Origin of the sequence: Mariprofundus aestuarium (genome assembly GCF_002795805.1) — a bacterium.
In the GTDB taxonomy this organism is placed as follows: domain Bacteria; phylum Pseudomonadota; class Zetaproteobacteria; order Mariprofundales; family Mariprofundaceae; genus Mariprofundus; species Mariprofundus aestuarium.
Genome location: NZ_CP018799.1, coordinates 1,630,636 through 1,688,306 on the forward strand (window position 1 = coordinate 1,630,636; position 57,671 = coordinate 1,688,306).

The window sequence follows — 57,671 nt, forward strand, 5'->3', positions numbered from 1 at the left end:
GAAGGATGAGGGCGACGGCCTGGCAGTTGATGCCATGCGCGAACGCATCAATCAGGTAAAAATGAAAGGTGTTGTTGTCATTGGCGAAGGCGCCAAAGATGAAGCCCCTGCCCTGTATGACGACGAGCCTGTTGGCACAGGCGAAGGCATTGGCGTTGATATCGCCGTTGACCCGATTGAAGGCACCAACCTGTTTGCTAAAGACATGCCTGGTTCCATTGTAACACTGGCCGCAGCACCTGCAGGCTCCATGTATCGCCCGGGCGCTTGTTTCTACATGGACAAGCAGGTCTATCCTAAAGCCGCACGCGGCAAAATTGATCCGGAAGCACCGGTTGCAGACCGCTTGCATGCACTTGCCAAAGCACTCGGCAAAGACATTAAAGAGATTCGTGTATTCATTCTCGATAAACCTCGCCACAAAGAGATGATTCAGGAAGTTTACGCTTGTGGCGCCAAGGTTCGCCTGGCTACTGATGGCGATGTAAACGGCGCAATTCAGGCTGTACTAAATATGGGTTCCGATGCCCTGTTCGGCATTGGCGGAACACCGGAAGGCATCGTAACAGCCTGTGCTGCACGTGCGATGGGCGCGGAAATGTTTGGTCGAATGGCACCTCAGAAGGATTTTGAGATTAAGCTGTGTGAAGAAGAAGGAATTGACACCAAACGCATCATCACCCGTGACGAACTCGTCACCTCTGATGACTGCATGTTTGTTGCTACTGGTTTGACCAGTGGTGCATATTGTCATCACGTTAAGGTTGGCTCTGATGCCGATGGTCGCTACATGACCACCGACACCGTTGTGCTCTCCGGATCTGTTGGCAATATTCGCCGCGTTCAGACCACACTGCACGTTTAATTACTAAAAAAGAGTTAGGGATTAAGCCAACCTCATAAGCTGAGCTTATGAAAAAAATAACAACTACTGATTTGGCATGAATGGTTGCATCTGCGATCATTCAGCCGACACTATATAATATAGATAAGGGGAACATAAGCATATGAGTAATAGCAGCCGTAGACACCTGGCCAATGCCGTTCGCGCACTTGCGATGGATAGCGTCCAGAAAGCAAATTCCGGACACCCGGGCGCTCCAATGGGCATGGCAGATATCGCCGAAGTCCTGTGGAACGACTACATGAAGCACAATCCGACGAACCCTAAATGGGCCGATCGTGACCGCTTCATTCTTTCAAATGGTCACGGCTCTATGCTGATCTACTCTCTCCTGCACCTGACCGGCTACGATCTGGGCATGGAAGATCTTAAGCAGTTCCGCCAGCTGCACTCCCGCACACCGGGTCACCCGGAGTATGGTTATGCTCCAGGCGTTGAGACCACTACTGGGCCACTCGGTCAGGGCATTACCAATGGTGTCGGCATGGCTTTGGCTGAAAAGACACTGGCAGCTCAGTTCAACAAGCCAGGTCACGAAATCGTTGACCACAACACCTACGTATTCCTCGGCGATGGCTGCCTGATGGAAGGTATCTCTCATGAAGCATGCTCACTGGCTGGCACACTCGGTCTGGGCAAGCTGATTGCATTCTGGGATGACAATGGCATCTCAATTGATGGCCACGTTGAAGGCTGGTTCACTGATGATACGCCAGGCCGCTTTGAATCTTATGGCTGGCAGGTTATTCGTGGTGTTGATGGCCATGATGCTGAAGAGATCAAACAGGCTATTGAGACTGCAAAAGCTGAAACCGGCAAGCCTACTATGATCTGCTGCAAAACAGTTATCGGCTTCGGTTCTCCAAACATGGCTGGCACTCATGACTGCCACGGCGCAGCCCTTGGTGATGAAGAGATCGCACTGGTTCGTAAAGAGCTGGGTTGGGATCACGCACCATTTGAAATCCCTGCAGATGTATATGCTGGCTGGGACAACAAAGATGCTGGCGCTGCTGCAGAATCTGACTGGGATGCACGTTTCGCTGCATACGCAGCTGAATTCCCTGCTGAGGCAGCAGAGTTCACACGTCGCATTAACAGCGAACTGGCTGCTGATTGGGACGCTGCCGCTGATGCATTCATTGCTGAAGTTGCTGCAAAGGGTGAAACCATTGCATCACGTAAGGCTTCTCAGAACGCCATCGAAGGTCTGGCTAAGATCACCCCTGAATTCCTGGGTGGCTCCGCCGACCTCGCAGGTTCAAACCTGACACTGTGGTCTGGTGCTAAACCAGTCATCAACGACGCTGCCGGCAACTACGTGAACTACGGTGTACGTGAGTTCGGCATGGCTGCGATGATCAATGGCATCTCCCTGCACGGCGGCTTCGTACCTTATGGTGCAACCTTCCTGATGTTCTCTGAGTATGCACGCAACGCACTGCGTATGGCTGCACTGATGAAAGTGCGTCATATCGAAGTATTCACCCATGACTCTATCGGTCTTGGCGAAGATGGCCCTACCCATCAGCCAGTTGAACAGACAGCAACACTGCGCATGATTCCGAACATGGATGTTTGGCGCCCTTGTGACGCTGTTGAATCGACTGTTGCCTGGAAAGTTGCGATCAAGAACACAACTGGCCCAAGCTCTCTGATCTTCTCACGTCAGAACCTGCCACATCAGGATCGTACCGCTGAGCAGATCAAACTGATCGAACGCGGTGGCTACATCCTGAAAGATTGTGCAGGCACTCCTGATGTAATCATCATTGCAACCGGTTCTGAAGTCTCTCTGGCTATGGAAGCAGCAGCTGCATCAGATAAGAACGTTCGCGTTGTATCCATGCCATCGACTAACGCATTCGATGCGCAGGATGCTGATTACAGAGAGTCTGTACTGCCATCATCTGTGACTGCACGTGTTGCAGTTGAAGCTGGCGTCACAGGTTTCTGGGCGAAGTATGTTGGCCTGAACGGCAAGGTGATCGGTATCGACACCTTTGGCGAGTCAGCTCCAGCAGGCGAACTGTTCAAAATGTTTGGCATTACCACTGAGGCGGTAGTCGCAGCGGTCAACGAAGTAGCATAAATCAACGCCTATTGGACTTTTTCTGCCTTTCGACTATATATCACTGTCGAAAGGCAGAGAAATCCAATACGCTTTCTTATTAAGATGTAACAAACAATACGGAGAGGAGAGGAAAACAATATGACAATTAAAATTGGTATTAATGGTTTCGGCCGTATCGGCCGCATGGTGTTCCGCGCTATTGCAAAGGACTTCAAGGACATGGAAGTTGTAGGTATCAACGACCTTCTTGACGCTGATTACCTCGAATACATGCTGAAGTTTGACTCAGTTCATGGCCGTTTTGACGGTGATGTTTCTGTTGATGGAAACAACCTGGTTGTTGATGGCAAGAAGATCCGCCTGACTGCAGAGCGTAACCCGGCTGACCTGAAGTGGGACGAAGTTGGCGCAGACATCGTAATCGACTGTACCGGCTTCTTCCTGACTACAGAAAGCTGCCAGGCACACATCGACGCTGGCGCCAAGAAGGTTGTTCAGTCTGCTCCAGCCAAGGATAACACCCCTATGTTCGTATATGGTGTTAACCACGATGAGTATGCTGGCCAGAACATCGTTTCTGCTGCTTCATGCACCACTAACTGCCTGGCGCCAATGGCTAAGGTCATCAACGACAACTTCGGTATCGTTCGTGGTCTGATGACTACTGTACATGCTGCAACTGCTACCCAGAAGACTGTTGATGGTCCTTCCATGAAAGACTGGCGCGGTGGCCGTGGTATTCTGGAAAACATCATTCCATCTTCTACCGGCGCTGCTAAAGCGGTAGGCGTGGTTCTTCCTGAGCTCAACGGCAAGCTGACTGGTATGGCGTTCCGCGTACCAACTTCTGACGTATCTGTTGTTGATCTGACCTGTGAGCTTGAGAAATCTGCTACATATGAAGAGATCTGTGCTGCGATGAAGGCAGCTTCTGAAGGCGCAATGAGTGCAACTCTCGGTTACACCGACGAGAAGGTTGTATCCACCGACTTCCGTGGCTGCAAAAACTCATCCATCTTTGATGCTGGCGCTGGTATCGCACTTGACGGCACCTTCGTTAAACTCGTTGCATGGTATGACAACGAATATGGTTACACCTGCAACATGATGAACCTGGTTCGTCACGTAGCATAATCAAATAGACGTGGGAGCTTCGGCTCCCACGTTTGTCATTGCCCGTTTGTTTTTTACCTATGTAACAGCAAGCTGGCAGCGACAAACGTTATTACGTTTTGATCAACCTGATGCCGCACAACTGACTTGTTCAATGTTCAGCCCGTGCCACATCTACTAAAGAAGGAGAAAGAGAATGTCCGTAATCAAAATGACCGACCTCGATCTGGCTGGAAAACGCGTCCTCATCCGCGAAGACCTGAATGTGCCTATTAAAGATGGCAAGGTAACCTCTGATGCCCGTATTCGTGCGTCCATGCCAACTATCACCCATGCTGCAAATGCTGGCGCCAAGGTAATGCTGATGTCTCATGTAGGGCGTCCAACCGAAGGTGAGTTCAGTGAAGAGAACTCACTGCAGCCAGTTGCTGACCACCTCTCCTCCCTGCTGGGTAAACCAGTACGTTTAATCCGTGATTACCTTGATGGTGGCTTTGATGTAGCCGATGGCGAAGTTGTGTTGCTGGAAAACGTGCGTTTTAACGCAGGCGAAGGCAAGAACAATGAAGAGCTTTCCAAAAAGTATGCAGCTCTGTGCGACATCTATGTGATGGATGCCTTCGGTACTGCGCACCGTGCTCAGGCCTCAACCCACGGTGCCGGCGTTTACGCTCCTGTTGCCTGTGCTGGACCACTGCTGGCTGGTGAGTTGGAAGCACTCGGTAAAGCCCTGGATAATCCTGCACGCCCAATGGTTGCCATCGTTGGTGGTTCCAAGGTTTCCACCAAGCTGACCGTACTTGAATCACTGGCCACAAAAGTGGATCAGCTGGTTGTAGGTGGCGGCATCGCCAATACCTTCATTGCTGCTGCAGGCTACCCTGTAGGCAAGTCCCTTTATGAACCCGATCTGATTGATACCTGCAAGCGTCTCACTGCCGATGCAGTTGCCAATGGTGGCAGTATTCCTGTACCAACGGATATCGTTTGTGCCAAAGAGTTCTCCCCTACTGCTGCTGCAACGCTGAAAGCAGCTGATGAGTGCCTTGATGACGATATGATTTTTGATATCGGTCCAGATTCCGCAGCAGCACTTGCTGATATCATCATGAATGCCGGCACCATCGTATGGAATGGCCCGGTTGGCGTATTTGAATTCGACCAGTTCGGCGAGGGCACCAAAGCGATCTCGCTTGCCATTGCTGAGTCTAAAGCATTCTCGATCGCTGGTGGCGGCGACACGCTGGCTGCAGTTGATAAATACAACATTGCAGACAAAGTTTCTTATATCTCTACCGGTGGTGGTGCTTTCCTTGAGTTCCTTGAAGGCAAAGAGCTGCCTGCCGTTACAATGCTTCAGGAGCGTGCAGCTTAAGTGACCGAATTTCGTAGAACCAAAATTGTAGCAACACTCGGTCCAGCCTCCGAATCTCCGGAGGTTCTGGACCAGCTTATCAAGGCTGGCGTAAATGTTGTGCGCCTTAATTTCTCGCATGGCTCCGCTGATGATCACAGGATGCGTGCTGAAAGCGTACGTACTGCGGCAAAAAACAACGGCGTCTGTGTTGGCATTCTGGCTGATATGCAGGGGCCGAAGATCCGAGTCGGTAAATTCAAGAGTGGTAAGACATTCCTCACTCCCGGTCAGAAATTCATCATCGATGGCGCTCTAGGACTGGATGATGGCGACGATGAGCGCGTAGGACTCACCTACAAAGAGCTTGTCGGTGATGTTGTGCCCGGTGCACGCCTGCTGCTCAATGACGGCCTGATTGTCATGGATGTAGACGATATTATAGGTCAGGAAATACACTGTACCGTCGTCGTTGGTGGCGTACTTTCCAACAATAAAGGCATTAACCGTGCTGGTGGTGGCCTCTCTGCAGCGGCCCTGACCGACAAGGATAAGGAAGATATCAAAACAGCCTGCTCGATTGGCGTAGACTACATTGCAATCTCCTTCCCGCGTGACGGTGCTGATATGGAGTATGCCCGTTCACTGGTTCGCGCTGAAGGAAGCAGTGCAGGTCTGGTTGCCAAGGTCGAGCGTGCGGAAGCCGTGGAAAACCTTGAAAGCATCCTCGAAGCATCCGATGTTGTCATGGTTGCCCGTGGTGACCTTGGTGTTGAGATCGGTGATGCTTCCGTACCTCCAGTGCAGAAGCGTATCCTGCGTGAAGCGCCGAAGCACAATACCCCGGTTATCGTGGCGACACAGATGATGGAATCAATGTGTGAAAACCCGATTCCGACGCGTGCAGAAGTAAATGATGTAGCCAATGCGGTACTGGATGGCACAGATGCAATCATGCTCTCCGGTGAAACGGCTGCCGGCAAATACCCGGTAGAGGCAGTGCTGGCAATGCACCGCACCTGCATGGAGACTGAAAAGCAGAAGGTTCTGCCTTCTTCGGCAACCCGCGATCCACGCTTCCCACCTCACTCTATTGATGAGTGCATGGCGCGTCAGGCGATGGAGACATCACACATGATGCCTATCACTGCAATTGCCTCATTCACTCAAAGTGGTAATACGGTTCTTTATATGTCACGTCATCTGACCAAGGTGCCGATCTATGCACTCACCCCACTGGCCAGCACTGCAGGACGGGTAACGCTGTTCAGAAATGTGATTCCAAAGCCGGTAAGTGACGACTACGGTGAGAAAGATGCACCGCAGGCAACCCGCGATATCATGTCTATGATGCTGCATGACGAACTGGTTGAAAGCGATGACTTGGTTATTGTTACCCTTGGTACCCCTATGGGCAAAGCCGGCGGTACAAATACAATGAAGATTGTCCGCGTTGGAGAAGTCTTCAACGATTGAAGTTGATTGATTAAACGACTCGTGAGGGTCAAGATTTAGCGTAACAAATTTATTGGGCTACTGCCCTTTGAAAACATAAGGAGGAAGAAATGGCACTCATTTCATTGCGACAACTACTGGATCATGCAGCTGAAAACAGCTACGGCATGCCGGCATTTAATGTAAATAACATGGAGCAGGTTCATGCAATCATGCAGGCTGCTGATGAAACCGATTCTCCGGTCATCATGCAGGGCTCTGCTGGTGCACGCGGTTACGCTGGCGAAGCATTCCTGCGTCACCTGATCTCAGCTGCAGTTGAGCAGTATCCACACATCCCTGTAGTGATGCATCAGGATCACGGTTCTGAGCCTGCAGTATGTCTGCGCTCTATCCAGTCAGGCTTCTCATCAGTGATGATGGATGGTTCTCTGATGGCTGATGCCAAGACTCCTTCGACTTACGAGTACAATGTAGCAGTAACCAAGGCTGTTGTAGACATGGCTCACGCCGGTGGCGTATCTGTTGAAGGCGAGCTCGGTTGCCTGGGTTCTCTGGAAACCGGCATGATGGGTGAAGAAGACGGCCACGGCGCTGAAGGCAAGCTGGATATTGAACAGCTTCTGACAGGTGTTGATGAAGCTGCTGACTTCGTAGAAAAGACTGGCTGTGATGCACTTGCTATCGCAATCGGCACTTCTCACGGCGCTTACAAGTTCACCAAGCCACCTACAGGCGCGGTTCTGCGTATCGACCGCATTCAGGAAATCCACGCCAAGCTGCCTAACACGCACCTGGTAATGCATGGTTCCTCTTCAGTTCCTCAGGACTGGTTGGCTACCATCAACCAGTACGGTGGTGATATGGGCGAAACTTATGGTGTTCCAGTTGAAGAAATCGTTGAAGGCATCAAGTCCGGCGTTCGTAAAGTGAACATCGATACTGACCTTCGCATGGCTTCTACCGGTGCTGTTCGCAAGTTCCTGGTTGAAAACCCATCGAACTTCGACCCACGTAAGTTCCTGAAGGCTTCTACAGCTGCAATGCAGGATATCTGCAAAGCACGTTTCGAAGCATTCGGTTCTGCTGGCAACGCTTCCAAGATCAAACCACGTTCTCTTGAGAGCATGATCAGCTACTACAGCTAAGAAGATTCATCTTCGCGAGAAAAGGCGGGCCACAAGGCTCGCCTTTTTTTGTTTCTCCCTAGCCATCGCTTTAACTGAAAGCGGTCACTCATTATTGATGATAAATCAGAAGCACTCCGAACCGGAAAGCACCTTGATTCCACCTTTAGTCCGCACTGGATATCTCAGCCCTCCTAGAATATTGGTTGTTTTCCCCCTATAGTATTAAAACACATCTATTGGAAGGAGGCTCTCTATTCATGGAAGACATAGCACAATCCAGCCCTCCTGAACTGCAGGATTCCGAAACGATTTTACTTAAAAAGCCAGAAGAACGTTTAAGGCTGCTCGTCATCATCATGGGCTTCGTGGCCATGGCGGTAGCCTGTTTTTCGATTTTCATTCTCTACGAAACAGCAATTGAAGAGGAGCGATTAAGACTCGTTGACACCGCCCAGAGTCAGGCCCGACTGATAGAGTCAGTAGCCCGGTTTGACAGACAGCACTACCCATCAAACTCATTTGCAACTGCTTTTGAAGCAACGCTAAGCCAGGTCAGGGAGGCGCATGAACAGTTCCAGGGGTTCGGTAAAACAGGTGAATTCACACTGGCAAAAAGGGATGAAGACCAGATCGTATTCCTGTTGAATCATCGCCATTTCGACCTGAACGACCCTAAACCTGTCCACTTCCGAGCAACCGAGGCGGAGCCCATGCGCCGAGCTTTACGAGGTGAGTCAGGAACAGTCATCGGAGAGGATTACCGAGGAAAAATGGTACTGGCCGCCTACGAACCTGTATCTGAACTCAATCTCGGAATAGTGGCTAAAATAGACCTGAAAGAGATTCAAAGGCCTTTTATCCAGGCCGGAGCATGGGCTATTATTGCCACTCTACTCCTTGTCGCCATCGGATCCTGGTTGTTTCAACGCGTAACGGAACCAGTGGTTCGACAACTTGAAACACGTAATCGTGAACTCAATGATGCACTCTCTACAATCAAAACTATCACCGGCATCGTTCCGCTTTGTGCATGGTGCAGCAAAAAAATAAAGGATGAGAGTGGCGATTGGGTCAAGCTTACGACCTATTTTGATGGCCATACAGATGCCAAGCTCTCACATGGCATGTGTCCGGAGTGTGCGGAAAAACTCAAAGGTAGCATTTCTGAGAAACAGTAGATTGCAGAGTGTTTACCCACCAACGTCTACCAGCTGAATGAGTCCAACTGAATAGCCAGGAGAAAACAGGATCAGTCACCTAGGATACATCGGCAAGCAGCCCGGATGCCTTGCGCAATTGCAGACTCAACATCTCTGCTATCCCCTTCAGGAACGATATGCCTACAGCCGGATACTGAACCAGAATCTCATCAAATTTTTCTCGGGAAATGATTAGCAGGGTGCATGGTGTATTAGCAACAACAGTGGCCGAGCGAGGAAACGTATCAAGAAGCGCCATTTCACCAATACTGCGGCCCCGGGATAGCGTGGATACAGCAACCAACTTTCCGCTTTCTGCTCTTTTAATGACATCCAGCTTGCCAGAGACAACAAAACACATGTAATCGCTTTTCTCACCCTCTGAAAACAGTCGCGCTTTTTCCTCAAGCTTGAGAATATTCATATGTGCCGCAATAACATTAAGCTGTGAGCCCGCTATTTTATCGAACAGCGGAATGGCCTGCATCATATCCATTATTTCATGAATCATCTCTTTACCTTCGCATATGGAGCCATGTTCACCGGGCACCCTCAATATTCATACCCTGAGTTAGGGGTTAAAAATCATATCTCCACCATAATAAGGAATAACACATGAAAAATGATCTGTATCACGTTATGGAGTTATGCCGGCTCTTCTAGTTGATAGATGTTTACTCCAAGCCTGACAAACGAAGTTGCGGCATCGGCGCATCCAGTGCATCGGCGATGGTTCTAAGAAGTTCAATCTCAGGCACGGCAGTTTTTCCATCCGCAAGTACCGTAAAGACACATGCCTTCAGTAATCCCCGCTTGATCTCAGGCGATGCGCGCTCAGCCTTTCGCAATGCATGATCAAGAACGGAGAGTGTGTCACCGCCAAGCTTCGGCATGGCAGGCATACGCCCCTCTTCGATAAAGATTCGCATTGCAGCCTCAAACACCTTCTCAGGCAGCAGGTGACTGCCATTACCGATCAGGATGGTTATGATCTCAGCAACATCATCGGCGATCTCCCCTGCTGCATCGAAATGCACCTTCATTGGTTTGGATTTCAGGAACGCGGGGTATAGGTGGCGCATCAGCATGCGCTGCATCATGTATTCGAACAGTCCGATTTTCCGGTCAGCCCGGATCAATGTGCTGATACAGCTGCGAAAGGCATTGAACTGCTCTACCGAAAGTGATTTCAGGGCGGGCAACAGCATCTCAAGCAGTGGCAAGCGAAGTTCGGGGCTCAGTTTTGCCACTATGGGCTGAATCTCAAGCATCTCCCGGAACACATTGGCATCGGCCTCCTGCTGCAACCGCCTCAGCTGAACCGTCCTGATTTTACTGCAACTATCGAGAAGCAAAGCATACATCGTGGCACGCGCTGTAAACGGGTCATGGGCAAAAGTGGCTAACCGATTCGGCATACGTGCCAATAAACTTTGTGCCTGCTGCAGTTCATTGCCACCGGGATTACCAATCGAGGCCATCACCGCATCAACACCGGCTGTAAGCCCTGCAGGCACCCCTTCACCACCTGCAAATGCACTCACCGCCTCATTCATCACGAACGCACTGCGGCTGGCTGAATCAACAGGTTTAAACTCTCCCTTAAAACCGGGATCCAGCCTGCGGATACGCTCGGCCAGCGGCGGATGCGTAGCCCACCAATCCCTGTTCTCCCATGATTTTACCGCATTACCGAAAAAGAAGTGGCTGGCCTGCTGGCTAGCGGCATGATCAATGCGCGAACCAGCCTTGTACCCTCCGATCACCTTCAGTGCACCGGCAATACCGGTTGGATTGCGGGTGAACTGCACAGCTGCCGCATCAGCAAGAAATTCGCGCTGTCGGGACACCGCACGTTTGATCATATCTGCAAAAACCGCCCCGATGGTACCCACAAGAAAGATCAGGAAACCGACCACAATCACCGCCGGATGCGTGCCTCGCCCGCGACCATAATGGCGAGACGAGTTTCTCGCCGTCATCAGCATGATGCCCGCATCGGATATCAACGTTATGCCAAACAGCAATCCCATCAGACTCATCTTCAGGCGCGTATCGCCATTAAGAATATGGCTGAATTCATGCGCAATCACCCCCTGCAACTCGTCACGACTGAGCAGTTCAACTGCGCCGTTGGTAACGGCAATCACGGCATCGGATCTACCAAACCCGGCAGCAAAGGCGTTAATGCCGCTCTGCTGCATCAGATAGACCGGCGGCACAGGCACCCCGGATGCGATTGCCATCTCCTCAACCACATTCAACAGCCGCCTCAAGAGCGGGTCATCACTATTCGCAGGCAGCCGCTTTGCGCCCAGCATCTCGGCCACCGCCGCCCCACCACCCTGCCTGAGCTGGTAAGTACGGTAGAGGCTGCCTGACGCCACGATGGCCACAGTAACGGTTATGACCCACAGAAAACGTTCAAAATCCCAAAACTCGCGGATCAGCCAGCCATTCTGCTGACTAATGAACATCTGGGTAATGAACAACCCCGCCGTCACCGCCACATAGACGGCCAGCACGATCACTGTAACGGAACAGATAAACAGCAGCACCAGGCGAGAGGTGTTACGACGGGCCTGCTCCTGCTGTCCAAAAAAATCTCTCATGGGTTGCTCTTTCCTGGATCGGCTGCAGTCAAAATGAATCCATTCGACGCTGTTTGAACTATTACACTCATTGGGTTAACAGCCATTGATGCAATGGACTTGTATCATGAATAGAAAACCGCGGCTTTAGAAGCTTACCTTCGGAGCCTGTTTCTCTTCCTGCGATTCGATGCGCCAGAGCGCGGCCTCCATGAAGCCAAACATCGGAGCCAGCATCACATCAGGAAAGGTTTCACGCTGGGTGTTATAGGCCATGACCTCATCGTTATAACTCTGGCGCGCAAAGGAGACCTTGTTTTCTGTCGAGGTCAGCTCTTCGGAGAGCTGCGCCATGGTCTGGTCCGCTTTCAGGTCGGGGTAATTCTCCATCACCGCGTTGAGATTCAGCATGGCACCACCGAGAGCTGCCTCTGCACCGATCAGTGACTTCATGGCCGCAGGGTTACCCGGATGGCGTTCTGCCCCTTTAATCGCCGCCAGCGCACTGTTCCGAGCCTCAATCACCTCCTGTAAGGTCTCATGCTCATGCTTGAGATAGGCCTTGGCTGTTTCCACCAAGTTGGGAATCAGGTCGTAACGTCGTTTAAGCTGCACATCGATCTGTGAGAAGGCATTCTTGAAACGGTTTTTCAGTTTCACCAGGCGGTTATAGACCATTACGATGTAAACAATCAGAAAAAGAACAACCCCCAGAACCACCAACAGTGTTGTCGCCATAATTACACCTCCTCTCTCTGAACATTATCCTCTACATAATAGAGGACGATAGCACCAGCTGCAAACAGGAGAACAATCACCAGAATCGAGAAACGGGCACTGCCCGTCAGATAGCTGGCCACCCCCATTAGCAGTGGTCCAAACACCGTAGCGAATTTACCCAACATATTGAAGAAGCCGAAAAACTCTGCCGACTGCTTTTTAGGAATAATACGCGCATACATTGATCGGCTCAAAGCCTGAATGCCGCCCATCACCAACCCGATCGCTGCCGCCAGCCAGTAGAAATCATTCGCATTTTGCATGGTTGAGCTCCAGATGCAGGCAGCCGCATAGACAGCAATACTGGCGATAATCACCCGCTTGGCACCAAACCTTCCACCCAGCCAGCCAGCCGCAAGGGCTGCGGGGAAGGCGATAAACTGGGTCATCAGCAGTGCTGAAATCAACACATTGGAGTCAAACCCGAGTGAGAGGCCATAATCGACAGCCATATGCGCCACCGTATTAACCCCGTCGATATAGAGGAAGTAGGCAATCAGAAAGAGCCATACCTGTTTCAATGAACGCAGATGATGGATGGTGTCACTAAGTTGATGGAAGCCTGCCCTGGCTGATGCCAGCCACCCCATACGCCCTGTCTCACCAGCTTCATGGACGTACAGGGCCACCGGAATCGTAAACAGGCCCCACCAGATCGCCACCGACAGAAATGACCAGCGTACAGCCTCAGCCTTGTCAGCAAGAAAAAACCAGTCGGGATGCAGTGTCATCACCACATTGATGGCAAATAGGATACCACCACCGATATAACCCAGTGCATAACCCAGCGCGGAGACCCGATCCAGATCACTGTGTTCGGCCACATCGACGATCAGGGCATCGTAAAAGACATTGGCGCCTGAAAATGCGATTGCCCCGAAGAGGTAGACCAGTACCGCCATGATCCACTGCCCCTCGCTGACCAGGAACAAGGCTGCAGTCATCACCACGGCAAGAGAGGTAAAGGAGAGCATCATCTGCTTCTTCAATCCGCCCTGATCGGCCATCGCCCCCAGCATCGGTGCCAGCAGCGCGATCACAAGGCCCGCCCCTGCATTAGCTACGCCAAGCCAGAAGGTGGACTCATTGGCTGTAAGGTCGCTTGCCCAGTACTGCTTGAAAAAAACAGGAAAAAAACCGGCCATGACCGTTGTGGTATAGGCCGAATTGGCCCAGTCGTAGAGCGCCCATGAGTAAATCGTCTTGCGATTACTTTTGATCATCTGTGTAACTTAAGTGTTAGGCCTGAGTTTGGCGAGGCAATTTGCCAAGCCTCTACTCCTTCGGCCAGCTGCCATCAGCATGTGGAATAATCCAGAGATGACTGAACCAGTAGTAGCTGCGGTAATTATCTCTTGCCGGGGCCGTGCAGGTGTATTTAGTTCGTCCGGCAGGAAGATCGGCTTCACTTACGAGCTCGAATATCCTCTTTTTCCTCTCCACCCATTTTATCTCCATCGGTTCGCCTGATGAGAGAAAGCAGCGCAGCGCCTGCGTTTTAAAACCGGCACTGCCCAACTGTGCCCGCAGTAGAGGCCGCCGCTGATCAGCCTTAAGCACATTATCTTCACCATGCAGCACCTTTACCGGCAGTGGCCTGCTGTTCACACGCAGGGCAAATGCCTTTTTGCCGGCATATCTCCCCATCATCGGAAAGCGCGGAATTGCTGCGATGTCGGAGAATGGAGAGACCACACCGGACTGTTGCGCCAATCCGGTATAACCAAGCATGACCACAAGGCTTTTCAGTTCCGGGCTAAACTCTCCGTAGGGGTAGGCCAGAAGCCGCGGCGCTGCACCGGTTTCAGCCTCGATGCGCTGCTGTGCCTTGGTGATATCGGCGCTTACCCGCTTCTCCCACTCCTGCGTGCTTTCACCTGCTAACCTGCGGATAAGGTGACCATGGCTGCTGGTATGGTTGAGTAGCTCCCCACCCATTTTCCTGACCTCCCTCAACTCATCCCAGTTCATATAGGCACCATAACGACGATCGATGGCCTGCGGATTAATAAAGATCGCGAACGGCCAGCCGCGTGCCTTCAACAGCGGAACAGCGTTCTGATAGATAGATTTGTAACCGTCATCGAAGGTGATAGCAGCGCTTTTTTCCGGTAACGCCTTGCCGGTAGCCACCCACTCCAGAAGCTGTGAGAGCGGCATAACATGAAATCCGTTGCGATCGAGGTAATTGAGATGTTCGGAAAACTCGACCGGGTTCACACTGGTCACCGCCGGAGTATCATCAGCAACATGGTGGTAGAGCAGGATGACAGCATGTTCGGCTGCTGCTGCAGGACTCAACCAGAGAAAGCCGCAGATAAAAGGGATAATCAGCGTCCAGACTCGAAACATATTAACCTCCTGATAACTCCCGTAACATACCATGCCACAGGCAGGAGATAGCGAAAAAAACGCCATCTAAAAAGAAACTGGGGGATTTCATGCGTGCAATCATACAACGGGTAAGCAGTGCAATGCTTGTGACCGATGACACCAAAGTGAAAAAGATCAGCAGAGGCATCGTTGTGCTCATCGGTGTGCAGAAGGGAGATAACGCCGCATCGGTCAGGAGAATGGCTGAACGGTTGACCAGTTACAGGGTTTTTCCTGATGCAGAGGGGCGCATGAATCTGAGCATCAACGATATTGGCGGTGATATTCTGCTTGTTCCCAACTTCACCGTTGCCGGCCGACACCAAAAAGGGAACCAGAGCAGGATTCTCAACTGCAGCAGAACCTTCTGAAGGCGAAAAACTGTTTCTGGAGCTGGCAGAAACTCTTACAAACCGTTTCCCCTCCCTGCAGACCGGCGTCTTCGCGCCAACATGCAAATCTCCCTCACCAATGATGGCCCGGTTACATTTATTCTGGAGAGCTGATACCTAGGAGGGGAATGTCACCGATTTAGCGGTGGACGCAAAACCCGCCTCCTTCTATGCTGTTCTCATGAATAAAACGGCACCTTACAGCAACGGCAGCCTGAACATGGAAAAGCGTTGAGTATCAACAGTAAAAACGCAGCCATCTTCGCCGGCCCTGCAGTTGCAACAGCCTGCCTACTGCTGGTCGATATCACAGGTCATCCCACCGCATCTGCCATGCTCGCCGTTGCGCTCTGGATGGCAATCTGGTGGATCTCTGAATGTGTGCCGCTGGGGGCGACAGCAATGATCCCGTTGGTCGCCTTCCCCCTGCTCGGCATTGCAGCAGGCAAGGAGATAGCCCCCCGCTACTTTAACAGCATCATTTTTCTCTTTATCGGCGGCTTCCTGATCGCCCAGGCGATGGAGAACTGCGGCCTGCATAAACGCATCGCACTGAATATGCTCAGCCGCCTGCATGCCAGCCCTCTGCAGCTGGCCATGGGCTTTGCCGGAGCAACGGCATTCCTCTCCATGTGGATATCCAATACTGCTACCGCCATGCTGATGGTAACCATTGCCCTGCCGCTACTGAAACGGCTGATGGAGGAGCATGATGCAGAAGAGATTGCCCCGGTGGCTGCCACCTTCCTGTTGATTATCGCTTACTCGGCTAACATCGGTGGTATGGGCACGCCTGTCGGCTCACCGCCCAACCTGGTTTTCCTTGAAAACATGCGTGTAAGCCTGCCCAACTCTGTTCCCTCGTTCCTTGAGTGGATGATGATCGGCATTCCGATGGTGATTGTCGGCCTTATCGTCCTTTTTGTCATTCTCGGCCCGAGGCTGGCGAAGCTGCCCTGGAAAGGATCGGATGGAACTCAACTTAAACAGTCCCTGCATGACTTGGGGCGCATGCGACTGGAGGAGAAGCTGGTTGCATGGGTACTTACCATTACAGCACTGCTCTGGATGACCCGTTCCGGCATCCAGAGCGAGGGACTGGATATTCCCGGCTGGTCCTCCCTGCTTCCATACAAAGGTGTAGATGACGGCACTGTTGCCATTTTCATGGCCTCGCTTCTCTTTCTGTTTCGCGGTGAAGAGGGTAGTGCCGTTCTCGGGCGCGAAGCCTTTTCCAAGCTGCCTTGGGATATTGTACTGCTCTTCGGTGGCGGCTTTGCACTTGCCTACGGCATGCAGCACTCGGGCCTCTCTTTCTGGATCGGCGAACAGTTAGAGTTCCTCAAAACCGTGCCGCTTCCACTGATGATGCTGGTTGTAGCCGTGGTGATCATTTTTCTGACCGAGATCACCAGCAACACCGCAACCACGCAGGTGATGCTGCCGATCCTTGCAGCTGCCAGCCTTGCCAATGGTCTCGATGCGATGTCGGTGATGCTGGTGGCCACCATCGGCGCCTCATGCGCGTTCATGCTGCCGGTTGCAACGCCGCCCAACGCCATTATCTTCGGCTCCGGCCTTGTGCCGATGCACGCCATGGTCAGGGCAGGTATTCGATTGAATCTGATTATGATTGTCGTGGTAACAGCCATGGTTTATCTCTTCCGCCCACTTCTACCTGCCATCTGAATTTTCGATCAACCTGATCAAATTTTATTGATTTACTAGCCGATTCAATCAGCTCAAGAATTCGCTCGCGGTTTCACAAAGCCGCCTTGATTTTCAGTGAAATTATGTCAGGAGAGCAACACATATGGGTCATCACGCATTTGATTACTCAATTTGGGAAAAGGGTGAAACCCCGAAGCAGGAAAAACTGAAACACAGCCAACGATTCGAACTGAAACAGCAACAGAAAAAGAAACGAGACTATGATGAGTGGGATGAGTGGGAGGATTAAACAGCATAACCAAGCTGGCTAAACTAAAACCCCAGAACTCCTTCCAGCCACAAAAGAATGAGGCCCCCTGATGTAGTCAGGGGGCCTCTTCATTTCACTTGCTGGTCACTCATAAGGTGCTGTTGATGCATATGGAAAAACGAAGCCTGAAAAAGAGATAAAACGATTAACAAGAAAGGTAAGAGCCTCTTTTGCTTAGACTTCAACTACCATTCGATACTCAACCCCTCTCTGGCCAGTGCGATCTCTGGCACATCAACAGTGAGACTCTCCAGACTCTCCTTGAAAACCGCCTCCAGCGCATCATCACTGCGCGTCGGTTCGTGGTGGGTCAGGAACAGCCGTTTCGCCTGCGCCTTCTCGGCCATCTTCATACAACTCTGGAAGGTGCCGTGTCCCCACCCTTTCTTGGAGGGGTACTCAGCCTCAGTATAAGAGGAGTCTGCAATCAGAACATCCACACCTTGAATCTGTTCAAGGAAATCGGCTTCGTTTTGCTCCAGAAGAGACTGGTACATATCGAACTCATCATCTTCCGGATCATAAATATTATACGGCTTCTCATAATCGCCTGTAAAAAACATCGATTTGCCACGGCAATCGATCCTATAACCGAAATTGACCACCGGATGATTCAGCAGTACAGGTGTGATGGTAACCTCACCGAGGGTAACCTTTTCCCCCTCTTTCAGAGAAACATAATCAATTTTTGCATTCAGCTCACATTCTCTAATCGGAAAAAATCGATACTGCAGCTGCACACTGAGAATCTCATCGATGCTGTTATGGGTAATCGGATCAGAAGCACCATAAATTGTGGCACGATTATTCGGTACAAACAGAGGGATGAAAAATGGCAGCCCCTGAATATGGTCCCAGTGAGGATGGGTATTGAAGATATGAGCATGTAACGGAAATTCACCAAACAGCGTCTGTGACAAAGGAAAGATACCGGTTCCGGCATCGAGAATAATTAGGTGCCCATCATCGGTTCTGACTTCGATACAGGTCGTATTGCCACCATATCGAACCGTGTTAGGTCCCGGCGATGGAATCGAACCGCGCACACCCCAGAAACAGACCTTCATCCGCGCACCGCACTGATAAGCCTGCCAACCTCATCCGGAAGCCCCTGCATCTGCGCCACCACATCCTCAAGAGTGCATTCCAGACGCCGACTCATGATTTCGGAAAAATCGCCGACATATGGGTCTCCGTTATCTCCAAGCTGCATTGCCTTTACGACAGTGCTTGCAGCTGCCACGGTCAATGTCAGGTCAGATGAATCCTTGTTACAATCTAACTGCGTTCTGATGCAGTTCACCAGCTGCTCAGGCAACTTCCAGCTCTCGGCAAGCATAGCCCCCACCTCCGCACTGGATATACCCAGATGCTCCATTTCGACTAACTTCAGTGGCAAACCCTTCTCTTTAGCTTCACGAATGAGCTTTCCATAGGTCGCCGGTTCAAACTGGATAAACACCGCTTTGCCAAAGTCATGCAGCAGGCCAGCGACAAAATGGTCGGAAGCATCACGGATATGGAGCTTGTTCTTCGCCAGCCACTGGGCAACTGACGCAGTGGCAAGTGAATGCGTCAAAAAATCTGACATCTTTAGTTCAGGAATACTCTGCCTTGGCAGTGCATCGATCGTGGCGACACTGACAGCAAGGTTCTTAACCGTATTCAGGCCAAGATAGACCAGCGCATGCTGAACCGACGAAACATTCCGGGACAATGCAAAAAAGGCAGAATTCACCATCTTCAGGATTTTCATGGTCATCACCGGATCGCGCTCAATCACCTTCACAAGATCCTTGGGAGAGCAGTTGATGTCGGTGGTAATCTCTATGATCCGGCACACGCTTTCGGGAAACGCAGGCATGGAGTCCACCATGATCGTTAAACGCCGTTTTAAATCTTCACCACTATTAGTCGTTGTCATGTGCCCTCAGAGCAAGAATCATACCGCATTGATCATCAGGTTCGCACCTCTTAGAGCCGCTACCAGAGTTGCAAAACTTACGCATTAAGTTAACTCGACACAAGGGAGGCGATACTGTCAGGCGAGCGTTCTATGCCATTTTATCGGGTAGAAGAAACCCTTCAAGAACTACTAGAATTCAGGTGCAGAGAAACACATTTAATAAAACTCGGCATAAAACAGGGTAGCCATAACATTGACATCGGAGCCCCCCCTTCCTAACGTCGCGTCACTTTTCGAAACAAGGATTTCTCATGTCAACCACTACCCAGTCACAAAAAGATTTCGAACAGGCCTGCAAGCTGCTTCCGGGTGGCGTCAATTCACCTGTTCGCGCCTTCAAGTCGGTCGGCGGCACCCCCCGCTTCTTTGCCAAAGCCAGTGGTGCCTATGTCTGGGATGTCGATAACAACCAGTACATCGATTATGTCGGTTCCTGGGGTCCGATGATTCTTGGCCACACCCACCCCGATGTCGTCAAAGGCGTACAGGAGACTGCCGCGCTCGGCATGAGCTTCGGCGCACCGTGTGAACTGGAGATCGATCTGGCACAGCTTGTGATCGATATGGTGCCTTCGATTGATGTAGTCCGTTTTGTAAACTCAGGATCTGAAGCAACCATGAGTGCGCTGCGACTGGCGCGTGGTTTCACTGGCCGTGATAAGTTCATCAAGTTTGACGGCGGTTACCACGGTCATGCCGATGGCTTTCTGGTTAAAGCTGGTTCCGGCGCAGCGACCTTTGGCGAACCTGACTCTGCAGGTGTACCTGCTGATTATGCCAAGCTGACCCTGACTGCTCCATTCAATGATATTGAAGCGGTGAAAAATCTCTTCGCCGAGAACAAGGGTGAAATTGCCTGCATCTTCGTTGAACCTGTACCGGGCAATACCGGTGTAATGCTGCTCAACGACAACGGTTTCCTGCAGCAGCTGCGTGACATCTGTGATGCTGAAGGCGCTCTATTGATCTTTGACGAGGTGATGTGTGGTTTCCGTGTCTCTGCCGGTGGTGCACAGGAGCGTTTCGGTATCATGCCTGACCTCACCTGTCTGGGTAAAATTATCGGTGGTGGCCTGCCGGTCGGCGCTTACGGTGGTCGTGAAGAGATCATGCGTAAGATTTCTCCCGATGGCCCTGTCTATCAGGCAGGTACACTTTCCGGCAATCCACTGGCTATGCGTGCGGGCATTGAAACACTCTCTCGCCTGCGTGTACCGGGCTTCTATGAGGATCTGGAGCGCAAAACCACCCGTCTGGTTGAAGGCCTGCTGGAAGGTTGCAAGGCTGCCGGTGTTCCTGCCGTAGCTAATCAGGTTGGTGCGATGTTCACTGTATTCTTTACCGAGCTTGATGCGGTCACCTGCTGCTCCGATGTTAGTAACCACTGCGACCTAGCCTTCTTCGGTAAGTTTTTTAACGCCATGCTCGATGAGGGCGTTTACCTCGCCCCATCCCAGTATGAAGCCGCATTTATGTCGGCAGCCCACACCGATGCAGATGTAGAAAACACCATCGCCGCAGCCTCTCGTGCACTCGCGAAGCTGACAGCATGAGCCTGCTCGAAAAAATCAAGTTCAACGAAGCAGGACTCGTTCCTGCTATCGCACAGGATGCAGCCACTGGCCGCGTGTTGATGATGGCCTGGATGAATGAAGAGGCACTTGAGCAGACTCTGGCAACAGGCTTTGCCCACTACTACTCCCGCTCCCGTAGCAAGCAGTGGAAAAAAGGTGAATCCTCGGGACACGTGCAGAAGGTGATTGATATGTTTCTCGACTGTGATGGCGATACCCTGCTGCTTATCATCGAGCAGACCGGCCCCGCCTGCCACACCAACCGTAAATCCTGCTTTTACAAACAGCGTCAGGATGGCGAGTGGATTACCATTGAGGAGCCCATCATATGAGTGATATTCTGAAAGAGTTAGCGGCCATACTGGAAGCGCGCAAGTCCGAATCACCTGACTCCTCTTATGTAGCCTCCCTCTACGCCAAACCGGATAAAATGCTGGAGAAGATCGGTGAAGAAGCAGTGGAAACGATCATTGCTGCTAAGAATGAGGATCGTGAACAGATCATCTATGAAACCGCAGATCTCTGGTTCCACTCTATGGTGATGCTGGCCCAGAAAGGGTTATCACCGGATGATGTTCTCAATGAACTGGCCCGCCGCTTTGGCGTTTCGGGGCACGATGAAAAGGCATCTAGAAAATAGCCTGACGACAAACAATGGGATGGAGTTAAAGAAATTCAGCCAAGGAGAAAGCATGGACAATACCTGTTCTAAAACCATACCTCCGAGATCTTTAGTTCACTCGCTGCCCGATTGCGCCTGATTGTATGTCACTGAACATCCCACGATAAATTTTGGAACCGCAACTCCTCTCCATTCATTACAGTGACCCGCTCTGGATAGCTACCGCTTTTCTGTGTGGGTTAGTGATCAGCCGGGTGGGTCTGCCGCCGATGGTCGGCTTTCTGGCAGCAGGATTTTTGCTCAACGCTCTGGGGGTGGAAGGTGGTGATTTCCTCAATGTCATGGCAGATCTTGGCATCACTCTGCTGCTATTCTCCATTGGTCTCAAGCTCAAGATAAAGTCGTTAGTCAGGCCCGAGGTGTGGGGTGTCGCGACACTACATATGGGCATGATCACGCTTCTGGTCGCCGCCATAATAATGGTACTCTCATATACCAGCCTGCCGCTTATTTCCGGCGTTGATATAGGGACAGCCCTACTCATCGGTTTCGCCATGTCTTTCTCCAGCACAGTATTCGCGGTAAAGATCCTCGACGAGATGGGTGCGACGAATGCCAGACATGGGCAGGTCGCGATTGGTCTGTTGGTGGTGCAGGACATCGCGGCAGTCGTATTTATTGCTGCCTCAATGGGTAAGTTACCTACGCCATGGGCGATGGCGTTGATTGGGCTGATTCCCCTGCGCTTCCTGATTTACAGGATACTCGACAGAGTCGGACATGGTGAGCTGCTGATTCTGTTCGGTATTGCACTAGCACTGGTCGGCGCGGATATCTTTGAATTGGTCGGTATCAAGGCAGATGTCGGAGCGCTGGTATTCGGGATGATGCTTGCAAACCACCCTAAAGCCAACGAGCTGTCGAAAGCTCTGCTTGGCCTCAAGGAGTTGTTTCTGGTGGGGTTCTTCCTCAGCGTCGGCATGACTACCCTGCCGGGTTGGAGTGAAGCGCTCATTGCGTTGCTGTTCGTCCTGATCTTGCCACTAAAAATAGCGATCTATTTCGGGCTCTTTAACCTGTTTCGCCTCAGGTCCAGCACCTCATTGCGCGCCTCACTCAACCTTGCAAACTACAGTGAGTTTGGTCTGATTGTCGGTGCTATAGCTGTCTCGGCAGGATGGTTACCAACAGAGTGGCTCGCTGTTTTTGCTGTCGTGATGTCGATCTCATTTATCGTTTCAGCACCATTGGTGAATGTCCGGGATAGGCTATATCAGGTATGGCGCCCATGGCTCAAACGGTTCGAACGCTCAGAGCGTCTTCCCGGAGAAGAGAACCTGGAGTTGGCGAGCATTAAGGTGGTGGTGTTCGGCATGGGGCGGATGGGAACTGCGGCCTACAACGTATTAGAGCCGGACTATGCTGCTAGCCTAATCGGTGTGGAGATAGAGCAGGAGAAGGCTATTAAGCACTCTGCAGAGGGGCGAAATGTCGTTAGCGGGGATGCGACCAATCCAGATTTCTGGACTCGCGCACCGGAATTGCTCGACAAACTGGAGTGGGTATTGCTGACCTTACCATCACAAAAGGCAAATATGGATGCCGCATTGCGACTTAAAGAGATGGGATATCAGGGGCGTATCGCTGCTACGACAAAATTCCGGGATGAGGAAGATGCTTTGAAGGCTATTGGCGTCGACCACACTTTCAATATCTACACCGAAGCTGGCTTGGGGTTCGCCAATGAACTACAGACTTTCGTGGGTAAATAGGTATTGAACCGACTCAATAACAGGAATTCACAGCACCGCCCATATACCCAACCATTATTGATCACAGATAGACAATTATTCCATGTCTGGCATACATATTGCAGGAACGCTAACCAGTGCAGTATAATCAGCACTATGACTTAATCTGCCGGAGGCGAGAGTGAAATATTGGATATTATCTCTTCTCTCAATCACATATTTCACACTGTTTCCTCTCCTGCTGCATGCAGATGAATCGGCTTTACTAGTATCGGGTAAAACCAGCTATTCATCCCAGACCAAATCGCTGTTCACACCCAAAGAAATGAAGTGGCTAGAGAGCAAACAACCTATTACTTATGTTTATGACCCGGACTGGGCTCCATTTGAATGGAAAAATGATATTGGCAATCACACCGGTATTATCTCTGATGTTTTAAACCTTATTAAGCAGAACACAGGTATCGAATTCATAGCTGTTAACACTGATACATGGGAAGAGTCAGTAGAACTCGTTAAAAGCGATAAAGCAGATATGTTCAGTGCTATAACCCAAAACAGCGCCAGGGAGGAGCACCTTTATTTCACATCTAGGGATATCTACTCATACCCTGCTGTTCTTATTACCAACTTTGATGATAAAGGTGTTTATCTCGACCCTGCAAAAGACTTTAAAGGAAAAACGATTGGTGTTGTTAAAGGCAGTGGTCTGGGGCAATACATCAAAGAGAAATACCCTGAGCTTGAATTCGTAGAACTTCCTGCCACACATGATGGATTTTCATCCGTACAAGACGGTAAGGTTGATCTGTTTGCCATCAATACAGTTACAGCCAAATATTATATAGAAAAGCAGGGATTTGATGATCTGAAAATTGCCCTGAAACTTGATTACCTCTATCACCTGAAAATTGCCCTGCGTAAGGATTTACCAGCTGAGATCATATCAATTTTAGATAAGTCACTGGCTCGCATCAGTGAGGAAGAGCTGAATGATATTTTCAACAAATGGACAGAGATATCTACTGAACACCATACTGACTGGAAACTCCTGCTTCAGATTGCTGCTACCCTGTTTATTGTCATTATATTTCTAATCATCAATAACCGAAGATTAAACATGAAGGTGAAAGCCCGAACAGAAGAACTCTCAACTGCAAACATTGAACTTGGCAATGCACTCAAGGAGATAAAAATCCTGCGCGGAATCATCCCAATCTGCTCTTATTGTCACAGTATTCGGGATGACAAAGAAACATGGCATAGGTTAGAAACATATTTATCAAACCATTCAGACGCCAGGTTCAGTCATTCCATCTGCCCAGAGTGCGCACCTAAAGTGCTTTTAGAAGCTCGTCTTGATGAAGAGGCACCCTGAAAGTAATCACTTCAAGCCTCTCCATTAGAGGTCATTCAGGTTCCTGATTCGTCAATTCATACCTATTCCTGTAGGATGCCGATCCTCGTAGTGAATTAGTTGACTCACGCATGCTGCGTTTAACTGATTTATACAGGAGTTTCATGTCTTCACTACGCGTTCGCTACCAAACCATGGAGTTTGGCCCTGCGGACATCCACGTCCGAACTTTAAGGGACAAGCAGGAGTTCTCTGACGATACCGGCATTGCCGAAAAGTTAGGGATTTCGTCCTCTACATGGCCACTGTTCGGTATCATCTGGCCTTCAGGGCAGGTGCTCGCACATCTCATGTCCGATTATCAAATTGCAGGAAAACGAATTCTGGAGGTCGGCTGTGGCATTGCGCTCTCATCTCTGGTGCTCAATCAACGAAATGCCGATATTACCGCTACAGATTACCACCCTGAAGCCGGAAACTTTCTTCAGGCAAACACTGAACTCAACGATGATAAAGACATCCCCTTTATTCGCACTGGATGGGAAGATAAAGATGATGGTTTAGGTGAATTCGATCTCATTATCGGCAGTGACCTGCTCTATGAGCGAGGCCATGCTGAAATGCTGTCAGAATTTATTGATCATCATGCCAAACCACAATGTGAAATAATCATTGTTGATCAAGGACGTGGGCATCATGCCCGCTTCAGCAAACAGATGGTGAAGCTTGGTTATTCGCATAGTCAGGGCAGGCCAGAAAACACCGAAGGGTATCTGGAAAAACCACTCCCAAAAGGACAGGTACTGCGCTACCAGCGCTAGCTCCACCGTACTCCCTATGATTTGATACCCGCTTAAGTTCACTGCAAGATAACGATCAAATGAAGAACCCAAACAGAGAGACGGCGTCCAATCTTGAGGAACTTCCGAATATAGGAAGGGCCATTGCTCGTGACCTCCACTCTATTGGAATTAACCATCCCAAAGAACTGATCGCGAAAAACCCTTTTCAACTTTATGATCAGCTTTGCCGCATATCAGGAAAAAAGCATGACCCCTGTGTAATTGATGTGCTTATGTCGGCCATCCACTTTATGGAAGGCGGCGAGCCACTGCCTTGGTGGTCATTTACAGATGAGCGCAAGAATACCGGCAATGGCACGATTGACTTCAGCATGCACAGAACCAAGCATCGCCTGCTAAATTTATCACCTGATGCAACCGATGTGGTGGCTTCATCCGAAGGAACATTAATCATGAGCATAGAAAAAGAACTGCAGACACGTAGCGAATCCAAATGTGAATTGTGTGGTGCTACCGATGAACTGGGTGTCTACGAAGTGCCCCCTACCTCTGATGGCAGTGCGGATCAGTGTATCTTGGCTTGCGAAATCTGTCGTGGGCAGATTGAGAACCCGGACACGGTAGATGCAAACCACTGGCGCTGCCTGAATGATTCCATGTGGAGCCAGGTGCCTGCGGTGCAGGTTATGGCGTGGCGCATGCTTACGCGCCTGCGTGCTGAGGGCTGGCCTCAGGATCTTCTCGATATGATGTATCTGGAAGATGAAACCCGTGCCTGGGCTGAAGCAGGTAGCGCCGAGGCTGTTGAAGAGAAGATTATTCATCGCGACAGCAACGGTGCAGTGCTTGAAGCCGGCGACACAGTAACACTGACTAAGGATCTTGATGTAAAAGGTTCAACCATTACGGCCAAGCGCGGCACGGCAGTACGTAATATCCGCCTTGTTCAGGATAACGCAGAACAGATCGAAGGACGCGTTGATGGCCAGCAGATCGTGATTCTGACCAAGTTCGTGAAGAAATAGAGCTGAACAAACTTCTAACCACAAGTACGCACATCCGCCCCGCTGTCCTGCAGGCTGCGGGGCGGATAGATGCATTCAAGCAAACCATCTTTGATTATCACTGCTCCCTTGTTACATTTCAGAACATGCCGGATTTATTACTGTCGCAAAAAGGGAGAACATCATGACTGACTGCCTATTTTGTAAAATTGCTGCCGGGGATATCCCCTCGAACAAGGTCTACGAGGATGAGAATTTCTTCGCCTTTCACGACATCCACCCCAAATCGCCGATCCATGTGCTGGTCATTCCGAAACTCCATCTGCAAAGCCTGGCCGATGCTACAGAGCAGGATACCGCGCTGCTCGGTCTGATGATGGATCGTGTGCGCCACATTGCCGATGCCGAATTGAAGCTTGGTGTTGGCTACCGTGTTGTCATCAATGTGCGTGAAGGTGGCGGCCAGGAAGTAGATCACATCCATGTCCATATTCTGGGCGGCAAGAAACTTCCATTTTGAAAAATCTGCCACTTTGAGCTTTCGCCCTAAACGCCCCCGCTCTAAACTCAAGGGAATACATGGAGATCTGTCCGAAATTCTCGGTGAGGAATCGCTGGGAAAACTGATGGGTATGGCACGCCTGCGCCGGGCATGGCCCGATATTGTCGGTCCCATGATGGCCACTCGAACTGAACCGATTGTGATCGAACCTATTGCCGATGATGGCTTCTGCCTCTGGGTTGCGGTTGATCACTCGATTATGGCACAGCAGATTCGATTCCTGCGCGATGATATTCGCAAGGCTTGCTTCAAACATGCGAAGATCGCCAACCTGCATAAAATCAGCACCCGCCTACAGCCGGGAGCAGGCATCAAACCCAAAGCGCCAAAACCTAAGGGCAGGCCTCTGAGCTTTAGTGAAAAACGCAGGGTTGCACAGGATGTCGCAGCCATTAAGAATCGCGACCTGCGAAGAGCTGCATATCAGGCTCATATCGCTGAAGTCGCATACGGGATGAACGAGGAGAATAGATGAAAAAACTGATTACAATGGCGATGATCGCCATCTTCGGCATCATGATTTCAGGCGTAGATATGGCTGATGCCAAACGCTTCGGCATGGGTTCAAGCTTTGGCAAACAGCGCATGAGCCAGCCTAAGTCGAACAGCTTTTCACAGCAGAAAGCAGCACCGCAGAAGCAGTCTGCCGCTGCTGGGCAGCGTGGTAGCGCCCGTACAGGCATGATGGGAATGATTGGCGGCCTGGCCCTTGGTGGCCTGCTCGGCGCCATGTTCTTTGGCGGCGCATTTGAAGGCATCAACATGTTCGACATCCTGTTAATCGGCGCCGGCATCATGCTGCTGATGTTCTTCCTGCGAAAACGTGCAGCAGCTGCACAACAATCCGCTTATTCAGGCGGCGCGAGATATAGTGAGCCTTCCGTCAGCTCTTTTCCGGGCAGCAACAGCGATGCTGATGCCGTACAGGAGGAGTTCGATTTTCAGGATCAGAGCCGCGAGCCAGTCGGCAGTGCTGTGCGTCCTGAGGTTGATGCGAACCATTTTGTTCCTGCAGCCAAAGAGATATACATACGTATGCAGAAAGCATGGGACTCCGGTGACATCGAGGATATCCGTAAGTTCTGCACCCCTGAAATTGCCGATCGCATATCCCGCGATATGAGTCCAAACAGCGAGAACCGCACTGAGGTTGCTACGCTCAATGCCGAGATTGCTGACAGCTGGATTGAGTCGGATATGGAGTGGGTAGCAGTAAACTACTCCGCCATGCTGCGTGAGCAGACAGTGGATCACACCGGAGCCACGGTTGAAGACCAGACGGCTGAGGTCAACGAAGTTTGGATTTTCCAGCACACCCCGAATTCGGATGATCCAACCTGGTATCTGGCTGGGATTCAGCAAGCCCACTAATCAGGCAGCTCAAACTCAAGTAAAAAGGCTGGCGGGGAATCCCGACCAGCCTTTTTTATTCATCTCAAACTCTGATCATTCTTTTGGGTCATTCACCTCATCGGAGTTGTCTCCCTCTTTGGGGCTCTTCCGTATCATCAGATTAACCATAACCAGGCCGATAAACCCGACAGTGGCAATCAAGCTTGAAAGGATCAGCCATATGAGCCTTAAAGCCTCAGCACTGAGGAACCAGCCCACCAGAAACAGGATAACTCCAATACTATAGGGAATAAGCAGAGCCCAGCCGCCTTTTTCAATGCACGTTTTCATCATGCCGCTCTTCTCGCAGCAATCCATACAATGCTTCATCATGCTGCCCATCTTCTTGCCGCATCTAGAGCAGACCTCTTTCACTGGGCCCATCTTCTCGCCACATGTCTCACAGGCCTCTTTTACGGCATCCACTTTCTCGCCGCATGACGCGCAGAATTTCTCAAAATCGCTTTGTTCGCTTACCGGGGGAACTTTCTCGTTAGGATCAGGACTCATAATTCAATCCTCCTGTACATATTATTATAGCAGCTGCACCATGATTTTGCTGACGGTGGCAATAAAAAACCTGACAGGCAATAGAGATATTTTCTCCAATCTGCTAAAGTAAAGGTGTGGCTGTAACTTATTCAATAATAACTGTTTGATTCAAGGAGGGTAAGGTGTTCAACTTACGACGCATCCAGACTTTCATTTCTCAGGCAACGCCCCTGCTTGTTGCTGCAGTTCTTTGCTTGCCCGCTTCAGCTCAAGCAGAAGCTGTCGGCCAGTTCTCCGCAACCCTAAACAAGGTTGATCATCTCCGAACAGGTGCAACCGAAGCGGTAGAGGCAAAGGTCGGCAGTGGTGTGGAACTTAAGGATCTCGTCACAACACTGGAGCGATCCCGGGCACAGGTTACCTTCGTGGACGAGACAGTGCTCAGGATTGCCTCCTCCTCTCAGGTTGAAGTTACCGAATTCATGTTTGACAACAGTAAGCTGCAGAGTGGCTCCATCAAAATGATACGTGGCACACTGCGCTCAATCGTTCACCATACCGATGCTGGAGATGCCCAGTTTGAAGTGAGAACCCCTACGGCGGTAGCAGCAGTTCGAGGAACGGATTTTTTTACTATTGTGATGGGAAACATCACCCGATTTGTCTGCAATCAGGGACAGGTTGAGATCAGGAATATCAATCCCGGCGTGGCTGGCGCGCAGATGTGTGCTATCGGACAAACCGTGGATGTCAGTCAGGGCCAGCCCCCAACACCGCCAAGCCCTACCGACCCAAAGCTTCTTGATCAGCTGATTAAGGCTACAGACATAGCTACGCCAACAGCGGGTGATCCCTCCCCTCCACAGGGTCCTGGAGGAGTGGAGGAAGTCGTAGCGGCAACTGAAGGAACGGGTGTCGGCGCAGCTGCAACAGCTCTGGGCGTTGCAGCCATAGGTGCAGTTGCAGTAGGTAGTGTCTCTACTGGCGGAGTGCCAACAGGTGCAATTCCGGGTGCTGTCACAGTTACTGTTGAGGACTCCATCTATGTGATGCAGGCATGGATGCCACCTCCTGCAGGGGGAGCAATCACAATGACCTATGGTGTTCCTTCAGGTTCTGATGCCGGCAATGTCATGACTGTCACACGCAATGCAGGTGGCAATATCACAAGCGTCAGAATTCAGGGTACGCATGCAACTAACTTACCTTTCGCAACAGCTACGGGAGCATTCGACTACACCTTCAACACTGCGGTGGCCACCAATGAGCTTGCACTCGGTGGTGCCGCTACAGATAGCCCCGCTGCAGTGGGAGCAGGTCCCAACTCGGTCGTCATCAACCAGATTGGAAACCTACCCGCTGTAACAGGTTATCAATATGCCTCACTATTCCACTGGGGTGTCGAGACAACCGCTACGCCAGGAAACTGGCTGGCAGGTATCGGCGTATTCGGCACACTGACACCTGTAGCTTCGGTTCCTGCTGTAGGCACTGCCACCTATGCCGGCCTTGCCCAAGGTTGGTACTATCCGCCCGCAGCCACGCCACCAGCAGGTCTTCCTACAGTAGAATCACTCTTCACAGCTGACCTGACCGCCAATGTAGACTTTGCTTTAGGGGAGATGGCAATCACCACTATAAACTCACAAACATCACCAGTTGGTGGTCCTCTAGCATACACCGCGGCTCCAAACCTGAATCTGGCCGCGCCAGTAGTGCTTCTTAACGCCGGAGCCAATCGCAACACATTTACAGCCATAGAAACTGTTACAAATCCAGCAGGCATGGCAGGTACTATTCAGGGGGGGTTCTTTGGGCCAGCCACCAAGGCACCTCTAACAGGAGCTAACAATGTACCAGCCAATATCGGTGGCAGCCTTACCCTTACGGGTGGCGGAGCTTCAATGGTGGGTGTATTCGTCGGTCAATAAGCTGCAACGACTGAACATTGAGGGAGCGGCCTTGTAAGGAGGCCGCTTTTCTAGGGAGGGGAAAATGCTTGTTCGGATGTTGGGGACACTGGTGATATGCGCCATTCCTTTTTCTGGTTATGCCGAAGAGTCCGTATCTACATCCATCCCGACAGCAGGTGTTGCATCGTCCCCCGAGAAAACTCATCTTAATAACTACTCCCAAGCCACCCCTGAGGAGCTTGCACAGGTCGCCACACAGCTGCTGGTAGAGGGAAATCCTGAACTGGCAGGCATTGTAGTGGCAGAGCTGCTAAAGAAACCGAGCCCACCTATGCAGGCATTGTTCATCGCAGGAAAACTGGCTGAACTGCGCGGTGACTGGAAAACAGCCATCAAGTTCTACCGCACCATGCTTGAACGTGATTCATCTGTTCTGCGCGTGCGACTGGATCTGGCCCGCGCGCTGCTCATGATAGGCGATACCGAGGCATCCCAGCACCATTTCCAGCGTGTACTCGGCGAGCCGGGACTACCTGAAGGCGTACGCAAAAATGTGCTTCTGTTTATCAACCAGATCGAACGCCTCACCTTCAGCCAGATGCTCTCATTTGAAATCCTTGGCGACAGTAACGTTAATCAGGCTACGGCAAGTGAAGCTGTCATCATTGGCGGCCGTCGCTTTGTCCTCAGTCCCACTGCAAGACAGCAGAGCGGCAAAGGCATTGGTATCAACTGGCAGGGACAGTACCGCTTTGGTGAATCGCGGCAATTCAGCCTGCGCGGTATCGTACAGCACCAGAACTACCCATCTACCAACCAGTACAACCTGACCTATCTGATGGGATTTACGGGCTGGACGATGCAGTGGAGTCCGGGCCACTCAACATCCTTTGAAGCCGGCTGGCATGCTTCATTCTATGGCGGCCGCGACCTGTTCGACGGCGCAGCATTCCGCATCTCTGACCTCTATCGCACGATTGGCGGCTGGACCGTGAATCCTGCCATCGAGAGCAAACAACTGCGTTATCCCGATTACCCACTTCGCGATGGCTGGCAGCACTGGCTGACACTGGATACCTCCAAGGCTACCGCGAGTGGTATTGTGTGGAATGCTGGCGCAAGCATCGGGCGCAATAGCGCACGCGATGATATTTATAATTTCATCTCATCCGGAGCAAAAGCGGGCGTTTCCGCAGAGCTACCTTTGAAACTGAATGCCTCGTTGATGCTTGATTATCTGGAAACCCGTTATTCGTTGGCTGACCCCTTCTTTGGTAAAAAAAGGCAGGAAAAGAAGCAATCGGTAGAGCTTGCCATTACCACGCTGGCGTTAAGCGTGGGCGGCTTTGCACCTAGAATCATGCTTGGTCATGTGAAAAATCGGTGTAACATTGATCTGTATCGGTATCAGAGAACATATGGCAAGGTATCATTTGTACGCGATTTTTGATCTCTATTTTGTTAATCGGGCAAATTATCTCCTGCCCTGAGGGGTGGCGTTATGGCCGGAAACAACAGCAATGAAACACCCACTGACCTGCTTCTTGTCTTCATGAGGCTGGAGTAATATGCGGGCAGTTAAGCAAAAAAGCCCCTACTTCCTGCTGGCCTCGATGATTGTTGCCGTTGCCATCTTTGTAACGGTCAGTCCGCCCATGTTTGTCGACTACCTGGAGTCCAAGACGTTCGACATCCGCACCTTGCTGCGCGGTGAACGGTCAGTCAGGCCTGACATTGCCATCGTTGCCATCGATGACAAGACACTGGAGCAACTCGACCTGAATATCTGGACTCGGGAATATATGGCCGCACTGGTCGATAAACTTGCATTAATGCAACCGAAGGTGATCGGCATTGATTACCTCTACCAGCTTCCGGAGATGAACAAAGGGCTGCAATCAGTCCGCGAACTCAATCTGGCTTACCAAGCCTTGCCACAGGCGGATAAGGCTTTTCTTGGAAAGCTGCAAACACTGGAGCAGCTCAACGATGTTGATGCGGCTTTGATTAGGGCTGTCAAAAAGGCAGGAAATGTTGTTCTGGCCTTTGCTCCGCATGTATTCGAAGCCATGTCATCGGTTGACAGCAAGCAGGTATCTCAGCTTCCGGAGTACATGCCATGGTATGCATTCATGCTGACCAAGCCTGGCCCAGCCTACAAACCAGTAGTGGCTCAAACAGCCCTGACCCCATTTGAAGGACTGGCAGAGGCGGCTGCATCTATCGGCCACGTCTACTCCCTTTACGATCAGGATGGAGCCATTCGCTGGGAGCCTCTTTACGTCAAAATCGGTCCGGATATTTATCCTTCGTTTGGACTTGAAATCGCAAGAATATTCAAAGAACTGAGACAGCAGGATGTGAAGGTAATCACTGGTGACCGGATCATTCTGGGAGAGAAGATTGACCTGCCAACGGATATTTCCGGCCGTATCCTGATCAACTATCCGGGCAAGCGCAAAAGGTTCACCACCTATTCGGCCATCAATATCCTTGAAGGAACCATTCCCGTATCTGAACTGAAAGAGAAAATTGTATTGATCGGTGCCACAGCGCTTGGCACTGGCGATATCCATGTCACGCCATTTACCGAACTAGCCGGTGTTGAGAAGCAGGCCACTGTGGTTGAAAACATTCTCAGTCTCAATTACATGGTGAAAGAGGAGATGACTACGCTGATTGATATAGGCGCGATCATCTGTTTTGCCTTCGTTATGGCGCTGGTCGTCCCCTACTTCGGTGCATTCGCAAGCGGCCTCTTCTTCGGATTTCTTCTTATTGTCTATCTCGGACTCACTCAGTACGCATTTGTGGCCCATAACATCTGGGTGCATGTGGTTGTGCCAGCACTCACCTTGAGCATTCTTTATACAACCTTGACGACCTACCGCTTCTTTACTGAAGAGAACAGAGCAAGGCATATTCGCTCGATTTTTTCCAGTTATACCACTGAGAAGGTAGTTGATGAGATGATTGAACATCCAGAAATGCTGAAGCTTGGCGGCGTGCGTAAAAATGTAACCGTACTTTTTTCTGATGTGCGCGGTTTCACCACCTTTTCGGAGAATCATACGCCCGAAGAGGTAGTAGAGGTATTGAACGAATTCCTGGCGGCAATGACCGATGTGATTATGCACTGGAATGGAACGCTCGATAAATTTGTCGGTGACGAAATTATGGCTTTCTGGGGCGCTCCGGGGGAACAGGAAAACCATGCTGAACTGGCCACGCACTGCGCGATGCATATGCTGCATCGCCTCTATGAGCTACAGGAGAAGTGGGAATCTGAGGGTAAGGAGAAACTGGATATTGGTATTGGTCTGAACAGTGGTGAGGTAGTTGTCGGCAATATCGGCTCCGAATCCAAGAAGATGGATTACACGATCATTGGCGATGCGGTAAACCTGGGTGCACGCGTTGAGGCCTTAACCCGCAACTTCAATGTCCATCTGATGATCACCGAGTTCACCTTAGCCGAGATCAGCCACCTGTTGCCTGATGAAAATGGCAAAGGAAAAGAGGGTGGTCTGGGACACCTGCAACCCAGGCGTTTGGACGAGGTTAAGGTTAAGGGTAAACAGAAGCCTGTTGTTGTTTATGAGTTGGTTGACCTGGAACTGGATTCACGCCCCCTTTAGAAGCATATGACTAAAACAGGTTACAACCTGCTCCCATGCTGGCTCATCCACGATTCCAGATTTCGCTTGGAAGAAGCAGTTGGCTCCTCCTCCAGCGCCTTAATGAGATCACCCTCAAACAGATACCTGGCCTCTCCATCAACCACAAGATCAGGGGCTCCTTTTAACGTATAAGTCATTCGCCATCGCCTGGTTAAACGATCGCCATCCGTAACAGGAGGCGACAGCGCAATGAGGGTGCGGTTATCGAATCGTCGATCTGTGTTTGAAACATCTGCTTTCAGGTAATCCAGAATGGCTTTGCGCCCTTTGCATTTGGGATCGGGAGATCCAACGTTTTGGTACGTAGCATCCTCTGCAAAGTAATCTTCTAGCCTCGACCAATCATCATCGCGCAGAGTTGCCTCAAAATCGCGTGCGAAATCCTCAAATATTTTAACGATCTTCTTCATAAGCACTCTCCTGGTGTTAAAGAAGCTGGTTCCAATTATCCGGCCAGAGAGCTTTAAGCTCGAGGGGTTTGCCTGTAACCGGATGGTTAAAACGCAGCCGCCAGGCGTGCAGCATCAGTCCGCGACCACCAAGGGATTTATAAGAAGCTAACTCTTCCTTTCCAGCATATTTAGTGTCGCCAAGAATGGAGTGACCTTCGTTCTGTAGTTGTACGCGCAGTTGATGGGTGCGACCGCTGTGAGGATTGAGTGCAACCATCGCGTAATCAAAATCATCAGACTCATACTCAATCATCACCTGATAGTCGGTGACTGACTCCTTCCCCTCCTCACTATCAATCACCATCCGCTCACCGCCTTGCACCACGCCCTTGGCAAGCTTGGAGGTCATCCGCCCGGCATGGGCGAACGGGTGACCGGCAATCAGGGCGAAATAGGTTTTCTGCATATCGCGTTCGCGGAATGATTCGGTTAACCGGCGCAACGCCTCGAGATTCTTTGCCATTAAAAGCACGCCTGAGGTATCGCGATCAAGCCGGTGAGCAAGCCTGAGGTCGGATAGACCGCGTAACTCCTTCAGTGCTTCAATCAGTCCGCCTTCGTGACCGGATCCCCCATGCACAACGAGTCCCGCCGTTTTATTCACCACCAGAAGCCAATCATCCTCAAAAAGCACAGGCATCGCCTCTACCTTTCTCAAAAGGGATGCAGGGATCGCTGCTTTTTCAAGCTGCTGCTCAGGTTCGCGCAGACTGACAGGCAGAAAAATGAGGTCACCGCATGCAACATGCACCTCCGGTTTCACCCGTTTTTTGTTTACGCGCACATTGCCCTTGCGAATAAGCCGCAGGATCAGTGAGCGACGCGATGCCCCCAGATGACGGATCAGCACCCGATCCAGGCGGCTTCCATCTTCGTTTTGATCTACTGTTAAGGTACCGTTTTCGTGCATTTTTCTTGCCAAACCGCCTTTGGGCTATAGAGTCGCGTCGGAATGCAGCGAGCTCCGTGTTATCCTGCATCACACGACAATCACCAACGCACAGGCAATAGTAGTGATTTGTACTCGGGAATCCCAGCCTCCGACTTAGTAGATGGCAGGGTCACTTTTCATCCCGGTATTGCTCTGAGCGTAAAGATGTTATGTGATCGTTTGCCAACGTTGAGCCTGCATAAATTAAAGAAAGTGTTTGAAAGACTTGAAGCTTACCAACCCGATTTAGCGAGGATGGAAGCGAACATAGATGTGACTGAATAGACCATAATTTCAATAGCTGTAAGGGTTTCTCTATACCAAATACAGCGGGCTATTCCGCCGTTTGGCAGGGCTGTTCGTGTGAACTGGCATACTGCCGATCTGTAGAAGACAGGTCTCTCAAACGCCAAAAGGATGATGGCGTGACTGAATCAAAAAAACTCATGCTCATCAGTGCTGTTCACGACGAAGAGAGTCGTGTCGCCATTGTTGAGGACGGTTACCTGCACGAACTGGATATAGAATCAGCCAGCAAGGCACTGACTAAAAGTAACATTTACAAGGGTAAAATCACCAAGGTAGAGGCAAGCCTGCAGGCAGCTTTTGTCGAATACGGCTCTGCCCGTCAGGGTTTCCTGTCACTGAACGAGATCCACCCTGATTACTGGAAGGATGGCGTTGATAAAAATGCCAATCCACGGAACCTCTCGATTCAGGACATACTGCAACCGAAACAGGAGATCCTGGTTCAGGTGGTCAAAGAAGAGCGGGGCAATAAAGGCGCTGCACTAACCACCCAGATTTCACTGGCCGGCCGCTATCTGGTACTGAGCCCTAACACCACACGCGGCGGCATTTCCCGCAAACTATCTGATGAAGATCGCCGCTCAATGAAAGAGATTCTATCACAACTGGAAGTTCCAGATAATATGGGGCTTATCATCCGCACCGCTGGCAAGGATCAGAACCTTGAGGCTCTGCAGCGTGACTACTCTTACCTGCGCCGATTGTGGGACGAAATCCGCATCAAGAGCGAAACCACACCTTCCCCTGCCCTTATCTACCTCGAAGGTGATCTGGCCACCCGCGCTATTCGTGACCACTTTTCCGATGATGTGCAGGAGATCTGGGTTGATAACCATGAAGTTTATACCCACACCAAAGCATTTGTGCATGCCGTACTCCCGGGTAAGGAGAAGCTGGTTAAACTCTATCGTGGCAAGAAACCACTGTTCCGTAGCTACGGTATTGAACAGCAGTGCGAAGAGGTACATGAGCGCGAAATTCGTCTGCCAACTGGCGGCTCCATCGTACTCGACCCAACCGAAGCACTAACTGCGATCGACATCAACTCAGCACGTGCCACCAAAGGCAAACATATCGATGATACCGCACTTGCAATCAACCTGGAGGCTGCAGAAGAGATTGCCCGCCAACTGCGCATCCGCGATATTGGTGGCCTGATCGTGATTGACTTTATCGACATGGCCAGCCGCAAACACGGCCAGCAGGTTGAAGAGACACTGCGCAAGGCATGCAAGGGAGATAAGGCCCGCATCCAGTTTGCCCGCATCTCCCGCTTTGGGCTTCTCGAGATGTCACGTCAGCGACTGCATCCGTCGGTGCGTGAGTCGACCACCGAGCCCTGCCCTCGCTGTCAGGGGCGCGGCTCGATCCGTGTTGTCGAATCAATGGCATTACAGATGCTTACACGCATGGAAGATTGGGCCGAAGTGGGTAAGAAACCGACGCTGATCGTACAGGTACCATCGGACACCGGCGAATACCTGATGAACAACAAGCGGGCCAATATCGCACGCATTGAAGAGGTGTATGAGGTTCAGATCACCCTTCAGATCCGTCCGGACTTGGATATTCCGCATTACCGCATCGAGCGTCAGTGGAGTGAAAATAACCAGCAGCGCGTTGAGGTGCTTGAAGACACAACCAAGCGTATCAAGCCACCGCGCTCCGGTCGCAAGCTCAAGCCTGTGAAACCAGTTGTGGGCATCCCTACTCCGCCTCCACCTGAGCCGGAAGAGAAGAAGGATGGGCCGCTTAAGACATTAATCAATATGCTCACCGGCGCAAAGCGCAAGGAGAAGCTGCAGAAACAGGCTGAAGAGGAAGAGCTTCGCCTGAAAAAGGAAGCTGAAAGTACACGCAGGCGCCGTGGTGGCAGTGGTGGTGGCAGAAACCGTCGTCGCCCTTCGCCTGACAAGAGCAATGAAGAGAGCACTTCAGCCCAAAGCGGCCAGCAGAAAGGTGAAGCCCAGAAGCCGAAACGCAAACGCACGCCTAAACCCAAGACAGAAAAACCTGAAGCCGAAAAAATTACGGCCAGTGATGGCGGTGAGGCTACTGAGGGCAAACCACGCAGGCGCAGGCGCAGGCGTAGGCGTCCTGCCGGAAGTGAAGGTGGGGCAACACAAAACCAGGGGCAAGATTCTGGTGCAACTGCACAGCCTTCTCAGTCCAATGAACAGAGCTCCACCCCAGCTAAAGAACAGAGACCTGCAAACATTCAGGAAAAAAAACCTGAATCCGTTTCATCTCAAGGCGAGTGAGCAAGAGTGATTCACCCGATCCCATGATCATCTGCGCAAGCAGTGATCAGGATGGTAAGCGAGCAGATGCGGTTCTGGCTTCAGGCAGTGGCCTGAGCCGGAACCATATCCAGCAACTACTTAAGGATAATCATATTCTTGATAGCAATGGGGAGCCATTCACACAGCCCTCCAGACGCGTTCATGAGGGCGATGTTTTTACCATAAAGCTGCCGCCCATCCAGTCGCTTGAAATGTGTGGTGAAGATATTCCCTTGGATGTCCTGTTTGAGGATGAACATCTTCTGGTGATTAATAAACCGGCAGGAATGGTCGTTCACCCTTCGCACGGCCACGACAAGGGAACCTTGGTTCATGCCCTTCTCCATCACTGCCCCAACCTTCCCGGTATAAACGGCAAGGAGAGGCCGGGTATTGTGCACAGGCTGGACAAGGATACCTCCGGCAGCCTGCTGGTTGCCAAAACCGAAATCAGCCATCGCAGACTCACTGAAATGTTTGCCACTCACGATCTGGATCGGCAGTACGTCGCTTGGTGCCGAGGCACGGTAAACTGGCGGGTAAAACGCATTGACCTTCCGCTTGGCAGGCATCCCCAGCAACGACAAAAGATGGCGGTAGTTCCCGGCGGCCGAGAGGCAATCACTGATGCATGCGTCGAACATACTTATGGGCCATTCAGCCAGATGCGTCTGAAGCTGCATACAGGACGCACCCATCAGATTCGTGTTCATCTCACACATGAAAAACTACCGATTCTCGGCGACCCGGTTTATGGACGAAGCTATAATCCCGGTTCCAATATCCCTGAACCATCGCGCAGCCTGATCCGGTCACTGACCAGACAGGCTCTGCATGCTGAGATATTGGCGTTCACGCATCCGGTCACAGGAGAAGCGCTGCATTTTAGTGCACCGCTACCCGATGACCTGCGCAAGCTCTCTCTCGCCCTAAAACAGAATTATGGCTGAAGAGGCACTGCTACGCTCCAGACTGTTTGAGCAGCACAACATCATCGGACTGTTCACACAACGGTCTGGCGGGGTCAGCCCTCAACCTTTTGACAGTTTCAACTTCGGTAGCGGGCTCGGTGATTCGGAATGTAATATCGAGAAAAACCTGAAGGTACTTGTAGAAATCTGCGGGCTCCCCAACCGCCCCCATCAGGCAAAACAGGTTCATGGTACAAACAGTCAGCTGTTTGTCGGCCCTGGCTGCATACACCCTGATGAAGCGGATATCCTGATAAGCAATCAGCAGGGAACAGCTCTGGGCGCCCGCACAGCAGACTGCCTGCCGGTTTTGCTGGCAGATCCTGAGGCTGGCATCATTGCTGCAGTCCATGCCGGCTGGCGCGGCACAGCAGCTTCTGTCGTCTGCCGTGGCGTGGCGGAGATGATCAAACTGGGAGCGAGTAAGGGAAAGATTATTGCCTCACTCGGCCCATGTATTGGTCCATGCTGTTTTAAGGTTGGAGAGGAAGCAGCAGATCAACTCTCCAACTGCTGCAAAGGTGCTGAAACCTGTATTTCACGCAGTAGTGATCTGCATGCAGATATTAGGTCCATTAACCGACTGCAATTGCTCCAGTGCGGACTACATGAGTCTCACATTGAGAGCTTTGATGCATGTACGGCATGCCATCCGAAACATTATTATTCCTATCGCAGAGACGGTGACAAAAGTGGCAGGCATCTGGGCGTTGTCGCACTGCCCGCGAATACGTAAACTCCGCAACTATGAAGATTCCCTTCCTCCTCCACTTATCCATGCTCTCCATCCTGGCGCTCCTTTCCTCCTGCGCCTCCGACGATGTCAAATATACCGAGGCAAAAGATGAGTACGCAGCAGCCAAAGAACAGGTTAACAAAGGGAATTATAATGAGGCCGCTGCCGATCTTGATAAGTTCAGTGCTAACTTTCCTTACAGCAGTTATGCGACCAAAGGAGAGCTGCTTCGAATCTTCGCCTCATACAAGGGAAAGGAGTTCATTCTTACCGAAACATTGAGCAATAGCTTTGTCGAGCGGCACCCGACACACGTCCATGTTGACTACGCCAAGTATATGCTGGCTATGAGCCACTACATGCAGAAAGGATCCGAGGAGCATGATCCGACACATAATAAACTGGCCATTGAGGGCTTTGAACAGCTGATCAAAGAGCACCCGGGAAGCCAGTATGCCAAAGATGGAAAATCCCGACTGCAAAAGCTCTACAATACGGTTGCCGAACACGAATTAGTCGTCGGTAAATACTATTTTGACCGCGAACGATATGTGGCAGCTGCCAACCGCTTCCAGAAGGTTGTTAAAGAGTACCAGACCACATCGGCCATCGAAGAGTCGCTCTACTACCTTGCCGCCAGTTATGCGGAAATGGGCATGTCAAAAGATGCCAGGCAGATGGCCATACTGCTCAGGCACAATTACCCGAAAAGCGACTGGAGCAGCAAGGTGAAAGAGTTCCTCTGATCTCGAAAGAGACTTTTCATTGCTAAATTACCTGAAGAAACTGCCAGTTTCGATCATACTGCTTATCACCCTCATACTCGCCTCCTGCAGTAGTGAAAAACAGGAGATTCATGAGGTTCTTGATGCACGTGATATTGCGTTCACTGCCCATGACACTGCCGCCTACAGTGCCCTTCTTCACCCGAATTACAACCACCTGAAGCAAAACAGTTCTGATGTTATCGAAAGGGTTAAACAGCTGTTTTCACAATTTGATATGATGGAGATGCATTCCAGAGATCGAACTATCTATTTTGTCGATGACACCCATGCCCAGTGCGAGCAGAGCTACAGGCTCAGGGTAAAGGCCGATAACAGGTGGCGAGAGATTAACCGGCGTGAACGCATCGAACTGACCAAGTCACCTGATGGCTGGAAAATCAGTGGCGGACTCTAAATAATATTGTTCTCTGACTTATTGGTCCACATATCGACCGGGAAGTCATCGACCATGATTGCACTCCTAACCGCCTCTTTTGAGGCAATGAGCAGGTCAGCCTCTTCCCTGTTGATCTCCTGATCCTTCACAAGCATATCAAGCCACTCGCTATAGGAGTGATCGGGTGTGTAAATGAATCCACTCTTGCGAAGTTTCGCTTCAACCGGTTCGACTTGAATGGTGAGATTCATGGCATAATGAAGTCGTCCGGTCAGGTCCTCTTTGTCATCGGAGCTATAGATTCCATCCACAAGCCGTTCACGCGTTTGCGATGGCTCAATCAACAACTTGGCTATCTGGTGTGACAGGCGATCACCCGGAAGGCTCCGATGTTTGCCAAGCGGAAATGCCCAAGCCCGCATCTTCCATGCCACAGGGCGAATCGGGAAATTACGTATCACACCATCAAGTGCCTGTTGAACCTGATAAAGCGCGAACTGGCATGACCAGTGCACCAGTGGAAGATCCTCTTCCATACGCCCCTCATCCTCAAATCGTTTGAGTACAGCAGAGGTCAGATAGAGATAGGCCAACGCATCGGCAAAACGTCCGGAAATTGCCTCCTTGCGTTTCAGCGCTCCGCCCAGCGTCAGCAAAGCCAGATCTGCCATTGCCGACATTGCAGCACTATAACGTCCAACCTGACGATAATAGGTTGCTGTAGCCCCGGATACCGGGGAGTGAGCCGCCAACCCACCTGTTAACCCATAGAGCACAGCTCTCGCCGCATTGGATATGGTGTAACCGACATGAGACATCAGCGCCTCATCAAAGCGAATAAGCGCCTCATCCGCATCTTCCAGTGAGGCTGCTTCGATCTCCTGCTGCAGATAGGGGTGGCAGCGCATTGCGCCCTGTCCGAAGACCATCATGCTGCGGGTCAGGATATTGGCTCCCTCCACCGTGATGGCTACCGGAATCGACTGGTAGGTGCGGCCAAGGTAGTTGGATGGACCGAGGCAGATACCACGCCCCCCATGTACATCCATCGCATCGTTGATCACCTGTCGCATGCTTTCAGTTAGGTAGCGCTTGGCGATTGCAGTAAGCACCGCCGGCTTCTCACCCTGATCAAGTGCTGATGTGGTCAGCCGTACCGTGGCGTCCATCATATAGGTAAGGCCACCAATCCGCCCCAATGCCTCTTCCACCCCTTCGAAACGCCCGATGGAGGTCCTGAACTGCTTACGCAAGCGGGCATATGCTCCGGTGGTATCACTGGCCATTTTTCCTGCTGCAGCACTGAGCGAAGGAAGCGAGATGCCCCGTCCGATGGAGAGGCGTTCCACCAGCATGCGCCACCCCTTGCCAATCATCTTCTCTCCACCGATGACCCACTCAAGCGGGATAAACACATCCACACCGCTATTCGGACCATTGAGAAATGCAATGTTCAGCGGATCATGACGTGCACCGATCTCCACACCTGGAAAATTGGTCGGCACCAGTGCACAGGTAATACCGAGGTCCTCTTTGTCACCCAGAAGGTGGTCGGGATCGTAGGCGTGAAATGCCAGCCCCAACACCGTCGCGATTGGGCCAAGGGTGATATAGCGCTTCTCCCAGTTCAGCCTGAGTCCCAGCACCTCTTTGCCTTCAAACTCAACTTTACAGACAATACCGGTATCGGATATCGCCCCCGCATCGGAGCCTGCATCAGGGCCAGTGAGGGCAAAGCAGGGAACCTCTTCACCGCTTGCCAGGCGTGGTAGATAGTGGTCTTTCTGCTCTTCAGTTCCGTAGGCCAGCAGCAGTTCTGCAGGGCCAAGTGAGTTGGGTACCATCACAGTCACCGCAGCAGTAACACTACGGCTGGCTATCTTCTGAATCACACAGGCATGTGCATAGGCTGAGAACTCCAGACCACCGTAGGATTTCGGAATGATCATCGCGAAGAAACCTTTGCCCCGGATATAGTTCCACACCTCTGGCGGCAGGTCGCGCAGTTCATGGTTAATCTGCCAGTCATCAAGCATGGAACAGAGCTCATTTACAGGCCCATCGAGAAAAGCCCGCTCCTCCTCACTGAGTTCCGGCTTCGGTGTTTTAAGCAGAATGTCCCAACTGGGATTACCCTGAAAAAGCTGTGCGTCCCACCAGACTGTTCCAGCTTCGACAGCATCACGCTCAGTCTGTGACATCGGTGGCAGTGCCCTGCGAATATATTCGAGAATCGGACTGCTTACCCTTTTTCTTCGGTTGTCATCAAGTCCAAGGGCCAGAAAAGTGACACCAATCAGAAACAGGAAAAGCGCCCCGATGGTAAAATCCATACCTGCGCCAATCAGCAGAAAGTCGACAATGACAAGCAGAGCCAGCCAGATATGCAGGGAAAGTTTTGTGTGCACCAGAAGGAGAAGAACACCGAAGAACAGGGCCAAAAGCAGTATCCAGAACATACTAACCTCCTAGGGGTTATCAAATGGAATCAAAGCATTTGATTCTAGTATAGCCGTGAATCTTTCATTCCCCCAATAAAAAGGGGGGGGCCCAGAGGCCCCCCTTCCAAGCTGGTTATGAAACAAATTAGAAACTGTGATTGATCGATGCCATAAGAATATGGGCATTTCCTTTATAGGTGCCGTTTTTCAAAGCATTTGTTCCGCCAGTTGACTGTGTCTGCTCTCTCTTGTTGATATGAACATAGGCGTAAGCGAGATCAAGTGTTGTATCAGGTGTGAAGTCGTAGCCATGGCCGATCGATACAATATGACGGTCATTTCCTGGAATGGAAGGTGAGAAATCAACATCCTTGATCGGTGTAGGTGAAAAGATGTAGCCAAAACGGGCGCGCATATTGGGCAGGTACTTCCATTCCGCACCCACCCTGAGATCGACGGTTGCCTTCCAGTTTTCAGGAATCGTATTCACATTGGTTCCGCCAGTCAGAACAGTCGACAATGTAGAAGGAGTATACTGGATACGAATCTCTTTAAACGTCTTCCAGTTCACCCAATCGGCATCAAAACTCAACGTCCACTGTTCGTTCGGCATGAAGGCAAAACCAACATTCACCTGATCAGGAAGGGTAAGGGAGGTGTTACCTGTAGTCGTTGCACCAACCAGCAATGGACCAATAACAGGAACAGCAGCCAGAGCAGGCCCGCCAGTAATTAATCCATTTTTAATATCAACCTTGATCCTGCTGCGGTAAGTAACGCCGAAGTTGAAACCGTCACCTTTATAGAAGATGGATGCATTGCCACCCCAACCATCGCCTTTGCCGCTCAGAAGCTGTGCAGTATTATTCAAATCTACTTTATTTACATAGGCGTAATCTACGCCTGCTGCAAAAGAGAGTCTGTCCGATGCCTTGAAAATAACACTCGGATTGACCATCACCATATTGATTCGTGAAAAGGTATTCTTGCTCGAAAAAACGGCTGTAGAGGGCCAACTTGTCTCCAGTCCAAATGGGGAGTTAATACTCAGGGAGGCTCCAAGGCTCGACCCCTCATCCCAGTAGGTGAAGTAGGCATGAGGAACAAAGAATGTCCCATTCTTTGCTTTCGTTGCCGCGGGATGTAACGGATTGGATGTATTGGTGGTAAAGTCATTGCTGGTAAGGATCACATTACTGCCAAGCATCAACTGTTTTCCCGTTGTGAACGCTACACCTGCCGGGTTATGCCATGCTGCAGATGCATCATCCGCCACGGCTGTAAATGCACTGGCCATACCTGTTGCCCGGGAAGACATCTCGCCAACCATATAACCACCAGCCTGAGCAGTTGAGATGCCGGCAAACAGCATCGAAACCAATAGTATATTTCGCTTCATGAACACTCCCTCCTCCTAGAAATCGTGTAAGTGCATAGAGGATAGACACTATTTCTATGGCTTGCAAACCGGATCTCGAGGGAGCGTCAAAATTCCATCAATAGTCTGACCAGTCGCCTGACCGTACTGGAAAATAGTTTGTCGCTGTAAAAACTTCCGGCAATACGTTTGTTGGCTTCGGCAAGGGTTGGATAAGGAGCAATCATCGAAGCCATAGCCCCGACCTTCATCTTCTGGCTTATCGCCAGCACCCAAGGCTGAATCAACTCACCGGCATGAGGGCCGACAATACTTGCACCAAGTATCAACCCTTTCGGTGTTGTGATCACCTTGATCATCCCTTCGGTGCGCCTTTCCGCCTGCGCACGATCATTTTCGGAAAAACTCCAGCGAAGCACGCGAACTACCTTTCCTTCCTTGGTCGCATCGGCCTCACTCACACCTACGTGAGCCAACTCAGGATCACTGTAGGTCACCCAGGGAACCGCTGAGTAATCCACCTTGGCCGGCAACTTGAACAGCATGTTGCGAAGCACAACACCTGCCTGATAAGACGCCATGTGGGTAAACTGATAAGGACCTGCAACATCGCCGATAGCAAACACCCGTCTGTTGCTCGTCCGTAGACGCGCATCTACTTCAACACCATGAGGCGTGTATGAAATGGCTGCAGCTTCAAGGTTCAGCCCGTTAACATTTGCCCGGCGGCCCGTAGCTATCAACAGATGAGAACCAGTAGCGCACTGCGCTCCCGCATCGGTTTCACAGTGAATAGCGACCTGACCCTCCTGGGTTCTGCCGAGCTTCAGGTTGCGCCCACCCTCATAAAATAGCACGCCTTCTTCACTGAGCCTGTCAATCACGACCCGGGCCAACTCTGGATCATCTTTCACCAGCAGTCTCGCCATCTCCACAACTGTGACTTTAGCACCCAGACGACGAAATGCCTGGGCCATCTCAATCCCTATGGGGCCACCACCAACTACAATCAGATGCTCAACAGCATCCCTGTTTTCGAAGATGTTTTCATTGGTGAAGTAAGAGACCTGATCCAACCCATCGATTGGAGGCACAAACGGTGAAGAGCCGGTTGCCAGTACAAAGTATTTCGCACGAATCAACTGATCGCCCGCACGCACAGTCTGCTCATCTTCAAATGAGGCCGTCGCACGAATCACGTTGACCCCCAACCCTTCAAAGCGCTCCTGCGAATCATTCGGAGCAATTGCGTCGATCACCTCATGGAGGTGACGATGGACATCCTGCCAGTCTGTAGAAGGCTCACCCGCCTTCAGACCAAACTGACCGGCTTCACGAATAGTCTGCGCCGCATGCGCAGCGGCAAGTAGTGCCTTGGAAGGAACACAGCCTGTGTTCAGGCAATCTCCCCCCATCTCACCCTTCTCGATGAGCACGACATTTGCCCCCATTTGGGATGCGCCGGCGGCAACACTCAGGCCACCGGAACCGGCTCCAATGACACAGATATCAACCTTGATTAGATCCATTACTGAATCTCCTCAATTGCCGGCTTACGAAAATGTTTATAGATAACTGGAGTCAGACTCAACAGTGCCAATCCAAGCAGGGCGCCCACAACCTCCGGTGTCATCACACCTCGCATCGTGATCCCCTCCCCCCGGTCAAGCACACTTCCGAGCCCCGATCCGGCCAGCGCATAGACAAATGTCGCTGGTATGATGCCGAAGAAGGTAGCAATGAAATAAACTCGCAGTGGCACACCAAGAAAGGCCGGAACGAGATTGACCAGAAAAAACGGGAAGATCGGAACCAGCCTTAAGACAAACATATAGCTCAATGCATTCTCTGCAAAACCCGCCTGCATTTTTTTTACGCTTTGGCCTGCTCTGGCCAGCAGATAATCACCAATCGAGGTTTTGGCGACCAGAAAAAGTGCCACCGCCCCAATCGTCGCTCCGGTCACTGAATACAGACCTCCGGGAAGTGCTCCAAAGAGAAATCCACCACTAACTGTCATCACCAAACCACCAGGCAGTGAAAAAGCGACAACAGCAATGTAGGCAAGGATGAAGATCAGAGGGGCTGCTACTGCATAGGCCGACACCCACTCCAGCAACAGCGCACGATGCTCACTTAAAACATCAAAGCTGAGGTGTCGGCCCAGATCGAAATAGAGGGACAATGCCAGCACTACGCCAATAGCCAACAGGGGAAATATACGTCTCAGCAAATCACTCTCTCTCTTCTTCATATCTATTTTCATCATCCTCTTGGTCGAACAAACACGTCCGAGATTACACATAAATCGAAACAGATATTCCACAAGCTGTAACGAGTTCGCTACACTGCGCCCCTTTGCAGGAGTAGCCCACATGAGTTTGCAGTCAGAAATCGAGAAACGTCGCACCTTCGGTATCATTTCACACCCGGATGCCGGTAAAACCACGCTGACTGAAAAGCTGCTGATGTTCGGTGGCGCGATTCAGATGGCCGGTGCCGTCAAAGCCCGTAAAGCCACTCGCCATGCCACCTCAGACTGGATGAAGATTGAGCAGGAGCGTGGCATCTCGGTCGCCTCTTCCGTTATGAAGTTCAATTATAAGATCGATAAAAAAGACTTTGAGATCAATCTGCTTGATACGCCGGGCCATCAGGATTTTTCCGAGGATACCTATCGTGTTCTCACCGCTGTTGATTCAGCCATGATGGTGATCGATTCAGGTAAGGGCGTAGAACCACAGACTGAAAAGCTGATGGAGGTGTGCCGCATGCGTAACACCCCTATCGTCACCTTTATCAACAAACTCGACCGCGAAGGTCTGGAGCCACTCGATATCCTCGCCGATATTGAGGAGAAGCTGCAGATCGAGTGCGCCCCGATGACCTGGCCCATTGGCATGGGGAAATCATTCAAGGGGGTTTATAACCTCTATAAGAAGGAGCTGAACCTCTTCAAGGCTGGTTCTGAAACCGCTGATATCAAGGTGGTTCATATCGAAGACCTGAACGACCCCAAGCTAGATGAACTACTAGGGCCTCAGGCTGATGAACTGCGCGACAACATTGAACTGCTTGAAGGGGCTGCCGACCCATTTGATCTCGAACACTTTCTGGCTGGCAGTCAGTCACCGGTATTCTTCGGCTCTGCCGTTAACAACTTCGGTGTTAAAGAGCTGCTCGATGCCTTCTGTGAATTTGCCCCCCACCCTGGCCCGCGCAAGGCGGTGGAACGAGCCGTGAATCCTGATGAAAAGGATTTCTCCGGCTTCTGCTTTAAGATTCAGGCAAACATGGATCCGGCGCATCGCGACCGCATCGCATTCTTCCGAATCTGCTCCGGAAAATTCGAGAAAGGCATGAGCGTGCGTCACCATCGCATTAATAAGGATGTCAAAATCGCCAATGCAGTGATCTTCATGTCACAGGATCGCGCTCATGTCGAAGAGGCATATGCAGGTGACATCATCGGCATTCACAACCACGGCACGATCAAGATTGGTGATACCTTCACCACGAAGGAGCAACTGAAATTTACCGGCATTCCGAATTTTGCACCGGAACTGTTCCGTCGCGTGCGCCTGAAAGATCCGATGAAGCGCAAGCAGCTGCACAAGGGGTTGATCCAGCTTTCCGAAGAGGGTGCCGTGCAGGTATTCAAAACCAATCTTGGTGGCGACTACATCTTAGGCGCTGTAGGCGTACTGCAGTTCGATGTGACCGTTGCACGGCTGAATGCGGAATATAAGGTGGATGCCGATTATGTCGGCACCGATTTCCAGATCGCGCGCTGGATCACCTGTGATGACGAGAAGAAACTAGCCGAATTCACCCGACTGTTTGACTCAGCATTGGCAGAAGATGCAGATGGCTTCCTCGCCTATCTGGCACCAAGTGCTTGGAAACTCAACTACACCGAAGAGCAGTGGCCTGAGATCACCTTCCATAAGACGCGAGAGCACATATAAATCAGACACTGATGGACGCAGATATTCGCAGATAGAAACTTTGAAAACAGTGGGTATCGTTCACTGATCTTCCCTGCATTTCTTATGCTTATCTTTATCTATGCCCGCAAGGTGAATTGCGCTTGCGCAAGAGAGGTTGCCCTGGGGGATCGGCGTAAATCAGTGTCTAAAAAATTGCATAGGACAGCTTGGAACAGGCTCGCTACACTTGCCGCATGTATGATACATATGATGAAGAACACGAAAACATCGGGCGGCTGAACAAGACCCAGCAAAAGCGCGAAATTGCAGAACTTCATGATCTGGCCAAGAGCCTCTCCAAGCTGGATCCTGTAGCTCTTGAAAAAATGGATCTGCCTAAAGAGCTGCTCCAGGCTCTGATTGCGGTGCAAGGCATGAAACACACCGCTGAAAAGCGGCAGTTCAAGTTTATTGTTAAACTTCTACGCCAGATTGAAACCGAATCATTCCATGAAACCATTGCAGAACTTGATGCAAAGAAAGAGGAGCAGGATAAAAACTTTCACCGCACCGAACGATGGCGCGATCGTCTGATCGCAGAGGGTCAGGGTGCAATGACTGAGTTTATGGATATCTACCCGCAAGCTGATGCTAGCCAGATCAGGCAGTTGGTTCGCAATATCAACAAAGAGATCGCGCAGAACAAACCGCATAAATCTTCCCGCGTTCTCTTCCGGCTTCTTCGCGATGTTATCTGCCAATAACAGGGTAGTATAACATTCATTTATTTGCGCCATTTGTGTTAGAATAATCACCATTCAACCATGAGAGGTTCATCATGAAACGCATCCTCACTCCGGCACTATCCATTTTTCTAGCTATTGGACTCATCTCCTGTGGCGATAGTGGCGATGGCATTGTCGGCAAAACAATGCAGAACATTGCAAATGAGTCTCTTCCCGGGGCCGATATTGTCCGCACGGAGTGCGGTTCATGTCATTACCTCGACAAAACTGTCCGCAAGGTCGGCCCATCACTCATGGGTATCTATGGTCAAGCTCCCAGAACCAAGGGCATCCCCTTTGAAAAATGGGATGAGGCTTCACTGGATGCATGGATTGAAAACCCGACTGCTGTACACCCTGAAACACGCATGAAGATCCCTGGCATCAAGGATGCAGAAAAACGTGCACTTATCATCGAGTACCTGAAACAGATTTAAGGCTTCTGCTTTTCAATCGATCGCTGATGAGAGGCCTTCAATCATAATAAACAACATCATCCTGAATTTAACATAGAGCACCGTGATCAGCGTGGCGCTTATGGCCGTGATCGACAACGGATGCATCGTTGAATTTTTCATTACCAGTCGTGGCATCAGTATTGCGCCACCCATAACGCCGGAACCGATCGACTGTAAAATCACCAGAAAAACTTTAATGGCAGGTATTGATGGCACTGCATCCAGGCTACCGAATATCACCAGCGTCAGTGCCACAAACCCCACCCACGGTAGATAGATAAAAAGGTATTCGATAAAGCTGATCTGCACATCTTTACGTCGTCCCAGAAAGATGATCGCAATGGCGATCAAGTTGGCTGGCACCAGATAGAAAAGAAAAGAGACAAGATAATCGTTCATGCAGGCAAGCTCCCTCCTGTATTGACCTGTTTGCTGATGCTATGCTTCGAAGCCAGTAAACGGAAACTTATAAAGTAGTGTGTGGAGAACCCATCTGATGATCAAAAAATTCGGTCTATTTCCGATCTTTCTTCTGATTGCAGCAATAGGCATGGTTGCGTTCGGTGCTTATAACCTGAACAAGATGCCGGAAACGAAGTACCCAATGTTCAATGCCGAATTCTCGCTGCACAGTGGCAGTGGTTCGGTCTCATTCAATGATCTTGCCGGCAAGGTCAGCGTGGTATTCTTCGGTTACACCCACTGCCCCGATGTCTGCCCAGCCACACTGGTCAATTTCGGCCATGCATTGAAGATGCTGGGTGATGAGGAGCGCAGCAAGGTGCGTGCAGTTTTCATCTCGCTGGATCACGAGCGTGATACGCCTGAAATGGTTTCAAAATACACCCGCTTCTTTCATCCTGAGATCATCGGCCTGACCGGTAACGAAGCAGAGGTTGCCGCTGCAGCCAAAGCATTCATGGTTCCCAGCGAAAAGAATGCACCAAATGCCAAGGGTAACTACACCATGAACCACGGCACCTATCTCTACGTGGTCCGCCCTGACGGCAAACTGGGTGAGTTAGCCAGCCACCAGGACAGCGCGGAAAAGATCGTGGCCTCCCTGCGCAAATGGATCAAGTGGGCTGAATAATCTCTGGGAGTTAACCTGCTTCTTTTGAAGCCTTATATCTTCAAGAGGCATACCCCTCGCCGCTTCCGGCGGTGGTCTCAAGGGGTGGTGCAGTCATTCAGGTTGGCAAGAAAGTAGCGGGGATCTTGTTCAATCGGGGTAGATCACATTACCTCGAATCATCACATCATTACCCAGCTTACGATATTTGATATCTGCCAGTCGAAGCGCATGATCCAGCGTCTCCACCCCTGTACCATTCCAGAGTGAAACTGCATCACGGCCGCCGATCAGGATTGGCGCCTGATAGAGCACCACCTCACTGGTGAAATGAGCGTCGAAAAATGAGGCGTGCAAACAACCACCACCCTCCAGAAGCAGGTGAAGATATCCGTCCTGAGCCAGATGTTTGAGGATTGCGTCGAGCGAATTCAACTTCTCGATCTGGACGCCCGCCTCTCGCCATTTTTCGGTATGTTCGTTGAAACTGCGCACATAAAAACGTGTTGGGGCATCATCAGAGAGCAGTTTACTCTCCTGAGAAAAATGCGGCGTCTCAAAGCAGAGCACCACCCTGAGAGGGACACTCCCCTTCACCTCGACATCGCGCACCGTCAGTGAAGGGTTGTCAAAATGGAGTGTTCCAGCGCCAACAACAATCGCATCAACCTGAGCTCTTATTGCCTGCGCATGCAGGCGTGACTCTGGCCCACTGATCCACTGCGAATGCTGGCTGTGCGTGGCAAGCTTACCATCTAGCGAAATGGCGGCCTTGGCTGTCACATAGGGACGCCCTGTCTTCATATAATGGAAAAATGGCAGATTCAGCTTGTCAGCCTCATCCTTCATAAAGCCGCCGATCACATTGATACGGGCAGCGACTAACACCTTGGCTCCTCCCGCCATTTTCGGGTTTGGATCAGATGATGCGTATATAACATCTGTTATGCCGGAGCTTCGGATGGCATCGGTACAGGCGGGGGTCCGGCCATGGGCAGCACAAGGCTCCAGTGTCACATAGAGTGTCGCACCCTGCGCATTTTCACCGGCCTTCTCAATCGCCATCGCTTCGGCATGCAATCCGCCCGGATATGCGTGCCATCCCTCGCCCACAACCTCGCCGCTTTTGCCTACCACCACAGCACCCACGCGCGGATTCGGATGCGTCGAACCAATGCCTCGCTTGGCGAGCTCAATGGCACGCTGCATAAAGGGTTCGTGATGTTTCCGCTCAGGCTCAGTCAACATGCGATCAGCATGGCGGTTTCCATTTTCCAAATCAAGTCGAAAAACCTCTGGTTGAGAGGGGATGCAACAATTTCCAATAGTGCTTAGGTTTCCCCCATGCTGATCGTTATTTCACCTGCCAAAAAACTCGATTTCAAAGCGCCTGCGCCCGTTGCCGATTTCACCCAGCCGGATCTCCTGATCCATGCTGCCGAGCTGATTACTCTCATGCAGGAGAAGGACAGCTTTGAGATTGGCGACTTGATGAAGCTCTCAATGAATCTAGCCGACCTGAATATGGAGCGGTTTCAACAGTGGCATACCCCGTTCACATCAGAGAACGCCAAACAGGCGATCTTTGCCTTCAGCGGCGATGTCTACCAGGGACTGGATGCAAGCTCTCTGGACGCTGAGGCAGTTGCATTCATGCAGCAGCACCTGCGCATCCTCTCGGGGCTCTACGGCACGTTGCGCCCGCTTGACTTGATGCAACCCTACCGCCTTGAGATGGGCACAAGGCTTGCCAATGATCGCGGTCGCAATCTTTACGAGTTCTGGGGCGACATCATCACCGACAGCGTGAACAGCGCGCTGGCTGAACAGGGTGATGATATCCTGATCAACCTCGCCTCCAGCGAATATTTCAGCTCGATCAAAACAGCCAACATCAACGGGACCATCATCACACCTGTGTTCAAAGAGCTGCGCAAAGGTGCATACCGTATCATCAGCTTCAACGCCAAAAAGGCGCGCGGCTATATGAGCAGGTATATGATTGAAAACAGGCTAACAAACCCCGAGGAGCTCAAGGCATTCGATGTCGCTGATTATGCCTTCAATGCCGACCTCTCATCATCCAGCGAGTTTGTCTTTACGCGCTGATAGCTGCCTAGCCATAGAAGCAAACTGGAATTTGAGATGCTTCCATGGATGTGTATATATAGTTGGTTCTCTCTCCTTTCTTGCATGCCCCTCATAAAAAAGGGCGCAGCTTTCGCCACACCCTCTGTTTTAATGCTCACACGGCTACTTATGCAGTAGCTGCTGCCAGCGCCTGATCGATATCGGCAAGAATGTCGTCGATATGTTCAATGCCGATGCAAAGGCGAATCATATCTGGCGTTACACCTGCCGTAACCAACTCCTCTTCGGTCAGCTGACGGTGCGTGGTTGAAGCGGGATGCGCAGCCAGCGATTTTGTGTCACCGATATTGACCAGCCGTTTGAACAGACCCAGCGCATCGTAGAATTTCTCAGCCACTTCAAAACCACCTTTGACACCAAAGGTGAGCAGACCGGACGGGCGGCCGTCGCAGTATTTCTTTGCCAGATCATAATAGGGTGAATCAGGTAACCCACCATACTGCACCCACGCCACTGCCGGATGGCTTTGAAGATGTTTGGCGACGGCAATCGCATTGTCGCAGTGGCGTTCCATACGCAACGTCAACGTCTCGATACCCTGCAGAATCAGGAATGAGTTAAACGGACTGATTGCTGAGCCGGTATTACGCAGTGGTACGGTGCGGGCACGGCCAATAAATGCAGCCTCTCCCAGCGCCTCGGTATAAACAACACCGTGATAAGCAGCTTCAGGCTGGTTCAACATCGGAAAGCGATCTGCATGTTCAGCCCATGGAAATTTACCGGAATCGACAATCATGCCGCCGAGCGAGTTGCCATGTCCGCCCATATATTTGGTCAGTGAATAGACAACAATAGATGCGCCATGATCAATCGGGCGAATCAGTGACGGTGCAACCGTATTATCGACAATCACCGGAATACCGTGGCGTGCCGCCATGGCACAGATACCCTCAAGATCAACAATGTTTCCAGCCGGATTACCAATCGACTCGCAGTAGATGGCTGAGGTTTTGTCATCAATCAGGGCTTCCAGTGCCGCAGGCGTGTCATTCTCGGCAAAGCGCACATCAACGCCCTGACTAGGCAGCATATGCGCAAACAGTGTGTAGGTGCCACCATAAAGCATTGGCACAGTCACAATATTGTTGCCCATCGTAGCAATGGTTTGAATCGCATAGGTGATCGCAGCGCTGCCTGAGCTGACGGCAAGGCCGGCGATGCCGCCATCCAGAGCTGCACAGCGTTTTTCCAGCACATCAGCGGTAGGATTCATAATACGGGTGTAGATATTGCCAGGTACGGCAAGGTTAAACAGGTCCGCGCCATGCTGGGCATTATCAAATTCGTAGGCCACGGTCTGATAGATCGGCACAGCCACCGATTTGGTGGTCGGGTCGGTTTCGTAACCGGCATGGATGGCAATAGTCTCTGTTTTCATCGTACTCTCCTTGTAATGTTTGCCTGAATCAGGTGGATCTGTTTTGCGAGCGATCTCGCTCGAAATTCGTTTTTTCGTAAACCAGACCCAGCCAGTTATTGACGATGGACTTGGCTGTATCGCGCCAGGTGTTATCCAGTAGCGGCTCGATATGGGACTCCGGAAAGGCAGGTATCTCGGCGCCCTGCTTCATGGCTTCAAGTACGGCCTGCTTGTGCTGTTTGGCAATGGCGGCTGCATCAGCGCAAAAGTAATGCTGCGGCAGTGGCGGGTAATCCTCCCGCACACCTATAGTGAAACGGCACACCTCACGCTTGTACTCCTTTAGCAGGCTGTTGGTATCGTATTCGGGGTGGCCTTGAAAATAGACGAGGCTGTACTGATCGGGGCTGACCGCCATATGCACACCCGCAACATCGCTTTCGATCAGGATGGTAAGTCCGGCACGCTCCATCGGCTCCCGGTGCACTGCGTTGAATCGAGAATGCGGCACATCAAAACGCGTGTTGATATCGCGCAGCAGCGGGTGCTCCTGGTGAACAATACGATGGGGATAAACGCCCCACAGCTTGGCAGGCATCGGTTCGCGCTCAATATGATAGAGCTGTTTGACCAGCGCGTGAGTGGCCAGGCAGGAACAGAGTACCGAGGTGACATTCTCCTGCGCCCATCCGATTACTTCCTTAAGCGGTTCCCAGAATGGTTCCTGATCAAGGGACGGATTGGAGACATTGGCACCAGTAACAATCAGCGCATCCAGCCCCATCACCTTGATCTCTTCAAAGTTCTGGTAGTAGTGATCGATATAATCCTGGGTTTCAGCACTTCTGGGCAACCCCTCAACAGTGAAAGGGTGGACGAAAAACTGGGCAATCTGATTGCAACTGCCGACCAGCCGCATGAACTGTATTTCGGTGGCGATCAGGGCGGCATCCGGCATCATATTCAACAACCCTACATGCAGCTCGCGAATATCCTGATGCAGCGCCTGCTTCAGCGTCAGCACCTTTTCGCCGCGCTGACGCAGCTTCTCGAATGCAGGTAACGATGTATGCGCGACCAGTGGCATAAACCTGAAGCCCCCCTGTTCTCCCGCAACTGAGGAAAAACAACATGACAGCCTAGATTTTTTTACCTTTGTTGGAAAGCGGTGCGCAAGCAGGCAAGCCTCTACTTCGGAAAGACAGTTTCTAATTCAACACAGGGTAAGTGGATTTAGCCTGTAGTTTTATTCATACCGATCAACTGGAACAGCTCAAGGCGCGAGGATGGGTTGTTCATGAATGCACCCGTCAGCTTGGAGGTGGTCGTCCAAGAGTTGGGTTTGTGAATACCGCGATGGCACATGCAGAAGTGCTGGCACTGGATGATAACGGCTACGCCCTTCGGGTCCAGCACCTCTTCAATGGCATTGGCGATCTGCATGGTGAGCTTCTCCTGCACCTGCAGTCGCTTGGCATAACCATCGACCACGCGTGCAAGCTTGGATAGCCCTACGACACGACCGCGCGGAATATAAGCGACATGCGCTTTGCCAACGAATGGTACCATGTGGTGCTCACAGTGGCTGTGTACATCAATATCGGAGACCAGAACCACCTCGTCGTAACCTTCAACCTCTTCAAAGGTTTTCTCCAAGTGATCGCGTGGATCTTCTTTGTAACCGGAAAAATGCTCATGCATCGCCGCCAGCACACGTGCCGGGGTCTCCTGCAGCCCCTCACGATTCACATCTTCGCCGATGTAATCGAGAAGGCCACGCACATGTTTCATGCCTTCAACATTATTGGGATCATTCAGGTCGAAATCATCGCTCACAGCACATCCTTCCTTTTCTCTTTCTGAGGGGCACCATAGCGCATTATGAACTGAAGAAACACCTGTAATGGAATTCAGGTTATTAGGGTATGGTTAAGGAAGAGAAGATGCTAACGATGGATCTGCTGCGCCACGGGGCGCTCGAAGGCGGCATAAAATACAGAGGCCAGGTGGATGATCCACTAACCAGCGCTGGCCGGATGGATATGGATCGTGTCTGGTCAATGGTCGCAGGAGATGTCGATACCATCGTCACCTCCCCCCTTTCACGCTGCGCAGAGCCAGCCTCTGCATGGGCAAAAGAGGTAGGTATTGAGTGCATCATCGAGCCGCGCGTAGCTGAGATTCACTACGGCAAATGGGAGGGCAAAACCATCCCCGAGATCCAGGCTGAATATCCCGGCCTGCTTGAGAGGTGGCGGAAAAACCCCGAAGGCATGCGCCCACCAGGTGGCGAATCGCCGGAGGAGCACCGGGCACGACTGAATAACTGGTGGCAGGAGGTCTGCGAAAGCCATCAAAACAGACACCTGTTGTTGGTCACCCACTCAGGAAGTATGCGCATGCTGCTTGCCCATACCCTAAGCGCCCCGATCGCCAGCACCCGTAATCTGTCGATGCCCTACGGTTGCTGGAGCCGCATATCTTATCAGAACAGCAGCTCGCAACTGCTCTTCCACAACAGGGAGCCACGCTGACAACGTGACCCGCAACACGGAAGTCACCCCTTAAAACAGCACTATTTCGCACTATATGATGAACTCGGTGTTCCTGCCCTGAAAGCAGAAGAACGCCGGCCGGAGTGTGAAATATGAACAGATTACTGTATCGAATGATTCCAGCCCTGCTGAGCCTCACCCTGCCTTTTAGCCTGCTGGCAGCCGAAGCGGCTCCTACCGACATGCAGGAGCCTGCAGCCATGACACAGGCTGTGCCGGAAAGCACTGAAAA

At 51.2% G+C, this 57,671-nt stretch carries 55 protein-coding genes and 1 pseudogene (2 of these 56 only partly in view); 37 read left to right on the forward strand and 19 right to left on the reverse strand.

What is annotated here, in order from left to right; all coding sequences use genetic code 11:
- From glpX to Ga0123461_RS07985, 7 genes are all read left to right on the forward strand, one after another.
- Nucleotides 1-865, forward strand: partial view of a class II fructose-bisphosphatase gene (gene glpX / locus Ga0123461_RS07955; RefSeq protein WP_100277846.1) — the 3' portion only. Its footprint begins 89 nt before the window's first position; 865 of the gene's 954 nt are visible here — the last part of the coding sequence; its start codon lies off the left edge, out of view; it ends in the stop codon at nucleotides 863-865.
- A gap of 142 nt (nucleotides 866-1,007) precedes the next feature.
- The gene (gene tkt / locus Ga0123461_RS07960) at nucleotides 1,008-2,996 is read left to right on the forward strand and encodes a transketolase (protein WP_100277847.1); all 1,989 of its coding nucleotides are present in this window, start codon (nucleotides 1,008-1,010) and stop codon (nucleotides 2,994-2,996) included.
- 120 nt (nucleotides 2,997-3,116) lie between these two features.
- Nucleotides 3,117-4,112, forward strand: coding sequence for a type I glyceraldehyde-3-phosphate dehydrogenase (gap, locus tag Ga0123461_RS07965; RefSeq protein WP_100277848.1), 996 nt, complete (start codon nucleotides 3,117-3,119; stop codon nucleotides 4,110-4,112).
- Between the two features lie 175 nt (nucleotides 4,113-4,287).
- Entirely contained in the window at nucleotides 4,288-5,466 is a 1,179-nt protein-coding gene (locus tag Ga0123461_RS07970) for a phosphoglycerate kinase (RefSeq protein ID WP_100277849.1), read from the forward strand.
- Nucleotides 5,467-6,921 carry a pyruvate kinase gene (pyk, locus tag Ga0123461_RS07975; protein WP_100277850.1) on the forward strand — a complete coding sequence of 485 codons (1,455 nt, stop codon included), beginning with the start codon at nucleotides 5,467-5,469 and terminating at the stop codon, nucleotides 6,919-6,921.
- 89 nt (nucleotides 6,922-7,010) lie between these two features.
- Nucleotides 7,011-8,048: a class II fructose-bisphosphate aldolase gene (gene fba / locus Ga0123461_RS07980; protein WP_100277851.1), complete on the forward strand. Its 1,038-nt coding sequence runs from the start codon at nucleotides 7,011-7,013 to the stop codon at nucleotides 8,046-8,048.
- A 239-nt stretch (nucleotides 8,049-8,287) separates the two neighbouring features.
- Nucleotides 8,288-9,208 carry a PDC sensor domain-containing protein gene (locus Ga0123461_RS07985; RefSeq protein ID WP_100277852.1) on the forward strand — a complete coding sequence of 307 codons (921 nt, stop codon included), beginning with the start codon at nucleotides 8,288-8,290 and terminating at the stop codon, nucleotides 9,206-9,208.
- Nucleotides 9,209-9,287: 79 nt separating this feature from the next.
- Here Ga0123461_RS07985 and Ga0123461_RS07990 read toward each other — a convergent pair whose 3' ends face one another.
- The 5 genes from Ga0123461_RS07990 to Ga0123461_RS08010 all read right to left on the reverse strand — a co-directional run bounded on the left by Ga0123461_RS07990 (nucleotide 9,288) and on the right by Ga0123461_RS08010 (nucleotide 14,952).
- Entirely contained in the window at nucleotides 9,288-9,740 is a 453-nt protein-coding gene (locus Ga0123461_RS07990; protein WP_157819284.1) for a cyclic nucleotide-binding domain-containing protein, read from the reverse strand.
- 163 nt (nucleotides 9,741-9,903) lie between these two features.
- The gene (locus Ga0123461_RS07995; RefSeq protein WP_100277854.1) at nucleotides 9,904-11,841 is read right to left on the reverse strand and encodes a M48 family metallopeptidase; all 1,938 of its coding nucleotides are present in this window, start codon (nucleotides 11,839-11,841) and stop codon (nucleotides 9,904-9,906) included.
- A 126-nt stretch (nucleotides 11,842-11,967) separates the two neighbouring features.
- Nucleotides 11,968-12,558 (reverse strand): LemA family protein, encoded by a 591-nt coding sequence (locus Ga0123461_RS08000; protein ID WP_100277855.1) that lies wholly within the window; start codon nucleotides 12,556-12,558, stop codon nucleotides 11,968-11,970.
- Between the two features lie 2 nt (nucleotides 12,559-12,560).
- The gene (locus Ga0123461_RS08005; RefSeq protein WP_100277856.1) at nucleotides 12,561-13,823 is read right to left on the reverse strand and encodes an MFS transporter; all 1,263 of its coding nucleotides are present in this window, start codon (nucleotides 13,821-13,823) and stop codon (nucleotides 12,561-12,563) included.
- A 52-nt stretch (nucleotides 13,824-13,875) separates the two neighbouring features.
- On the reverse strand, nucleotides 13,876-14,952 hold the full coding sequence (locus Ga0123461_RS08010; protein WP_157819285.1) for a polysaccharide deacetylase family protein: 1,077 nt from the start codon (nucleotides 14,950-14,952) through the stop codon (nucleotides 13,876-13,878).
- Between the two features lie 89 nt (nucleotides 14,953-15,041).
- Between Ga0123461_RS08010 and Ga0123461_RS08015 the strand changes: the two genes are divergently transcribed.
- From Ga0123461_RS08015 to Ga0123461_RS12365, 4 genes are all read left to right on the forward strand, one after another.
- Complete coding sequence (locus Ga0123461_RS08015; protein WP_198507030.1) at nucleotides 15,042-15,344, forward strand: D-aminoacyl-tRNA deacylase; 303 nt, start codon at nucleotides 15,042-15,044, stop codon at nucleotides 15,342-15,344.
- Entirely contained in the window at nucleotides 15,253-15,486 is a 234-nt protein-coding gene (locus Ga0123461_RS12800; RefSeq protein ID WP_418289156.1) for a D-aminoacyl-tRNA deacylase, read from the forward strand. The genes Ga0123461_RS08015 and Ga0123461_RS12800 overlap by 92 nt, the downstream gene beginning before the upstream one ends.
- Nucleotides 15,487-15,596: 110 nt before the next feature.
- Nucleotides 15,597-17,054, forward strand: coding sequence for an SLC13 family permease (locus Ga0123461_RS08020; RefSeq protein WP_198507032.1), 1,458 nt, complete (start codon nucleotides 15,597-15,599; stop codon nucleotides 17,052-17,054).
- Nucleotides 17,055-17,178: 124 nt separating this feature from the next.
- The gene (locus Ga0123461_RS12365; RefSeq protein ID WP_157819286.1) at nucleotides 17,179-17,325 is read left to right on the forward strand and encodes a hypothetical protein; all 147 of its coding nucleotides are present in this window, start codon (nucleotides 17,179-17,181) and stop codon (nucleotides 17,323-17,325) included.
- Nucleotides 17,326-17,531: 206 nt separating this feature from the next.
- On the opposite strand, the gene Ga0123461_RS08025 is transcribed toward Ga0123461_RS12365, so the two are convergent.
- Together Ga0123461_RS08025 and Ga0123461_RS08030 are read right to left on the reverse strand one after the other, a co-directional pair.
- Nucleotides 17,532-18,413 carry an MBL fold metallo-hydrolase gene (locus Ga0123461_RS08025; protein ID WP_100277858.1) on the reverse strand — a complete coding sequence of 294 codons (882 nt, stop codon included), beginning with the start codon at nucleotides 18,411-18,413 and terminating at the stop codon, nucleotides 17,532-17,534.
- Nucleotides 18,410-19,270: an HDOD domain-containing protein gene (locus tag Ga0123461_RS08030; protein ID WP_100277859.1), complete on the reverse strand. Its 861-nt coding sequence runs from the start codon at nucleotides 19,268-19,270 to the stop codon at nucleotides 18,410-18,412. Before Ga0123461_RS08030 ends, Ga0123461_RS08025 begins: the two co-directional genes overlap by 4 nt.
- A 293-nt stretch (nucleotides 19,271-19,563) precedes the next feature.
- Here Ga0123461_RS08030 and hemL point away from each other — a divergent pair, with 293 nt between their 5' ends.
- The 11 genes and pseudogenes from hemL (at nucleotide 19,564) to Ga0123461_RS08080 (ending at nucleotide 28,356) form a co-directional block, all read left to right on the forward strand.
- On the forward strand, nucleotides 19,564-20,865 hold the full coding sequence (gene hemL / locus Ga0123461_RS08035) for a glutamate-1-semialdehyde 2,1-aminomutase (RefSeq protein ID WP_100277860.1): 1,302 nt from the start codon (nucleotides 19,564-19,566) through the stop codon (nucleotides 20,863-20,865).
- Nucleotides 20,862-21,218 (forward strand): phosphoribosyl-AMP cyclohydrolase, encoded by a 357-nt coding sequence (gene hisI, locus Ga0123461_RS08040; protein ID WP_198507033.1) that lies wholly within the window; start codon nucleotides 20,862-20,864, stop codon nucleotides 21,216-21,218. Before hemL ends, hisI begins: the two co-directional genes overlap by 4 nt.
- On the forward strand, nucleotides 21,215-21,526 hold the full coding sequence (locus Ga0123461_RS08045) for a phosphoribosyl-ATP diphosphatase (protein WP_100277861.1): 312 nt from the start codon (nucleotides 21,215-21,217) through the stop codon (nucleotides 21,524-21,526). The genes hisI and Ga0123461_RS08045 overlap by 4 nt, the downstream gene beginning before the upstream one ends.
- 152 nt (nucleotides 21,527-21,678) lie before the next feature.
- Nucleotides 21,679-23,280 carry a cation:proton antiporter family protein gene (locus Ga0123461_RS08050; protein WP_198507034.1) on the forward strand — a complete coding sequence of 534 codons (1,602 nt, stop codon included), beginning with the start codon at nucleotides 21,679-21,681 and terminating at the stop codon, nucleotides 23,278-23,280.
- Between the two features lie 160 nt (nucleotides 23,281-23,440).
- Nucleotides 23,441-24,637, forward strand: a complete 1,197-nt coding sequence (locus Ga0123461_RS08055; protein WP_100277863.1) for a transporter substrate-binding domain-containing protein — start codon at nucleotides 23,441-23,443, stop codon at nucleotides 24,635-24,637.
- Between the two features lie 143 nt (nucleotides 24,638-24,780).
- A complete protein-coding gene (locus Ga0123461_RS08060; protein ID WP_100277864.1) occupies nucleotides 24,781-25,437 on the forward strand; it encodes a class I SAM-dependent methyltransferase in 657 nt (218 codons plus the stop codon).
- A gap of 59 nt (nucleotides 25,438-25,496) precedes the next feature.
- Nucleotides 25,497-25,751: pseudogene (locus Ga0123461_RS12805) on the forward strand (helix-hairpin-helix domain-containing protein); the annotation flags it as partial.
- Between the two features lie 120 nt (nucleotides 25,752-25,871).
- Complete coding sequence (locus Ga0123461_RS12810) at nucleotides 25,872-26,444, forward strand: PhnA domain-containing protein (protein ID WP_418289158.1); 573 nt, start codon at nucleotides 25,872-25,874, stop codon at nucleotides 26,442-26,444.
- 163 nt (nucleotides 26,445-26,607) lie between these two features.
- Complete coding sequence (locus tag Ga0123461_RS08070; RefSeq protein ID WP_100277866.1) at nucleotides 26,608-26,943, forward strand: histidine triad nucleotide-binding protein; 336 nt, start codon at nucleotides 26,608-26,610, stop codon at nucleotides 26,941-26,943.
- On the forward strand, nucleotides 26,906-27,460 hold the full coding sequence (locus Ga0123461_RS08075; RefSeq protein ID WP_232710094.1) for a DciA family protein: 555 nt from the start codon (nucleotides 26,906-26,908) through the stop codon (nucleotides 27,458-27,460). Before Ga0123461_RS08070 ends, Ga0123461_RS08075 begins: the two co-directional genes overlap by 38 nt.
- On the forward strand, nucleotides 27,457-28,356 hold the full coding sequence (locus Ga0123461_RS08080) for a Tim44 domain-containing protein (RefSeq protein ID WP_100277868.1): 900 nt from the start codon (nucleotides 27,457-27,459) through the stop codon (nucleotides 28,354-28,356). Before Ga0123461_RS08075 ends, Ga0123461_RS08080 begins: the two co-directional genes overlap by 4 nt.
- A 75-nt stretch (nucleotides 28,357-28,431) precedes the next feature.
- Here Ga0123461_RS08080 and Ga0123461_RS08085 read toward each other — a convergent pair whose 3' ends face one another.
- Complete coding sequence (locus tag Ga0123461_RS08085) at nucleotides 28,432-28,887, reverse strand: hypothetical protein (protein WP_100277869.1); 456 nt, start codon at nucleotides 28,885-28,887, stop codon at nucleotides 28,432-28,434.
- 164 nt (nucleotides 28,888-29,051) lie between these two features.
- On the opposite strand from Ga0123461_RS08085, the gene Ga0123461_RS08090 reads away from it, so the two are divergent.
- The 3 genes from Ga0123461_RS08090 (at nucleotide 29,052) to Ga0123461_RS08100 (ending at nucleotide 34,420) form a co-directional block, all read left to right on the forward strand.
- Nucleotides 29,052-30,800 carry a FecR family protein gene (locus Ga0123461_RS08090; RefSeq protein ID WP_100277870.1) on the forward strand — a complete coding sequence of 583 codons (1,749 nt, stop codon included), beginning with the start codon at nucleotides 29,052-29,054 and terminating at the stop codon, nucleotides 30,798-30,800.
- Nucleotides 30,801-30,864: 64 nt separating this feature from the next.
- Nucleotides 30,865-32,232 carry a surface lipoprotein assembly modifier gene (locus tag Ga0123461_RS08095; protein WP_100277871.1) on the forward strand — a complete coding sequence of 456 codons (1,368 nt, stop codon included), beginning with the start codon at nucleotides 30,865-30,867 and terminating at the stop codon, nucleotides 32,230-32,232.
- 118 nt (nucleotides 32,233-32,350) lie between these two features.
- On the forward strand, nucleotides 32,351-34,420 hold the full coding sequence (locus Ga0123461_RS08100; RefSeq protein ID WP_100277872.1) for a CHASE2 domain-containing protein: 2,070 nt from the start codon (nucleotides 32,351-32,353) through the stop codon (nucleotides 34,418-34,420).
- A gap of 20 nt (nucleotides 34,421-34,440) precedes the next feature.
- Here the strand turns inward: Ga0123461_RS08100 and Ga0123461_RS08105 are convergent, their stop codons facing one another.
- Nucleotides 34,441-34,872: a nuclear transport factor 2 family protein gene (locus Ga0123461_RS08105; protein WP_100277873.1), complete on the reverse strand. Its 432-nt coding sequence runs from the start codon at nucleotides 34,870-34,872 to the stop codon at nucleotides 34,441-34,443.
- A gap of 16 nt (nucleotides 34,873-34,888) precedes the next feature.
- On the reverse strand, nucleotides 34,889-35,824 hold the full coding sequence (locus Ga0123461_RS08110) for an RluA family pseudouridine synthase (RefSeq protein ID WP_232710095.1): 936 nt from the start codon (nucleotides 35,822-35,824) through the stop codon (nucleotides 34,889-34,891).
- A gap of 446 nt (nucleotides 35,825-36,270) precedes the next feature.
- Here Ga0123461_RS08110 and Ga0123461_RS08115 point away from each other — a divergent pair, with 446 nt between their 5' ends.
- The 5 genes from Ga0123461_RS08115 to Ga0123461_RS08135 are packed head-to-tail and all read left to right on the forward strand — an operon-like array spanning nucleotide 36,271 to nucleotide 41,325.
- The gene (locus Ga0123461_RS08115) at nucleotides 36,271-38,415 is read left to right on the forward strand and encodes an Rne/Rng family ribonuclease (protein ID WP_232710096.1); all 2,145 of its coding nucleotides are present in this window, start codon (nucleotides 36,271-36,273) and stop codon (nucleotides 38,413-38,415) included.
- Nucleotides 38,412-39,386: an RluA family pseudouridine synthase gene (locus Ga0123461_RS08120; protein ID WP_232710098.1), complete on the forward strand. Its 975-nt coding sequence runs from the start codon at nucleotides 38,412-38,414 to the stop codon at nucleotides 39,384-39,386. The genes Ga0123461_RS08115 and Ga0123461_RS08120 overlap by 4 nt, the downstream gene beginning before the upstream one ends.
- Nucleotides 39,379-40,143: a peptidoglycan editing factor PgeF gene (gene pgeF / locus Ga0123461_RS08125; protein WP_100277875.1), complete on the forward strand. Its 765-nt coding sequence runs from the start codon at nucleotides 39,379-39,381 to the stop codon at nucleotides 40,141-40,143. Before Ga0123461_RS08120 ends, pgeF begins: the two co-directional genes overlap by 8 nt.
- A gap of 11 nt (nucleotides 40,144-40,154) precedes the next feature.
- Nucleotides 40,155-40,889: an outer membrane protein assembly factor BamD gene (locus Ga0123461_RS08130; protein ID WP_232710099.1), complete on the forward strand. Its 735-nt coding sequence runs from the start codon at nucleotides 40,155-40,157 to the stop codon at nucleotides 40,887-40,889.
- A gap of 19 nt (nucleotides 40,890-40,908) precedes the next feature.
- The gene (locus Ga0123461_RS08135; RefSeq protein ID WP_100277877.1) at nucleotides 40,909-41,325 is read left to right on the forward strand and encodes a nuclear transport factor 2 family protein; all 417 of its coding nucleotides are present in this window, start codon (nucleotides 40,909-40,911) and stop codon (nucleotides 41,323-41,325) included.
- Here the strand turns inward: Ga0123461_RS08135 and Ga0123461_RS08140 are convergent.
- The 4 genes from Ga0123461_RS08140 to Ga0123461_RS08155 all read right to left on the reverse strand — a co-directional run bounded on the left by Ga0123461_RS08140 (nucleotide 41,322) and on the right by Ga0123461_RS08155 (nucleotide 47,335).
- Nucleotides 41,322-43,766, reverse strand: a complete 2,445-nt coding sequence (locus Ga0123461_RS08140; RefSeq protein WP_100277878.1) for an acyl-CoA dehydrogenase — start codon at nucleotides 43,764-43,766, stop codon at nucleotides 41,322-41,324. The genes Ga0123461_RS08135 and Ga0123461_RS08140 overlap by 4 nt on opposite strands.
- 127 nt (nucleotides 43,767-43,893) lie before the next feature.
- Nucleotides 43,894-45,147: an OmpP1/FadL family transporter gene (locus Ga0123461_RS08145; RefSeq protein WP_100277879.1), complete on the reverse strand. Its 1,254-nt coding sequence runs from the start codon at nucleotides 45,145-45,147 to the stop codon at nucleotides 43,894-43,896.
- A gap of 86 nt (nucleotides 45,148-45,233) precedes the next feature.
- Nucleotides 45,234-46,655, reverse strand: a complete 1,422-nt coding sequence (locus Ga0123461_RS08150; protein WP_100277880.1) for a dihydrolipoyl dehydrogenase family protein — start codon at nucleotides 46,653-46,655, stop codon at nucleotides 45,234-45,236.
- Nucleotides 46,655-47,335, reverse strand: coding sequence for a TVP38/TMEM64 family protein (locus Ga0123461_RS08155; protein ID WP_198507036.1), 681 nt, complete (start codon nucleotides 47,333-47,335; stop codon nucleotides 46,655-46,657). The genes Ga0123461_RS08150 and Ga0123461_RS08155 overlap by 1 nt, the downstream gene beginning before the upstream one ends.
- Before the next feature lie 166 nt (nucleotides 47,336-47,501).
- Here Ga0123461_RS08155 and Ga0123461_RS08160 point away from each other — a divergent pair, with 166 nt between their 5' ends.
- From Ga0123461_RS08160 to Ga0123461_RS08170, 3 genes are all read left to right on the forward strand, one after another.
- Nucleotides 47,502-49,094: a peptide chain release factor 3 gene (locus Ga0123461_RS08160; RefSeq protein WP_100277881.1), complete on the forward strand. Its 1,593-nt coding sequence runs from the start codon at nucleotides 47,502-47,504 to the stop codon at nucleotides 49,092-49,094.
- A gap of 215 nt (nucleotides 49,095-49,309) precedes the next feature.
- On the forward strand, nucleotides 49,310-49,819 hold the full coding sequence (gene yjgA / locus Ga0123461_RS08165) for a ribosome biogenesis factor YjgA (RefSeq protein WP_100277882.1): 510 nt from the start codon (nucleotides 49,310-49,312) through the stop codon (nucleotides 49,817-49,819).
- Between the two features lie 74 nt (nucleotides 49,820-49,893).
- On the forward strand, nucleotides 49,894-50,277 hold the full coding sequence (locus tag Ga0123461_RS08170) for a c-type cytochrome (RefSeq protein ID WP_100277883.1): 384 nt from the start codon (nucleotides 49,894-49,896) through the stop codon (nucleotides 50,275-50,277).
- A gap of 12 nt (nucleotides 50,278-50,289) precedes the next feature.
- Here the strand turns inward: Ga0123461_RS08170 and Ga0123461_RS08175 are convergent, their stop codons facing one another.
- The gene (locus tag Ga0123461_RS08175) at nucleotides 50,290-50,697 is read right to left on the reverse strand and encodes a hypothetical protein (RefSeq protein WP_100277884.1); all 408 of its coding nucleotides are present in this window, start codon (nucleotides 50,695-50,697) and stop codon (nucleotides 50,290-50,292) included.
- 97 nt (nucleotides 50,698-50,794) lie between these two features.
- Between Ga0123461_RS08175 and Ga0123461_RS08180 the strand changes: the two genes are divergently transcribed.
- On the forward strand, nucleotides 50,795-51,391 hold the full coding sequence (locus Ga0123461_RS08180) for an SCO family protein (RefSeq protein WP_100277885.1): 597 nt from the start codon (nucleotides 50,795-50,797) through the stop codon (nucleotides 51,389-51,391).
- A 129-nt stretch (nucleotides 51,392-51,520) separates the two neighbouring features.
- Here the strand turns inward: Ga0123461_RS08180 and ribD are convergent, their stop codons facing one another.
- Complete coding sequence (ribD, locus tag Ga0123461_RS08185) at nucleotides 51,521-52,618, reverse strand: bifunctional diaminohydroxyphosphoribosylaminopyrimidine deaminase/5-amino-6-(5-phosphoribosylamino)uracil reductase RibD (RefSeq protein ID WP_100278751.1); 1,098 nt, start codon at nucleotides 52,616-52,618, stop codon at nucleotides 51,521-51,523.
- A gap of 96 nt (nucleotides 52,619-52,714) precedes the next feature.
- Here ribD and yaaA point away from each other — a divergent pair, with 96 nt between their 5' ends.
- Complete coding sequence (yaaA, locus tag Ga0123461_RS08190) at nucleotides 52,715-53,479, forward strand: peroxide stress protein YaaA (RefSeq protein WP_100277886.1); 765 nt, start codon at nucleotides 52,715-52,717, stop codon at nucleotides 53,477-53,479.
- A 148-nt stretch (nucleotides 53,480-53,627) separates the two neighbouring features.
- Here the strand turns inward: yaaA and Ga0123461_RS08195 are convergent, their stop codons facing one another.
- From Ga0123461_RS08195 to folE, 3 genes are all read right to left on the reverse strand, one after another.
- Nucleotides 53,628-54,902, reverse strand: coding sequence for an O-acetylhomoserine aminocarboxypropyltransferase/cysteine synthase family protein (locus Ga0123461_RS08195; protein ID WP_100277887.1), 1,275 nt, complete (start codon nucleotides 54,900-54,902; stop codon nucleotides 53,628-53,630).
- 28 nt (nucleotides 54,903-54,930) lie between these two features.
- Nucleotides 54,931-55,971 (reverse strand): homoserine O-succinyltransferase MetA, encoded by a 1,041-nt coding sequence (metA, locus tag Ga0123461_RS08200; protein WP_100277888.1) that lies wholly within the window; start codon nucleotides 55,969-55,971, stop codon nucleotides 54,931-54,933.
- 146 nt (nucleotides 55,972-56,117) lie between these two features.
- On the reverse strand, nucleotides 56,118-56,720 hold the full coding sequence (gene folE / locus Ga0123461_RS08205; RefSeq protein ID WP_100277889.1) for a GTP cyclohydrolase I FolE: 603 nt from the start codon (nucleotides 56,718-56,720) through the stop codon (nucleotides 56,118-56,120).
- A 107-nt stretch (nucleotides 56,721-56,827) separates the two neighbouring features.
- Between folE and Ga0123461_RS08210 the strand changes: the two genes are divergently transcribed.
- Both Ga0123461_RS08210 and Ga0123461_RS08215 read left to right on the forward strand, forming a co-directional pair.
- Nucleotides 56,828-57,418: a histidine phosphatase family protein gene (locus tag Ga0123461_RS08210; protein ID WP_100278752.1), complete on the forward strand. Its 591-nt coding sequence runs from the start codon at nucleotides 56,828-56,830 to the stop codon at nucleotides 57,416-57,418.
- 113 nt (nucleotides 57,419-57,531) lie between these two features.
- Nucleotides 57,532-57,671, forward strand: partial view of a POTRA domain-containing protein gene (locus tag Ga0123461_RS08215; protein WP_100277890.1) — the start only. Its footprint extends 1,264 nt past the window's final position; 140 of the gene's 1,404 nt are visible here — the first part of the coding sequence; the start codon lies at nucleotides 57,532-57,534; the stop codon falls past the right edge of the window.

Coding starts and splice junctions, on each gene's coding strand:
- tkt (WP_100277847.1), top strand. CDS start 1,008: ATGAGTAATAGCAGCCGTAGACACCTGGCCAATGCCGTTCGCGCACTT.
- gap (WP_100277848.1), top strand. CDS start 3,117: ATGACAATTAAAATTGGTATTAATGGTTTCGGCCGTATCGGCCGCATG.
- Ga0123461_RS07970 (WP_100277849.1), top strand. CDS start 4,288: ATGTCCGTAATCAAAATGACCGACCTCGATCTGGCTGGAAAACGCGTC.
- fba (WP_100277851.1), top strand. CDS start 7,011: ATGGCACTCATTTCATTGCGACAACTACTGGATCATGCAGCTGAAAAC.
- Ga0123461_RS07985 (WP_100277852.1), top strand. CDS start 8,288: ATGGAAGACATAGCACAATCCAGCCCTCCTGAACTGCAGGATTCCGAA.
- Ga0123461_RS07990 (WP_157819284.1), bottom strand. CDS start 9,740: ATGATTCATGAAATAATGGATATGATGCAGGCCATTCCGCTGTTCGAT.
- Ga0123461_RS07995 (WP_100277854.1), bottom strand. CDS start 11,841: ATGAGAGATTTTTTTGGACAGCAGGAGCAGGCCCGTCGTAACACCTCT.
- Ga0123461_RS08000 (WP_100277855.1), bottom strand. CDS start 12,558: ATGGCGACAACACTGTTGGTGGTTCTGGGGGTTGTTCTTTTTCTGATT.
- Ga0123461_RS08005 (WP_100277856.1), bottom strand. CDS start 13,823: ATGATCAAAAGTAATCGCAAGACGATTTACTCATGGGCGCTCTACGAC.
- Ga0123461_RS08010 (WP_157819285.1), bottom strand. CDS start 14,952: ATGTTTCGAGTCTGGACGCTGATTATCCCTTTTATCTGCGGCTTTCTC.
- Ga0123461_RS08015 (WP_198507030.1), top strand. CDS start 15,042: ATGCGTGCAATCATACAACGGGTAAGCAGTGCAATGCTTGTGACCGAT.
- Ga0123461_RS12365 (WP_157819286.1), top strand. CDS start 17,179: ATGGGTCATCACGCATTTGATTACTCAATTTGGGAAAAGGGTGAAACC.
- Ga0123461_RS08025 (WP_100277858.1), bottom strand. CDS start 18,413: ATGAAGGTCTGTTTCTGGGGTGTGCGCGGTTCGATTCCATCGCCGGGA.
- Ga0123461_RS08030 (WP_100277859.1), bottom strand. CDS start 19,270: ATGACAACGACTAATAGTGGTGAAGATTTAAAACGGCGTTTAACGATC.
- hemL (WP_100277860.1), top strand. CDS start 19,564: ATGTCAACCACTACCCAGTCACAAAAAGATTTCGAACAGGCCTGCAAG.
- hisI (WP_198507033.1), top strand. CDS start 20,862: ATGAGCCTGCTCGAAAAAATCAAGTTCAACGAAGCAGGACTCGTTCCT.
- Ga0123461_RS08045 (WP_100277861.1), top strand. CDS start 21,215: ATGAGTGATATTCTGAAAGAGTTAGCGGCCATACTGGAAGCGCGCAAG.
- Ga0123461_RS08060 (WP_100277864.1), top strand. CDS start 24,781: ATGTCTTCACTACGCGTTCGCTACCAAACCATGGAGTTTGGCCCTGCG.
- Ga0123461_RS12810 (WP_418289158.1), top strand. CDS start 25,872: ATGAGCATAGAAAAAGAACTGCAGACACGTAGCGAATCCAAATGTGAA.
- Ga0123461_RS08070 (WP_100277866.1), top strand. CDS start 26,608: ATGACTGACTGCCTATTTTGTAAAATTGCTGCCGGGGATATCCCCTCG.
- Ga0123461_RS08075 (WP_232710094.1), top strand. CDS start 26,906: ATGTCCATATTCTGGGCGGCAAGAAACTTCCATTTTGAAAAATCTGCC.
- Ga0123461_RS08080 (WP_100277868.1), top strand. CDS start 27,457: ATGAAAAAACTGATTACAATGGCGATGATCGCCATCTTCGGCATCATG.
- Ga0123461_RS08085 (WP_100277869.1), bottom strand. CDS start 28,887: ATGAGTCCTGATCCTAACGAGAAAGTTCCCCCGGTAAGCGAACAAAGC.
- Ga0123461_RS08095 (WP_100277871.1), top strand. CDS start 30,865: ATGCTTGTTCGGATGTTGGGGACACTGGTGATATGCGCCATTCCTTTT.
- Ga0123461_RS08100 (WP_100277872.1), top strand. CDS start 32,351: ATGCGGGCAGTTAAGCAAAAAAGCCCCTACTTCCTGCTGGCCTCGATG.
- Ga0123461_RS08105 (WP_100277873.1), bottom strand. CDS start 34,872: ATGAAGAAGATCGTTAAAATATTTGAGGATTTCGCACGCGATTTTGAG.
- Ga0123461_RS08110 (WP_232710095.1), bottom strand. CDS start 35,824: ATGCACGAAAACGGTACCTTAACAGTAGATCAAAACGAAGATGGAAGC.
- pgeF (WP_100277875.1), top strand. CDS start 39,379: ATGGCTGAAGAGGCACTGCTACGCTCCAGACTGTTTGAGCAGCACAAC.
- Ga0123461_RS08130 (WP_232710099.1), top strand. CDS start 40,155: ATGAAGATTCCCTTCCTCCTCCACTTATCCATGCTCTCCATCCTGGCG.
- Ga0123461_RS08140 (WP_100277878.1), bottom strand. CDS start 43,766: ATGTTCTGGATACTGCTTTTGGCCCTGTTCTTCGGTGTTCTTCTCCTT.
- Ga0123461_RS08145 (WP_100277879.1), bottom strand. CDS start 45,147: ATGAAGCGAAATATACTATTGGTTTCGATGCTGTTTGCCGGCATCTCA.
- Ga0123461_RS08150 (WP_100277880.1), bottom strand. CDS start 46,655: ATGGATCTAATCAAGGTTGATATCTGTGTCATTGGAGCCGGTTCCGGT.
- Ga0123461_RS08160 (WP_100277881.1), top strand. CDS start 47,502: ATGAGTTTGCAGTCAGAAATCGAGAAACGTCGCACCTTCGGTATCATT.
- yjgA (WP_100277882.1), top strand. CDS start 49,310: ATGTATGATACATATGATGAAGAACACGAAAACATCGGGCGGCTGAAC.
- Ga0123461_RS08170 (WP_100277883.1), top strand. CDS start 49,894: ATGAAACGCATCCTCACTCCGGCACTATCCATTTTTCTAGCTATTGGA.
- Ga0123461_RS08175 (WP_100277884.1), bottom strand. CDS start 50,697: ATGAACGATTATCTTGTCTCTTTTCTTTTCTATCTGGTGCCAGCCAAC.
- Ga0123461_RS08180 (WP_100277885.1), top strand. CDS start 50,795: ATGATCAAAAAATTCGGTCTATTTCCGATCTTTCTTCTGATTGCAGCA.
- ribD (WP_100278751.1), bottom strand. CDS start 52,618: ATGTTGACTGAGCCTGAGCGGAAACATCACGAACCCTTTATGCAGCGT.
- yaaA (WP_100277886.1), top strand. CDS start 52,715: ATGCTGATCGTTATTTCACCTGCCAAAAAACTCGATTTCAAAGCGCCT.
- Ga0123461_RS08195 (WP_100277887.1), bottom strand. CDS start 54,902: ATGAAAACAGAGACTATTGCCATCCATGCCGGTTACGAAACCGACCCG.
- metA (WP_100277888.1), bottom strand. CDS start 55,971: ATGCCACTGGTCGCGCATACATCGTTACCTGCATTCGAGAAGCTGCGT.
- Ga0123461_RS08210 (WP_100278752.1), top strand. CDS start 56,828: ATGCTAACGATGGATCTGCTGCGCCACGGGGCGCTCGAAGGCGGCATA.